The following is a 47064-nucleotide window of genomic DNA, read 5'->3' as shown; positions in this document are numbered from 1 at the left end:
TCTAGCTTGGTCGCTGAACCAACTACCGGAGACCTCTTCTGTTATCGATCACCAACACGCCTCAACATCGACGCCGCTACGAAACACGGCCTAGCGTGCCACCTTTTTCAGCTACGCGATCCAGCATTCCCGCCGCTGTATCACAAAGTTTTTAGACGCGATACGAGGCGGCGTCTAGCTCCGTCCCGGTTCGCGGTGACGTCGTTTGAACAACCGACATGCCGACATGAAGAGCAAGTACGTCGACTTCGCCGCCGTGACGAATTCCGAGTCGTTGATGACCGTCGCCTTCAAGAAGGGCGCGAACTCCAGTGATGGCCGGACGAAGCTGAGCTTCGCCAACTCATCTCACCGTCGCTGACGGTGCGGGCGTGTCGTCAACATGGTTGTGCACGGGCATCTCGCACAGGGAGCATATGAGGGCCGATCGTCGGCCGGAACGGGGAGTCGCACGCGCCGGTCTGGGCGGTTGCGGCTGGCTTCTAGTCGATGTGACCGGACGTCGGCGGTGCTGCAACGGCGCGATCTGCTCACATTGACGCAAGATCTTCCTTCGATGATTATCTCTGGCCATGTTCTCCTTTCGTGGCCGGCTGGTGCTGGGCTCGCTGGTCGCCACACTGCTCACCGCCGGACTGACCGGCTGCGCGGACGGCGATACGGCCACCGCCTCCCCCACGATCTCCGCTTCCACGGCCGTGACCGCGTCCCCGACCTCTTCGAAGACGTCGTCGTCGCCCCGCCCGCTGGCCACAATGTCCAAGGCCGTCGGGGCGTACAGCACCACGGCGCTCATCGCCGAGCCGGTGATCGGCAAGGGCGTGGCGCAGAAGTTCGGCGCCGCCAACGTCCAGAGGACGTACGGCGATGTCGTGAAGTTCCTGCGTGCCGAAACGTTCAAGATGGATCGTCTCAAGCCCAAGGCCAAGTACGCTGTCGCGGACTTCCGGTCGGCTGAGCTGCACATGCATCCGGGCCTGCTCAAAGAGTGGCGCAAGACGCTGAAGAAGGCGCTCGCCGGCGACGAGAATGAGGCCGGCGAGGTCCAGGTGTTGACGTACTTCAACGCCTACTGGGGCGGCTACAAGTTCGCGACAAGCGGACCGCAGCTGGTCAACGAGCAGATCGGGTCTCCCGTCCTATACGTCGACGAGGAGACGAACCTGCTGGCGATCAATCTGTCGTACAGCGCAGACCTTCGCATGGCGCGGGCCGGGGTGACCTACCGCCGTCCGTTCAGCAAGCAGATCACCCTCAAGGTCAAACCGGGCGAGCAGGTCTGGAGCATGGACGATTTCAGCGGATCCTGGACGATCAGCGCTCCGCTCCCCGAATGAGCTGCCTTTCAGATGCTCATGACACCGGTCGGCGGCTTCTATGGTGCATCCCGCTTCGCCGAGTCTCCGCGGGTGAACTCGCCACCACCGGACACCGTGTGGCGTTGAAGCCGACGCTCTCGCGACACGAAGCGGGTGGCGGTGAGCCCCTGATGGCAAGCGAGCTCGAACCTCGGTTCTGGCGCAGGAAGTCTGGAGAGAGCCGGGCTCAACGCCTCGACCCGTTAGCGGTCTACAGCCCGGCTGCGAAGATCGTCGGCTGCCACCTGGACGCCCGCCCGAGGCGGTCGTGATCTGCGAGGTCTCCACGAGCTGGACGACCCGCCGCGACACCCGGGATGCGGCTCCCGAGGCAGGCCCCCAGCGGCGTGGCTTCGCATCAATCGGCGACGGTCGCGACGTACACGGTGTTGGCGGACGTGCCGCCGGTCAGCGGGTTCGGGAACGGCACAACCTCGGCCGCCGCCGCGGCGAAACTCTCCCGCAGAGAGCCCAGGAACGCCTTGTCCGGTGGGTCGTCGGACCAGAGCCCGAACACTCCGCCCGGGCGCAGAAAGCGGCCGAGCCGGCGCAGCCCGGCCGGGGTGTAGAGGTCGGCGTGCGCGGGGTTGAGGACGTTGACCGGGGAGTGGTCGATGTCGACCAGAACGGCGTCGAAGCGACGATCGGGGTCGGCCGGGTCGAACCCGGCGCCCTCGCGCACCAGCGCGAAGAAGTCGCCCTCGAGCAGTGTGGTGCGGGGGTCGGCGGTCAGCGAGTGGGCACCCGGGAGCAGGTCACGGCGATGCCAGTCGATCACCGGGGCCAGCGCCTCGACCACGATCAGCGAAGCGACCCGGTCATCGGCCAGCGCCGCCCGGGCGGTGTAGCCGAGGCCCAGACCGCCCACCACGACGTCCAGCGGCGCGTCCGACGCGGCGGCCAGGCCGAGCCGGGCCAGTTCCTCCTCGGCCACGGTGAACAGGCTCGACATCAGATACTCGTCACCGAGCTTGACCTCGTACACCTCGGTCCGGGTCGTCGGATCGAGGCGCCGGCGCAGGCTGATCTCGCCGATGCGGGTGGGCGCCCAGTCCAATTCGGTGAAGTGGGGATGCATGCGAGCTGCCCTTCCGGCGCTGAGGAGAAGACCCTAGCGCCTGGGCTTGCCGGGGAAGCGCTTACCGAGCGTACGGCGGTGTGGTTCACCCGCGGGTGGTTTCGGGCGGTAGTGGCGGGCAGCCTCGGCCACCGTCTCGTCGGCGTCGTTCTCCAGCTCGTGCCGGATGTGTTCCGGGGTGAGATCGGAGGTGGCCATCGAGTGCCGGACCTCGGCCGACCGGTCGTCCAGCAGGGCTCGAAGATCGGCCTCGGCCAGCGGCAGGGCCCGTACCAGCACCGCCCGGACGTCGGGCGACGAATCGTGGGCCAGGGTGCTGCGCTGCTCGGCCGTGGTGCCGTCGTTGGTGGCCAGACCCTTGCGGACCCGGACGGTGCGGTCGCGCAGCATCGCCGAGATAACCTCGGGATCGCGGGTCCGGCTGGCCAGCCTTTCCCGGACCTCGGGGGAAACGTCGTCGATGAGGATCGCGGCCAGGTCGGGCTCGAGATCCGGCATCTCGGCCAGCAGGCCGCGGAGCTCCTTGTCCTGCGCCTTCGCCATCAACTCGCGGACCGGGGTGTCGCAGGCCGGGTTGGTTGCGACCGCCCAGCGAACCCACCGGTCGGCGTCCCGGACGAGGCGCTGAAGGTTCCCCGAGGAGGTCGCGGGATTTCTCGCGACCTCCTGGCGAACGGTGCGCTCACGATCTCGGGTGAGGCCCCGCAGAGCCTGGGCCGGGGCCCCCGGGTTGGCCGCGACCGCCGCACGAACCCGCTCGGACGGATCCGAAGCCAGCTCGTACAGCTCGTCCGGGCCGGTCGAACGATCTTGCGCCAGGGCGAGTCGTACGTCGATGTCGCTGTTCAAGCCCTGATTTCCCATCCCCCGATCCTTTCACGACCGGCCGGGCGGGTCAGAAGGGCGGCGCGTCCTCGCCCATCAGCGCGAGCACGACGCCGCCTTTTCCGCTCTTGAGTCCCTGGACGACGACCTTGCCGGTGCTGCCGTCGGGCATCTCCAGAGTGAAGGTCTGCCCGACCGCGTTCTTGGGACCGCGGCCGGCGCTGTTGGCGGGCCGGAAGTCACCGGCCCACGGCGGAACACCGCCCTTGCGGGAAGGTTCGGCGAAGAGGGCAGCGGTGCCGGGGGTACGGGTGCCGTCGGCGGAGAGGAGTACTGAGGCGCTTAGGTAAGTAGCCATATGCGCTCACGGTATCCCAGAAAAGCCGCAGCGGCCGGTTTCCGCACCACCGGCGCCTCTGGCCGGCCAGCGGTTTCGAGTGATGGTTGCCGTTGACCGCACTCACGGCTCCCGGTTCGTCTGCATGCTCCGGCGGTCCGCCGCGACGTGTCGCTATGTTGTGTAGGCGAAATCTCGGGCGACAAGTACCGTGTGTCTATCGCGAATGTCGGGCTCCGAACACAGAGCAGTTCATCGATTTTTGTGGCCGCTGACCAGCGATTATTCGGTCGGCGCCCTTAATCGTTTCCAGGGCACGGCCCGTCGTTGCAGGTGGGCCCCTTCTCGTCAAGGCCGGCGGGGACAGAGCCTCACCGCCCCGGGCGGTAGTCGGCGATCCTGTCGTGTTCGCGGCCACGAACCGCTCGCGCATGACGGTCAGCGCCGGATCGTCGTCGAACCCGCGGTGCCATGCTACGGCGACCGCGGCCCGATGACCGGCTGTTGACGCTGCCAGGACCGAACCGCCGATATTCACCGGGTCGGGGGCCCAAATTGCGGTTCGATCGCTGGTCGTGACGCTGTCGCCGAGCCGCCACGGCATCCCATGAGTTATGCCTGACAACAGCTGGTAGATCCCGGGCAGCCCGCCGAATTGCGCTTGGACGAGGTCGGTTGCCTTCGCAGCGATCGGCTCTTCCGGTGCGGGACGGCTTCTGCGGCGGGCGGCATCATGTACGGATTGCCGGGGATCTTGCTGGCTCCTCGGCGACCGGCGTCGACATTGGCAAGCGGATGTGCGATCCCGCGGGCGAATCGAACCTCGAATGGGCGCTCACGGTCGAGGATGTACCCGAGCCACGCGGCCGACTCGAGCGTTACCCGGGCCAGCGTGGCGTGCGCATAGATAGGAAGCCCGGTCTCCGAAGCCATCCGCCGTGTTCGGATGAGGCGGCTCGATCATCATCGCGAACGGCCTTCTCGGCGCCCCCAGGGCGGATCGCCGGGTCAGGCGCGGTGGATGACGACGTTCGACACCACCTCGTACGGCGTGGACAGGTCCGCCGACGCCGCCGAGGTGGCGCTCACGTTGGAGAAGCGAGGAACAGGTCCTCGACCAGCCCGGGTACGACTGCAAGCCGCGAACCTGCCCGTCGTCGGCGTCGGAACCGTTGCCGCAAAGACCTCGGCGACCCCTGGAAACAGGGGCCGCCGAGGTTGACGCCACTACTGGCTGACGAGCGACCAGGCCTGGTAGTCACCGCTGTTGCACTTCAGCAGTCGCACACCTTGCGAGACGCTCCCGTCGAGGCACAGGGTGGTGGCCGTAGCCCGGCGAATGCTGTCATCAGCGGGGTGGGAGACCCACTTCTGGTAGACGCCGGCGTTGCAATCGAGCAGCCGGACACCCTGGGAGGTGCTGCCGTCCAGGCACTTACCGGTACCGTTCCAGATCTCGTCGGTCGTGGGGTCCGAGTGCCAGCGCTGGTAGATGCCGTCGTTGCACGAGTTCAGCCGCACGCCCTGCGAGGAGCTGGCGTCCAGGCACATGCCGTTCTTCATGCTCTTCAACCAGAACGATGCCGGTGCGGCCTGAGCGGGCGCCGCGCCCATCGCGAAGGTTGCGATCAGCGCCGTGAACAGCGCCAGCCAGCCGGTGAGAGCTCTTCGTGTAGTCAAGACCAATCCCTTTCCCCGTTGATTTCCTAGCCCATCAAAGTCCATGTAGGACCGATCGGTCAAGATCCCCGAAACCCGCTACCGTCCGACGCGATATGAGCCGGTGGTTCGCGGCTGGAGCGTCACCCGCATGGCGTGGATTACGGAGTCTGCCGACCCGACGGGAGGCAACGATCTGCCGGCTGCCACACGTCGTATCCGGCCACGCGCCGGTGCTTCACCCACTGGCAATCCGAGCGGGCCAGGACGGTATTACGGGAATCGTCGGAGCGGAACACGTAGGCGGCTCGTGGATCGGCCTGCACGGCGGTCCGATAGGGCAGGTAACGGTCGAGCCCTGGATGCAGGCCATCGGCAGGACCACCGAACAGGACGGCGCAGATCACGTCTTCACCGCTGAGGGGCAACCTTCGACCGGCCGGGACTTCGGCGGCAGCCGCGCATAGGTCGCGTCGCAGGGCCGGGTTGCGATCCACCGGTGGCACCGGCCGGTGTGCGGCCGAGCCCGGCCGGGCCGCTGGGGATGGCGATCACCAGCGGCATGCTCGCTCTGATGCTGGGGCTGGCGGTCGGCATCGATTACGCGATGTTCGTCGTCTCACGGTTCCGGGAGGAACGCCACCGCCACGACGGCGAGCAGGCGGCCGGTCGGGCTGCGGGTACGGCCGGCTCGGCGGTGGTTTTCGCCGGCACGACCGTGGTCATCGCTCTCGCCGCCCTGTCGGTGGTGGGGATCCCGTCGCTGGCCAAGATGGGGCTGGCCGCCGCGGGTGCCGTGGTGATGGCCGTCCTGGTGGCGCTGACCCTGGTCCCCGCGCTGCTCGGCTTCGCCCCGAACCGGACCCTCACCCGCGCCCAGCGGCGTGGCGGTGTCCCGACCTCCCCCGTCGTTCCACCGCATGCGCCTGGATGCGGCTGGTGCTGCGCCGCCCGCTCATGATCGCGCTGGCCGGCGTGGCGCTACTGGCCGCAATCGCCGTTCCCTCCCTGTCACTGCAGCTCGGCACACCGGGGATGCGTCGCTGCCGGTCACCGAGACCAAACGACGCGCGTACGACCTGCGGGCCGAGGCCTTTGGTCCCGGATTCAACGGTCCGCTGACGGTGGTGATCGACGCGCGGGAAGCCGCGGTGGGGAGCGTGGCCGACAGCATCAGGTCGACGAGCGGCGTGGTGTCGGTGTCGAAGGCAACCTTCAATCAGCAGGGCGACACGGCGATCCTTACCGCCGTGCCGTCGACCGCGCCGACTGACGAACGCACCGAGAACCTGGTGGAGACGTTGCGGGCGGCGCGCCCGAGCGTGGAGGCCGCCGGTGACGTGACCTATGAGATCACCGGTACCACCGCGCTGGACATCGACATGGCCCGTAAGACGAAGTCGGCGCTCGTGCCGTACGTGGCGATCGTGATTGGTCTGGCCGTGCTGCTCCTCCTGGTGGTGTTCCGGTCGGTCCGGGTTCCGGTCGGTCTGGGTTCCGGTCAAGGCGGCACTCGGATTCTTGCTGTCGCTGTTCGCCGCGCTCGGCGTGATCGTCGCGGTGTTCCCATGGGGCTGGGCCGCCGACCTGCTCGGCGTCGAACAGACCGGGCCGGTCATGAGCCTGATGCCGATCCTGCTGGTGGGCATCGTGTTCGGCCTGGCTATGGACTATCAGGTCTTCCTGGTCTCGCGGATGCGTGAGGCACACGTACACGGCAGTCCCGCCCGCGACGCCATCCTCACCAGCTACGAACACAGCTCCAAAGTCGTCGCCGCCGCCGCGATCATGATCACCGTGTTCGGCGGGTCCGCCGCAGCCCACGAGCCGCTGATCACGATGGTCGCACTGGTTGAGATCACCCAGGCCACCGAAGCAGCTCCCTACCTCGCCATCGAGTTAGCCATCGACCGTCACGTGCTGAGCGACCTCGTAACGCATATGCCGCCGCGGTCGCAGACCCACGGCTCGCCCGTGGGCGTCTACCCGTTGCCCGATTCGGCGCTGGCGGCAACACTCCGGCTGGTCCAGCTGATGAAGGACCCCACTGACGCCCGAATCCTCGCCGAAAGCGAACCTCAAGGACGCCACCGGCACGACCCCGACGCAGTACCACAAGATGCTGCGCCTGCACGAGGCTAGAAGACCGGTCGCCTTGCGCTCGCGCACCATGGCCTCCGTCGCAGAGGCAATTGGATATGCGAGTCCCGCACAGTTCAGCCGCGAATACAAGCGAGCCTTCGGGTCCGCTCCCCGCCACGACGCTGAGCACTTCGGTCAAAGCGATGACCGTGGCCGGCAGCCGCCGATGCGGTGCGCAAGGGGCTCGCGAGCGCGCATGGCCCACACACGGACGCGCCGGAGACCCCGTGGTGCGTGGGCCTCCGGCGAGGCGGTTGCGTGCGGTGGATCAGGATCCGCGAAGGATGAGGTTGCCGTGGTCCGGGACGCCGTTCTGCGAGCCGCTTTGTTTCGCTGGCGCGTTTCGCGGCGCTGCGGCTTTATCCGGCTGGCGTTTCGTTCAAGCCCAAACCACGCAGAACGTTATCGCGGTTCGCGTTTCCGCGCAGCGCGGTCAAGGAGTTCAAGCGGCCCAGCAAGGTCGTGGAAGACGCGGGGCATTTCAAGTCTTGAATCGCCGACAAGGTCTTTTCGAAACGCTGGATGCGACTTTCCAGGTCCGTACCACTCGGAAGGTTCGCGTTCTTGAGCGCTACCTGCGCGTTCACCTGGGCCTGAGTGGGCGGGCAGCGACCGGGAACATTCACCCCAGTGGGGCCTACGCGGTCGGCTGTCGCGTTCGGATCGCCCGGACTGAAACCCAGCGCCGGCACCAAAGCGTTGATGTTGCCGGAGCCGGCCCCGGCGCTCCCCGTCGCGGCCGGGTCACCGGATCCTGCGGCGGCTGCCCTATCCGCTGGCGTTTCGTTCAAACCCAAACCACGCAGAACGTTATCGCGGTTCGCGTTTCCGCGCAGCGCGGTCAAGGACTTCAGGCGGCCCAGCAAAGTCGTGGAAGACGCGGGACATTTCAAGTCTTGAATCGCCGACAAGGTCTTTTCGAAACGTTGGATGCGACTTTCCAGGTCCGTACCACTCGGAAGGTTCGCGTTCTTGAGCGCTACCTGCGCGTTCACCTGGGCTTGAGTGGGCGGGCAGCGACCGGGAACATTAACCCCGGTGGGGCCTACGCGGTCGGCTGTCGCGTTCGGATCGCCCGGGCTGAAACCCAGCGCCGGCACCAAAACGTTGATGCCACCGGAGCCGGCTCCGGGGTTGCCCTGCTCGGCCGCCTGGCTCATCCCCGTGCCGACCGCGAGAGCCGAGCCGAGCAGCGCTGCGGCGGCACCTCCAATCAGCAGCTTGCGCGTCCGGCTGCTGACTCCGCGTCGATACATGCACGGCTCCTCTTCGTCTCGGTACTGCTTGTGCCGAGATATACGAGCAATGATGCGGCAGCAGTTCATGACGCTGAGCAAGCGTTCCTTAAAGTTTCTTTAACGTGACTCCCGGGCGTGCAGCCGCCGAACGGATGAACACCTGTCCGCTGGCAGGTCCGACGATCATGTTTCTATCCTTCCGGGATGCGCACCGCCGCCGCCATCGCGGCCCTCACCGTCGCCCTGCTGTCGACTGCCGCCGTCGGCTGAGCTCTGGGAAGCCGCCGCTCGCATCACCAGGTGCGGGCGGCGGCCATATGCCCCGAGCGCAGCTGCGCATATAAGGGAAATCCGGCCTCACGGTAGTGGCCGGGCGAGGCGTCTCGAAAGCCAGTCGAAGGCGGCCGGTTCCATCGCCCGCCAGGTTTTCGCGTTGTGGCCGCCGTTGCCGACGTAGGCCGTTGTCACCGACATCGGCGCCTTGGCCAGCTCGGCCATCTCGCGGGTGCCCCGCAGCGCGGCTTGATCGGTCTTCGCCGAGGCGAGGTACAGGGACACGGCGGGTATCGGAAGGTGCTGCAGTCGCCAGGCATTGTTGTACGTGGTGTTCTCGGTTCCGTCGCCGATCGTGATGCCTGGGCTGGAGTAGCCGGACAGGCTGGCCGCGGCGGCGTACTGCCCGGGATGGCGGAGCAGAAGACTTGCTGCGCAGTAGCCGCCCGCCGAGTAGCCGATGAGTCCCCAACTGCCCGGTCCGGTCCGTACGGGAAGCCTCGCCTTTGCGAATGCCGGGACGTCCGCAGTGAGGAACGTTTCAGTCTGGGGGCCACCGGCCAGGTTCGTGCATTCGGTGTCCAGCGATGGCCGAGGCGTCTGGTACGGGAACAGCACCACGGTGGGCGACATCCGGCCGGACGAGATCTCGTGGTCGAGGATCTCCGCCGCTCCAAGCTTGTTCAGCCATTGCAGCGGCGATCCCGGATAGCCGTGCAGCGCTTCGATCACCGGATAGCGGCGAGTGTTGTCCCGCGCATAGTCGGCCGGCAGATACGCGTACATCGGCATGCTGAGCCCGCTGGCCGTGCCGTTGACGGTGAAGGTGAGGATGCGGCCGCCGCCGGGCCGGTCGGCGACGGGGACTGTTTCGACGGCGGTGGACTTGGGGCTGATCAGGCTGGCCCAGGTCGGATACGTGGCGACCTGCCGGTTCAGCCACACCAGGCCGGCGGTCGCCGCGCTGATGAGGCACAGCGCGAGCAGTGCCGGACGGTACAGGAAGCGGCGTCGACGGTTGCTCGCGTCCCACACGAGCCCGAGGAGAACGGCGGCCGCGACGGCGAGTCCCGCGGCGAGCACTTCCAGGGCGAAGCTGTCCGGAGACATGTGACCTCCTTCAGGGCGGATGGAATCGGGCAGGCGTACGCCTACAGCGGCATGGGGGTCTGCGCGACCGCCCATCGCACGGCGGCGGCCCAGGTGCCGGCACGATGGACTTCCACGCCGGCGGGCAGTTTCGGGGCCGTGCCGGATCCGACGAACGCCCATGCGGGAAAGCGGCCGGGAGCAACCGTGATCGCCGAATTGAGCGCCGGCGCCAGGGCGATCGGCGCGACCATGGCCCAGCGTTGACCGGTCACTCGCACATCACGCTCGAGAGCACGAGGCAGCGATGTCGCCGTCTCGGCGGTCACACTGGTCACCGGCACGCTGACCGACACCACCTCGGGGAGTCCCCGCGCTATGGTCGCGTCCGGCGCACCCACGATCATCACGACGGGGTAGCGCCTCGTCGGGTGGGCGAGGTAGCCGTCCGGAAGGCCGACCACCAGCGGGCCCGGTTGAGCCGGCTCGGTCGGATGCCACTCGAACGACCAGGCCTGGCCGGTACCGGCAGCGCTTTGGCCGGCCAACCATGAGTCGAGGTTCCCCGCAGTGGCTTCGGGAGCAGAGCTCACCGATTCGGTGTCGTCGAGCAGAGCCGACCAGGTGGGGTAGAACTGCTGAGTCCGGTTGAACCAGACGCCGGCGGTCACCAGGAGCAGAATCTCGGTGAGCAGCAGGCCGAGCGGGCGTACGACGAAGCGCAGACGGCCGGAGCGCCTCCACCAGAACACAGTGGCCCCGAGGGCCGTGAGCGTCATGAGGGCCATCAGCAGGATCAGCGGCCGCCCGGTCAATGCCATGATTGCTACGGTGCCATCTGCTTGCTCATGGGGCGGCCACCTCCCGGATCGTGCCTTCTGCAGATCTCACAGCGTCGACGGGACAGCAGGCAGGCCGTGGTCACGCAGCCGTCCCACCTCGTAACCCCGGACCTGACAAATCTCGAGGATCTCGGGCAGCGCTCCGAGTACCGCGTTCCAGGAGTCGCCGTCGGCGGCGCGGTCGCTGTGGTGCATCAGAACGGTGCCGCCACCGCGAAGGCGCCGGCGAACCGAGCGGTACACCGCTTCGGGGCCGGCCGGCCGTCCCCAGCGCCGATCGGAGCAGGTCCACAGGACCGGGGTCAGGCCGAGACAGCGCGCGGTCAGCAGCGCGGTGCTGCTGGCCAGGCCGTACGGCGGCCGCCACCAGCGGGGCTCCTGTCCGGTGACCGAGGTGATCGCCGCCGTCGCGCGGGACAGATCCCGTACGACGTCCCGCGGGAGGCGACTGAGCAGCAGGCGATGCTGATAGCCGAGCACACCGACTTCGTGACCTGCGGCCACGATGTCACGGGTTTCCTTGACATGCCGCTCGACCTTCTCGCCCGGGAGGAAGAACGTCGCTCGTACGTCATGCCGGTCGAGCACCCGTAACAGTTGTGGGGTTGCCCGCGGGTCGGGTCCGCCGTTGAAGGTGAGAGCAACGTGGCCGGGCCTGCCGATGCCGGACAGTCGTGGCGGCAGCAAGCGACGGCTCAGCTGCCCGAAGGCGGCCAGGGAAGGGCCGGCATGGGCACCCGCGACGGCGACGGCGGCAGTGATCACGGCTTCGATCATGAGGCGGCGATCGTTGCCGACGGCGCTTGAAAATTTCCTGAAAGACTTTCAGCTGGCCTTCAGGCCCGGATCGCTACCTTGCCGACGGCATCGGGTGTGCCTCATTACTGACAGATGGCTTAGAACGCTGCATAAGGTGATCTTCGTGGCAAGCTCGGACAGCACTCGGCATGGCCGGCACGATTATGTCGCGGCATGGTGGGGCCGGATCGTCACTGTCGCCGGCATATGGGTCCTCCTCAGCTTTCCGCTGCGCATGTTCCACTGGACGTGGTGGGTGGACTACGCGTTCAGCTTGATCAACATGCCGACCGAGCCGAACCTGTTCATCGCCGCCGTCCTGCTGCTCATGGGCAGCGCGCTGCGACGGCGGTTGCGACCCGCCTACGTGCTCCTGCTCATCTATCAGGTCAGTTCCACCCTGATCAACGCGGTGCTGGCCGCCGTCGGCTTCACGTTCTGGAGCCGGCCGGACGAGGTCGATCTGGGCATGTCCCAGGTCGAGATCGTCCTCAGCGCCGCCGCGACGCCGATCGGCCTGGTGCTGATCGTCCAGTTGTGGCGAGCCCGGGACGCCTTCCCGGCACGGCTGGCGCACGGCTCGCGTCGCACGGCGGGCGCGGTCCTCATCGGCGGTCTCGCCGTGTCCTGGTCCTTCGCGTTCAGTCTGACGCTTCTGTTCCCGGACACGCTGCGTGGCATCGGCGAACGCGTCATCTGGGCGAACCGCTCGGCACTGGGTCTCAACATCGTCGGCAACAACTCAGGACTTCACGGCCACCAAGGACACCACTGGGTGTCCGTGGCCGCATCGACGCTCTCGGCGCTGGTCCTGCTCGCCGCGGTGAGTGTCTTCCTGCGCTCGGCTCGGGCCAAGCAGTACCTCAGCGCCGACGCCGAGGTGCATCTGCGTCAGCTGATCCTGACCGAGGGCGAACGCGACTCCCTCGGCTACTTCGCCACCCGGCGCGACAAGTCGGTGGTCTTCTCCCCCGATGGCCGGGCCGCGGTCACCTACCGCGTCATCACCTCGGTGAGCTTGGCCAGCGGGGACCCGATCGGGCACCCCGGCTCCTGGCGGGCCGCCATCGACGCGTGGCAGGCCGAGGCCCGACGGCACGGCTGGTTCCCGGCGGTCCTGTCCGCCAGCGAGGCCGGCGCTACGGCGTACGTCGAAGCGGGGTTGAAAGCACTGTCCATCGGCGATGAGGCCATCATCGAGGTGGCCGGCTTCACGGTGCTGGGTAAGGCGATGGCCCCGGTCCGCCGGGCGGTCACCCGCGTGCAGAGCGCGGGCTATTCCTGCCAGGTCCGCCGACAAGCCTCGATCGGCACCGGCGAGCTGGAGGAACTGGATCGGCTTGCCGCCGCGTGGCGTGGCGACGAGTCGGAGCGCGGCTTCTCGATGGCGCTGGGCCGGCTCGGCGACCCGGCCGACGAACGATGTGTCGTGGTGACCGCCCACGACCCGCAGGGTCGGATCCGGGGTCTGCTCACCTTCGCACCGTGGGGAATCCGCGGTCTGTCGCTGGACCTCATGCGCGCCGACCGCAAGGCGGAGAACGGCCTTACCGAATTCATGGTCGCCGGCGTCGTACAGGCCTGTCCCGATCTGGGCATCCACCGGATCTCGATGAACTTCGCGATGTTCCGATCCGTCTTCAGCTCGGCCGACAGCGTCGGCGCGGGCCCGGTCACCCGCGTCACCGACGCGGTGCTGTCGGTGGCTTCGCGGTTCTGGCAACTGGAGTCGCTGTATCGGGCAAACGCCAAATACCTTCCGACCTGGGTTCCCCGGTTCCTCTGCTTCGACTCGTCGCTGACGCTCAGCCGTACCGTCCTCGCCGCCGGTCAGGCCGAGGGCTTCCTGCCCGCGATCGCCCCGCCGGCACCGGACCCGAGCACCGAGCTCATCGACGGAGTTCCCTTCGCCGAGGTGGTACGGGCGCAGGAGGAACGGCTGCTGCGCCCGGCGCGCCCGCAACGGTGGCTCAGTCAACAGCAACGGGTCCGGCTGGAAAAGCACGACCGGCTGATCAAGGACGGTGTCGAGCCCTACCCCGTATCGGTCCCCCGGACCAGCACGCTGGCCGAAGTCCGCCTCGCGCACCCCGGCCTGGCGGCAGACACCCGCACCGGGCGGCAGGTGGCTGTCACGGGCCGCGTCCACGCGCTCCGCGACCTGGGCGGAGTCACGTTCGCCACGCTGCGCGAGGGCAATGCCATGCTGCAGGCGATGCTTACCGCCGAAGCCACCGCGGCGCCGCTGCGGCAGCGGTGGCGCCGGACCGTCGACCTCGGCGACCATGTCAGCGTCACCGGCGAAGTCGTCACCTCCCGGCGCGGGGAACTGTCGATCCTGGTCGAGGACTGGACGATGGCCGCCAAGTGCCTGCGCCCGATGCCCGACGCCCACGCCGGCTTCACCGATCCCGAGGCCCGCGTCGCCCAACGCCACCTCGATCTGCTGGTCAACCCCGACGCGATGCAGGTCCTGCGGCACCGCAGTGCCGCGGTCAAGGCGTTGCGTGACGCCTTCGCTCGACGGGGGTACGCCGAGGTCGAGACCCCGATGCTGCAGGCGGTGCACGGCGGCGCGGCGGCACGGCCGTTCCGGACACACATCAACGCGTACGACATGGAGCTCTTCCTGCGGATCGCGCCTGAGCTCTACCTCAAGCGCCTGTGCGTGGCCGGCATGGAGAAAGTGTTCGAGCTCAACCGCAATTTCCGCAACGAGGGGGTCGACGCCACCCACAACCCGGAGTTCACCTCGCTGGAGGCGTACGAGGCGTACGCGGACTACACCACCATGCGGGAGCTGACCCGCGAGCTCATCATCGAGGTGGCCACCGCCGTGCACGGCCGGCCCGTCGCGATGCGCCCGGAGGGCCCGGTCGACCTCACCGCGCCATGGCCAGTGATCACCGTGCACGAGGCCGTAAGCCGGGCCACCGAGACCGCAATCGACTCCGAAACCGCGGTGGAGCGGGTACGTGCCGTCTGTGAGAGCCGGGGCGTGCACGCACCGGCCGACGCGACCGCCGGCGAGCTGGTGGTCGAGCTCTACGACGCACTGGTCGAGAAGCAGACCACCTATCCGACCTTCTACACCGACTTCCCCCTCGAGACGTCCCCGCTCACCCGCACCCACCGCGGCGACCCACGCCTGGCCGAACGATGGGACCTGGTCGCCTTCGGCATGGAACTCGGCACCGCCTATTCCGAGCTGATCGACCCGATCGATCAGCGGGAACGGCTCACCGCACAGTCACTGAAGGCCGCCGCCGGCGACCCCGAGGCGATGCAGATCGACGAGGCCTTCCTGAGCGCCCTGGAATTCGCGATGCCCCCCACCGGAGGCCTCGGCCTGGGCGTCGACCGCATCGTGATGCTCCTGACCGGCACACCGATCCGGGCCACCCTCGCCTTCCCGTTCCACCGGCCGATCCCCGCACCGTAGCAACGGCGATTCGGATCATCCAGGGTCATCTGCAGTGGCGATGATCCGGGCGCCACGGCCCGGCACACATATCTCGCTCGGCCGGACGCGTTCCCGGCGCGCCCGAGCGGGGGCGATCTGCAAGCGCGACAACACGGCACGAAGCACAACGGTCGCCTCGACCAGAGAGAAGCCGGCACCGACGCGGCGACGCACGCCGCCCCCGAACGAAAACCATGTGCCCGATGCGGGTCCACCGCCCTCGAGGAAGCGTTCCGGACGGGACTCTCCGGGACTGTCGAAGTGCTGAGAATCCTCGGTCGTGACGCTCAGCAGACGCGAGAGGACATCGGTGCGCGTGCCGAGGTCGGGTGCGTGGCGCCGCTCATGGATCTCCGCGAGAAGCATCATGACCGGAGTTCCGAGGCGTGTCTCAGATGACGGAGATGGTTCCTCCGTCGATGATGTGCTCGGTACCGACGATGGACGAGGCTCGGTCGGACACCAGGAAGCCCACCAGGTCGGCTACCTCGGCCGGCTGGGCGCCGCGCCCGAGCGGGATCCCGCCGAGCATCGCGATCAGCTGGGCGGTGATCGTCTGCCGGTCGACGCCCTGCTCGGCTGCGCTCTGGTCGAGCCACGACTCCAGGGTCTCGGTCTGGATCATGCCGGGGGCGATGCTGTTGACTCGGACGCCGTGTGGAGCCACTTCGTTGGACAGGCTCTTGCTGTATGCGGTCAGCGCGGCTTTGGCCGCGGCGTAGGGCGCGTTGGACCCGAGTGGCTTCATACGCTGGATCGACGAGATGTGCACGACTGCTCCAGCGCCTTTGGCGATCATGCCGGGGACGAGATAACGGTCGAGGCGGACCGCGCTGAACAAGTTGATGTTCAGATCGTTGATCCAGTCCTGGTCGGTGAACGCAGCGAAGTTTTCCTGCGTGGACTGGGCGCCACCGGCGGCGTGCACCAGAATGTCGACCCCGCCGATGTCGTGGACGCTCTGGGCCACCAGGTCGGTGCCCTCGGCGGTCGACGTGTCGGCGGCGATGAATCGGTCGGCGCCCTCGTGGTCCGGCTTGTTGCGGGCGCAGAGCCAGACGTCGGCGCCCATGTCGCGCAGTCGTGCGACGATCGCTTTTCCGGTGCCCTTCGAGCCGCCGGTCACCAAAGCTCGGCGGCCCTTCAGAGAGTCACGTCCGGATGGTGTCGTCATCATTGTTCTCCCCAGACGGTGACAGAAATGTACGCCGTTCAAATGCCCCAGCGAGTGGGGCGGCAAAATTGTCCGGCGCCACGTCCGTCTACTTAGGACCTTGCTCAGAAATAATTAGAGAACAATCGTGCTCAGAGTGCAAGGTGCGCCTCTTCACACGGTTTACCGATGATCCTTATGAACTCGTTGAACGGCGACCGTAACTGAAACCCCGTCATCAGCCGTGCCGTCGACCTGCTCGATCTGTTCCCGCCTGTGAATGCCGTCCGCGTACAGACGTACAGCTCGACCCCGTCCGGAGTCGAGCTGTACGTGAAGGACCAACGGATCAGGCGGCCAGCTTCTGCGGGAACTGTGAGATCCCCACCTCGGCCCAGTGCTCGATGATGCGCCCGTCGCGGACGACGTCGACGGTGGCTGGAGTCCCGAAGAACTCGCCTTTCTGGGCGCCTCCTCGGCGGCCTGCCACGTCGCACGGGTGAGTTCGTAGCCGGAAGACGGGTGAATGATCAGATCCGGGGAGACATAAGCGTCCCAGGTGTGATTGAGGTCGACGCTTGCGGCAACTTCCGCGAGTTACTGCGCGTCCTCCGGCAGGAGGGTCACGTTGTAGCGAATAAGACTGTCCAGCGCCTTCGCGTACTGTTCCGGTCCCCACTCGGGAGCCTGCTCGCCCTGGCGGGGCTCGTCCCCGATCTCGATGAACGTGCCCTCGTGCCCACCCGGCGTGAACAGGAAGAGCATCTTCGCCGGTTCTTGACCGATGTTCCGGAACCGGTGGCGGTTTCCCCGGGGAATGAAAACGAAGTCACCGGGTCCGGCGACGAAAGTCTCGTCGCCGTTCAGGAACTCGAACTCCCCCGACAGCACGTAGAAGGCCTCGTCCTCGCTGCCGTGCGCGTGAGCCACCGGCCCCACTCCCGGCGGTACGAGGGCTTCAGCGAATCCCAGCGAACCGTTGGTGTCCGCGGCCGTTGCCTTGATGGTGTAGGTGTCGCCGACGACCCACCTGCTGATGCCCTCGCCACGTCGTACGTGGATGCCCCCACGGTTGGTCCATCTCGGGTCACTTTTGTCGGGGACTGGTACCGGAAAACTCATGGGCTCGCCTTCGGTGTTCAGGATGGTGATCAGCGGATGTGAGGAAGGCCGGTGCGTCGAGACGGCTCTCGAGGTTCGTGTACGCGCCAGGCGATGGCGTGGACGGCGTTTCGCGGTCATGGTGGCGGGCAGGCCGTGGGTGGTGGTTTTGGCCAGTTGTCATCAACGGTCTTCGGCTACCCGGCCTTCTGCAAATGCCTGGTTAGCCACTTACAAAAAGTAAGCGCATACAATCAGGGTCATGTCACAGCTTCCGATCAGCTCTCCACCCGAAGCGGCCGCCGCTGAATGCAAGCAGGTCCAGTCGGTGCTCGACACGGTCGGTCGACGCTGGTCAGGCAACATCATGGTGGCGGCCAGTCGCGGCGCCCGGCGGTTCACCGACTTCCGGCGGGCCATCCCGGGCATCTCGGACCGCATGCTCTCGCAACGGCTCAAGGAGCTGGAAAATCTCGGCCTGTTGAGCCGTACTGTGGTGCCCACCACCCCGGTGCAGATCCTGTACGAGCCGACCGCCCGCGGCGTAGAGCTGCTGCAGTTCCTGCAGCCCCTCTTCCAATGGGGCGAGAAGCACCTGTCAGCTCTGCCCCGGAGCGAGTCCTGATTCCTACCGAATCGGAAAAGCGGCGTCGGTCTAGCGCTCGGATGCGTCGAACCGCGCCGAATACTTCTCGACGAGCATCGACGCACCTTTGAGGGAGGTCGTCGCCGCAGAGCCCGTGACGCCGCCGGGCAGCTGACTTGCTCCGCCCTGGGGGCCGAGCGGAACCACGATCACTGTGGGACCGGGATCGTACGTCTGCGGCTTGCCCTCGCCGGTGATTGCGGCGCGAGTGTCGGCGGCGACCACCTCCGCCTGCTGACTCGCGGCGCCGGCGGTATCGCGGTCCGCGTCGCTGATGTCACCCAGCGCGAACACACCGTCGAGCCCCTTGACCTGCAACTGCTCGTCGACCGCGAGATATCCTCGAGCGTCCCGGGCATCGGCCAGCGCGCCGTGCGCATAGTCGGTGGCCGGCCGTACACCGAAGGCACGGAACCAGATATCGGCGGTGACCGTCTCCCCCGCTTCCGTGGTCACCTCGACCGCCGTCAATTCACCGGGCGCGGCTTTCGGCAGGGCCCGTAGCGGGCTGCCCAAAACCAGCCTGATGCCCATCTCGTCGAGCGGTCGCGGTCGCGTGGGGTCGGCGTCGCGGGGCAGCGGCAACAGGTCGGTGATAGCGTCCGCGACGTCGTCGAGCTGATCGCTACCCATCCGCTGGGGCGGCGCCTCGGTGAGCCAAAGTGAGGCCGTGCGCGATGAAGTTATTGCCTCGGCACGCCACGTACTCGTCACAATCCTCGCCACGACCGTTGCCGTCGCCGGCTCAGGTTCGAGCCGGCGAAGTGGGTTCCGCCGGCCGCCTAGCCGGAATTCGGGTGCGGCCCGGCGCCGGCGAGCCGGGAGCCGTGTGGCGGCCGTCCGCCGGGCTCTCGATACCGATCGCCGAACGGCTGCGCCGGAAGGGCGATATCGCGGCCGGGCACTACGTCATCGTGCAGAGCCGTCGTCCAGCCGCCGCTGAACATACACGGCTCGCATACGTCAGATGACATAGGAAGGGCCGGTCGGGCGAAGCCCACCGCTGAAGGAATCGAGGGTGCTTGTGCAGACATCTTTAAAGAAGCTGAGCGTGTACGCGATGACGGGTGTCGCGGTCGGCGGAATCGCGGTGGGACTTGCCGGATCACCCGCCTCTGCAGCGTCTGCCGTCGTCCGATTCTGCCCTAGAGGGACATCGGTCGGGTTCGTGCACATATTGCCGGTGGCTGGGTATGGACACACTCAGAGCCGCGTTCTTTCGAAAGGCAACTGCTGGGCAACCCAGATGGACACCCGCAACCAGGTCGCTCAGATCGACGTGGTCGCCCTGAGGCCGGACGGCGGCGAGCGGTGGATGGGGGCAGTGTATTGGAGCAGCAGCAAAGGAAGCATCAACATCGTGATCGGTGGTACTCCGGAGTTCCCGAATTTCGGTATTGAGCACTGATAGCCGAATGATTCGCCGGTGACGGCTACTGGTTCGGCCGGGTCGCTTCTATCGACGAAAGGTTGATGGCGCTCCGCGGCGCTCTCGGCGAAGCGGACGCTGCCCTGACCCAACCGAGCTGGACACCTCTACCTCCCGGCAGGGGAACGACGTGACCGCATGCGGGATCCCCGCCTCGGCGGGATACGAGGTTGCGGTGTTGAGGCGATGATTGAGGGCGCAATTCCCGATAGGTCGGCAACCCGGTCCTGGCTTTGAAGACGTCGAGCCGCAAGTTTCGTCGATACCGGGGCGGCCCGGCGTCTTCAAGCCAGGATTAGCGAGAGCCCTCAAATGCCACCAGATGATTCGAGTTGCTAGGGTGGGGCCGACTATCTCGCTGGCACTCCCAGTACTGCCCTTCGGGAACCGAAATAAATATTTGGAGTGCCGCGCTCCGGACATCGGCTTGAGGATTAAATCGAAGTTACCTCAAATACCAGGTCTGGAAGTCGCCCTTATTGCAAGTGGCCACATGAGTCCACCCAGTGGAATCGCTATCCAAGCAGGTCTTCAGCGGGTGAGACATAATGTACGTCGTTGCTGAACCTACTTCCCATTCAAGACTATTGTTGTCTTTTGTGGGGCAAGTGACAGTATAGGCATCTCCGTTGGAATTAGTGGCGAGGCACCTGCCGGTCGCAACATTTTTCAGCCAGACTTGACCCCAATTAACACTACTGTTGAACGGCGGGCGCGTGCGCAACCAGCGCTGATAGTTGCCGCCATTGCAGGCCAGCGTATATACGGTCCCCTGAGAGTTGCTGTCGAGGCAGCGTGAGGTCGCTCGGTTCTTGACCTCGTAACGGGGCTCTTCCCTGGCCGACTCCGAATTCGCAGATGTTGAACTCGCAGATGCCGAAGTCGACGGCACCGCCAACGCGATCATGCCGGCCATTACGGCCGCTGCGGAGGCCAGTAGCCGCGCACCAGTCCCATTACGGATCATTCGTGATCTCCAAATCTCGAGCATCAGACGTCATTACGGTCGACTCTGACCGACAAGAAGGACGCCGAACTTGCTGTCAATACAATCAGGATATTCAGCACTGTCAACTAGTCGCTGTCGTGACGAAGGACGCACGTTCATCATGAACCCTTGCCGGTTCCATACGTGTCTTAGTTTGTTCACTACCCTTTAGTGAGCAGCCAGTCTCGGCCCTTCGACAGACACCCCGGCTGCAGTTCCCGGAACGCACAAGAATTCTTCTGAGCTGACGTTATGTGACTTTTCCAGAGCGAGAATCGTCCTTCACGGAAGGCACCTACAGGGTGATGCAGCTGCGCGAGGAACGGCTTGGATTCGAACGGATCCCAAGACGGCGCTCGCCTCGAACTCAGCGACCAGACGTTCCTTCAATCGCGCACAAGGTGGGCTCCACGATCGGCCCCGCAGCGGTGTCATATCGCCTGTCGCGCACAGCACGGCGTCGACGTGCTGTGCGGCTAAGAGCTCTTAACCACGATCTGCTGAATCGATGTTGATCAGCGCACGACAGGAAGATCCGTCTCGTTCGCGGGGCGTGGCCAGGCCGTGGGGTGTGGACGACCAGTTGTGGGCGTTGATCGAGCCAGTTGTACCGCCGTGGCCGGAGAAAGCGCCGGGCCCGAAGCCGATCCCGGACCGGTCCTGCCCGCAAGGCATCATGTTCGTGCTGCACAGCGGGTCTGCTGGTAAGACCTGCCGCAGGAACTGGGCCTCGGTTCCGTGAGTCGGCCTGTTCGCCGCCGTCGGCACGCTCGCCTACGGCCGCCACCGTTCCCGTCGGCCGGAGCAAGGTCAGCGTAAGACTGGCCGCGCGCCATATTGCCGACCTGCGCCAATCCGTCATCGGACAGCCCACACCCGGCTGCGGACAGACAGTGCCCGGTAAGACGAGCTGATGTGGGCACCCAGCATCCATCAGTTACGGGGACAAGGACACCCGCGTGCGATTCTGCTGCGTGGCAGAGTGCGCTGCAGGAACCCAATCAAGGTCGGTGACACCGGCTGCCACGCAGCTGATGATCACTCCTCCGGACAGCGGGCCGGTTTCACCGCGACCGCCTGCCGCATGACTTCCGCGCATGCCGGATCGACAAGGTGGGCGACTCAGATCCGAAGGGCACGAAGACTCGGCGCGGCGCCGGCGGTCAGCTTTCGGCGGCGAGCCGGGCCAGCGCGGCGCGAGCGCGCGCCTGCTCCTCCGGCTTGTCGATCTCGGTGGCCAGCGCCAGCGCCTCCTCGTGCCGGGCCACAGCGTCCGACCGTCGACCCAGGCCGGCCAGGGCCTGCCCGAGTCCGTTGAGCACGCATGTCCGGCCGTAGCGTTCGCCGAGGTCCTGGAAGATCGTGAGGGCCTGTTCGTAGTGCCCCACGGCATCCGCGAACGTGCCGAGCAGGGTGTGGGCGTCACCCAGGTTGTTCAGTGCGGTCGCCTCGCCGCCGCGGTGTTCCAGTTCGCGGAAGATGTGCAGCGCCCGGCCGTTCTGCTCGACCGCCGGCGCGGGGCGGCCCAGCCGGACGTACACGCTGCCGAGATTTGTCAGTGTGTTGGCTTCGCCGACCCGGTCGCCGAGCCGCACGAAGCGGTCCAGCGCCTGCAACTGATACGTCGCGGAGATCTCGCATTGCCCCGTCGTGCTGTGCACCACGCCCAGGTTGCCCAGCGTGCGCGCCTCCCCGCGGGCGTCGCCGAACTGCTGGAACAGAGCCAGCGCCCGGGACAGATGCCCGACCGCCTCGGGGTGCCGGCCCAACTGCCAGCACACCACGCCCAAGTTGGTGAGCGCGGTGGCCTCGGCGATGCCGTCGCCCAGCAGCCGGGCGGCGTGCTGCGCCTCGGTGTGCACGGCGAAGGCGTCGGCCGGGTGCCCGCCGTTGTCCAGGTAGGAGTAGAGCAGTCCGGCCAGCCATACGGCGTGTTGCGGCCAGCCGTCGCGCGCCGCCTGCAGGCACACCGCCACCAGCGTGGCGCGTTCCGCGTCCAGCCAGTGCAGCGCGGCCCTGGGTTCGTTCAGCGGCGGGCCGGCCGACGGCCGCGGGGGCAGCGTCGGGCGGCGGTGCCGCTCCGCCGGATAGAGCGCGTCCATGGCGGCGGCCGCGCCGTGCACGTAGTGGTCGAACAGGCGGGTGAGCGCGTCCCGGCGATCCGTCGGCCGATCCTCGTCGTGCGCGCGCTCCGCCGCGTACGCGCGGACCAGATCGTGCAGCACGTACCGGCCGTCCACCGGTTGCTGCGCGAGGTGGTCGCCGGCGAGCTGGCGCAGGTCCGCCGCGGCGGTGCCCGGGTCGGTGCCGAGCAGCGCGGCGGCGGCGTACACGTCGAGGTCCGGCCCGGGGTGTGCGGCCATGCGGCGCAGCAGTGTCCGCCGGCGTTCGGCAAGGTGCCGGTAGGACACGTGCAGCGCCAGATCCACGCCGCCGTCGAGCCGGCGGTGCCGGTGCCGCTCGTCCAGCCGGTCGGCGTGGTCGGTGACCGTCCATCCGGGCCGGGCGGCCATCTGGCCGGCCACCACGCTGAGCGCCAGCGGCAGATGCCCGCAGCGCAGGGCGACCCGGCCGTACGCGGCGTCGTCCGCGCCGAGCTCCACCCCGGGCACCGACCGCGCCAGCAGCTGCTCGGCCTCGTGCGCGCTGAACAGCTCGACGTCGAGGTGGACCTTCGGGTTCAGACCGTCGAGCCGGCGGCGCGACGTGATCAGCGTCAGGCCGCCGGGGGCGTCAGCGAGCAGCGGTTGCACCTGGTCCTCGCCGGCCGCGTTGTCGAGGATCACCAGCGCCCGCCGGCCGGCCAGCCGCTCGCGGAACAGCGCGGTCCGGGCGGCGAGACCGTGTGGGATCTTGTGGCCGGAGACGCCGAGCACGCGCAGGAAGCCGTCCAGGACCGCTGCCGGCTCGGCCGGCGGCTGCCCCGCGTCGGGGTGGAATCCGCGCAGGTTGACGAAGAGGATCGGGTCGAAGGCGGCGTCGGCGGCGAGCAGACGGCCGGCATGGATCGCCAGCTGGCTCTTGCCGATCCCGGCCATCCCGGCGAGCACACACACCACCGGGCCGGGCCGGCCGGGGAGCCGGCGCAGGGCCGCCATCTCGGCGTCGCGACCGGTGAAGGTGGCGATGTCGTCCGGGAGCCGGTCGAGCACGCGGACCTGCGCGGCCGCGGCGGTCTCGGCCAGGATGACGCGTAACGCCTGCCGCCAGTGGGCCAGGTAGCCGGTCTCGTCGTGCAGCGCCCGAACCACGGCCAGCATCAGCTCGCCGTTGATCCGGCGCCGCCCGGTCTTGAAGCAGTCCACGACCGTACCGCGGCGGGCGAGCTCGCCGGCGGGCCGGCCGGCGGCCTGCCAGTGCTCGCCGATCCGTCGTGTGATCGTCTCGTACGAGGGGTCGCCGGCGTACAGCTTGAGCGCCCGTAGACAGCCGACCAGCTCGTCGAGGGTGCGCGCCGATCCGGGATCGGGCAGCTCGGACGCCGGGCCGTCCGCGTCGGCAGCAGTCATGGCACCTCCTGTGAAGCGCCGACGATACCAATCGATCCCGGCGCGTATGGAATCGTTTGGATTCCGCCCGGCGTCCCGGCCGATGCGCTGACATCGACACAGCGATTCCCGATCGGCGACCGAGCCCGCCGATGTGCTCGTGACCGGGCGCCGCAGCGCCGCGGCGACCAACTTCCGAAGGGGTGGCGGAGCCTGCGTGGCTGATCAACGGGGGGTCGCGCCGGCTCACCACTCCTGACGCCGGGGCACCGTGCGAGCCGCCGCCATCGACTCGCACGGTGCCCCGCGCGGCCACCCGCACCTGTCACCGATGTCCGGCGCTGCTGTTGTCGAGGGCGGCGAGGTCTGCGCGGAGCTGGTCGGCCTCGGGCAGGTCGAGGTCGGTGTAGAGGGCCAGGGCGTGCTGGTAGTACTCGCGGGCGACGGCGTGATTGCCGAGGACCTGGTGGGCGTGGCCGAGGCCGGTGTGGGCGCGGGCCTGCTGATCGCGGTGGTCGGCGGCGGTGGTGTGGGCGGCGGTGTGGTAGGTGAGGGCGTCGGCGGCGCGGCCCGCGGTGCGGGCGGCTTCGCCGAGGCCGTTGAGCGCCCAGGATTCGCCGCGCCGTTCGCCGGTCTCACGGAAGATGGTCAGAGCCTGCTGATGGTGTTCGATGGCCTGGACGGGCTGGCCGAGGCGGGTGTGGAGGGTGCCGAGGTTGTCCAGCACCCAGGCTTCGCCGGCATGGTTACCGAGTTGCCGGTGCAGGGCCAGGGCCTGCTCGAGGTGGTCGCCGGCCGGACCGTACCGGCCCGACCGCATCTCGACTTCACCGAGGCTGTTCAGCGTGTCGGCTTCGCCGACCCGGTCGCCGGTCTGCCGGCACAGGGTCAGGGCCTGCGCGTAGTGCTCGACGGCCGGCCCGCGGCGGCCCAGCAGCGCGTCGAGGTCGCCGAGGTAGGCCAGCACGCTGGCTTCGCCGGGCCGGTCGCCGGTCTGCCGGTACAGGGTCAGCGCCTGCTCGAGGTGGTCGCCGGCCGGGCCGTACCGGTCCGACCGCATCTCGATGACGCTGAGGTTGTGCAGGGCCCGGGCCTGGCCGGCCGGGTCGCCGACCTGCCGGAACAGGTCCAGGGCGTGGTGGAAGTGGTCGGCGGCCGGCCGGTACCGGCCCAGCCGATAGTCGGCGCCGCCGAGATCGGCCAGGGCGTGGGCCTGTCCGGCCGGGTCGCCGTTGTGGCGGGCGGCGCGGTAGGCATGGCCGTGCATGGTCAGGGCGTCGGTGTGGTGGCCGCCGTCGAGGTATCGGTACAAGGTGCGGGCGAGTCGGGTGGTGTGGGTGGGCCAGCCGTGGCCGGCGGTGTGGGCGGCGACCGCGATCAGTGTGGGCCGTTCGGTGTCCAACCACTGTCGGGCGGTGCCCGGATCGGTCAGGTCCGGAATGGGGGTGGCGACCGGGGGGATCGCGGGCCGGCGGTGGGGGTGCAGAGTGTTCATGGCGGTGGCGCTGGTGGCGAGGTAGTAGTCGAACAGGCGGGTCAGGGCGGCGCGGCGCTCGGGTGGGCGATCCTCGTCGGCGGCCCGGATGGTGGCGTAGACGCGAACCAGGTCGTGGAAGGTGTACCGGCCGGAAGTGCTCTGCTGCATCAGGTGGTCGCGGTGCAAGCGGTGCAGAAGATCTTGGGCGGTGGACAGGTCGGTGTCGGCCAGAGCCGCGGCGGCGTAGGCGTCGATGTCCTGACCGGGATGGAGCGCCGCCAGTCGGAGCAGTCGCCGCTGCGGCGTGGGCTGGTGCTGGTAGGACAGGCCGACGGCGAGTTCGACGCCGGTGTCCAGGCGCCGGTCGTGGTGGCGTTCGTCGAGTCGGTCGGCGTGGTCGGTCAGGGTCCAGCCCGATGTGTTGCGGATATGTCCGGCGACCAGGCTGAGGGCCAGGGGCAGGTGGCCGCAGCGCCGGGCGATCCGTGCCGCGGCGCACGGATCAGCGCCGACGGGGACCTCGGGTACGGCCCGGGCGAGGAAGGCCAGAGCCTCGTCGGGGGTGAACACGTCCACGGTGAGATGGATCGCGGAGCGCAGGTCGGCCAGGCTGCGCCGGCTGGTGACCACGGTGAGGCAGCCCGGCGTGACCGGCAACAGCGGACGGACCTGCTCGGCGGTGGCGGCGTTGTCCAACACCACCAGCGCCCGGATCCCGGCGAGCTGGTGACGGTACGCGGCGACGCGCGCCTCGAGGGTGTGGGGGATCTGCTGGGCGGGCATTCCGAGCAGGCGCAGGAATCCCTCCAGGACGGCGGCCGGGTCGGCCGGCGGCTGCGCCGGATCGAAGCCGCGCAGGTTGACGAACAACACCCGCTCGAACGGCTCCTCCCGCGCCAGCAGGTGTCCGGCGTGCACGGCGAGTTGAGTCTTGCCGACCCCGGCCATCCCCTCGATCGCGGAGATCACCACCGCCTGCCCGGCCCGGGCCGCGCGGCGGAGCCGGTCGAGTTCGCCGGTACGGCCGGTGAATCCGGTCAGGCCCCGCGGCAGGCTGTCCTGGACTCGAACCTGGGACACCGCCTCCATCTCCCCGCCGACGACACGGAGGGCCTGGCGCCACTGCGTGACGTACCCGGCATCGGGGTACAGCGCCTCAACGACCGCGATCACCAAGTCGCTGTCCAGGCGTTGCCGTCCGCGCCGGAAGCAATACGCGACCGTGGACTTGCACACCAGCTCACTGGCAGGCAGGCCGGCAGCGGTCCAGGCCGCGTTGACCCGGTTCACGATCGTCGCGTACGAGGGGTTGCCGGCCCAGACCTTCAATCGGCGCAGCTGCTCGCCAAGATCGCCGAGGCTGCCCGCCCGCGCGGGATCGGGCAGTCCCGCTGACGCGTCCCCCGTGCTCGCCGTTTCCCCCGACACCGGCATCGCCCACTCCCATGATCGGGTTCGATGTCTCAGCGCCATGAGACTAATCGGCTTTACCGAAGACAGTGGTCGTTCATCAGACACTTCACGCCATCTGCCCCATAACGGATCCGCCGGCGCCGCCGCCGAACTCAGCGTCCGAATTCGTCCGAACCACACCAGGCCCAGGGATCGACGCCCGACACTCGACGACAACGCCAAGAAAATCGAGACATAGGAGGGCCCGATGAGTGTTTTGAGGCCGGCACGTCGCTGCGCGGTCGTCATGGTGGTCGCCGCGGGTGCGATGGTCGCGGTGCCCGCCACGTCCGCGCTGGCGAGCGGTTCCGTCTACTGCTCGTGGACAAAAGGCCAGTATGGCTGCAGCCGCAGCGACAAGGTGACACCGAACTACCGGCACCAGATCCTGCTCGCCGCCGCAGCGACCTACCGCGCCTACCCGGTCACCTGCCGAGTCTTCGACGCGGCGAACGGCGTCGAGGTGGGCTCGATCGTCGGAACATCGCCCTATATTCCGGACACCAAGTACATCGGCGGACTGTACGGCGAGTACTTCCTCGCTTGCACCGGCGCCTACCAGAGCGCGGGCTCCGGTTCCATCAACGGAACCTGACCCGTCACCGCCGGTAATGCTGTCGTCCTCGCCGGCGCCGCTCCCAGCGGCGAACGGGGCCCGGCGAGGACGACATCCCTGTGCGAGGTGCCGCGTGGCACGACTGCCGCCGACGATTTGGTCGTTCGAATTCTAAGCAAGTAAACTCGCCCGGTGAGCGACCCGTCCCCTGGCCTGAACTCGGAGCAACTTGGGGCCTATTTCGCGTTGATGGAGGTGAGCAGCCTTCTTCAGTACGCGGTGGACGAGCATCTGCGCGCCGACGGCGACCTCAGCTACGTCCAGTTTCAGATCCTGGCCCGGCTGGTCGACTCCCCCGAGGGCCGGCTGCGGATGACCGACTTGGCCGACGGTGTGGTGTACAGCCGCAGCGGCCTGACCTATCAGGCCGGGCTGCTGGAGAAGCGCGGCCTGGTCACCCGCGCCCCGTCGCCGGACGATGAGCGCAGTGTCATGGTCACAGTCACCGACACCGGCCGGGCTCTCATCGCTCACGTGCTGCCGGGGCACGTGGAACGCGTACGGCAGCTGTTGTTCGACCCGATGAAGGGCCGCGACCTCGCCACCCTGAGCAGCGTGCTGGGCCGGGTGCGTACGCACATGCGGGCCACCCCGCCGCGCTCGGCCAAGCCTCGCGCCGGCCGCAACCGGGCCGAGTAGGAGCGACACGATGGATCGGGCGCTACTGGCTGACTTTCTCCGTGCCCGGCGCACGGCGCTGCGGCCGGAGGACGTCGGGCTTCCCGCGGGCTCCCGGCGGCGGACCGGAGGGCTGCGGCGGGAGGAGGTGGCGGTGCTGGCCGGCATGTCGGCCGACTACTACAGCCGCCTCGAGCAGCAGCGCGGCCCGATGCCGTCCGAGCAGATGCTGGCCGCGCTGGCCCGCGGCCTCAAGCTCAGCCCGAGCGAGCGCGACCACCTGTTCCAGCTCGGCGGGCACTCGGCGCCGCGGCGCGCGCTGCGGGACGAACAGGCCAGCCCGGCCATGCGGCGGATCCTCGAGCGCATGTCGGACACCCCGGCGATCGTGCTCTCCCGGTTCGGCGAGGCGTTGCTGCAGACCCGGCCGGCCATCGCTTTGCTCGGCGACTACACCGGCTACAGCGGCATGGCCCGCTACCTGGTCTACCGCTGGTTCACCGATCCGGCGCAGCGCGCGCTCTTCCCGCCGGAGGACCAGGACATCCGGGGCCGGGTCTTCACCGCGGAGATCCGTGCGGCGTACACGGCCGACCCCACCGGAACGGCCGGCGAGATCGTCGAGGCGCTGCTGTCGGTCAGCCCCGAGTTCGCCGAGGTCTGGCGACGGCACGAGGTGGGCATCGTCCATCACAACGATCTCAAGCGTTACCGGCATCCGGAGCAGGGCGAGCTGTGGCTGCACGCCCGGCGGCTGATCGACCCGGACGAGGGTCAGGAGCTGCTGGTCTATCTGGCCGAGCCCGGTTCGCCGAGCGAGGAGAAGCTCCGGCGCCTGAGCGCCATGTGACGGTTATCCACGGACAAATGATCCGTGGATAACCGTGCCATTCACCTTCTCCCCGGTTCACATCACTCTGGACGAGTGGAACGCAAACGCGTCGGGCCTCTTCTGGCGCACCTCGTCGAGCGGCTGTCGGATCATCCGGCGATCGTGTTATCGAGGTGCGGCGAGGTGCTGCTGCGGACCCGTCCCGCGGTGATCCTGCTGAGCGACCGCTGTTTGGTCGAGGTGGGCGTCACGCCCGGCTCCGGCCTCCGGCGCTACCGGCACGCCCACCTGGGCGAGCTGGAAATGTACCGCCAGATCCTGGTCGATCCCGACGAGCACCAGGTGCTGCTCCTGTTCACCACCGTCCCCGGCTCAGCGAGCGAGGAGAAGCTGCGCCGGCTGATGTAGGCCGCGTCACACCACCGGCCACTTGCTTCGAATTCGAATCGAAGTATGGTCAGAAAGTGCTTCGAACACGAAGCACTCAGCGAGAGAGAAGGCTTCCGATGAAGGTAGTGCGATTCCACGAGTACGGTGACCCGTCCGTCCTGCGTTACGAGGACACCGAGCGCCCCACCCCGGCCGCCGGCCAGGTCCTCATCCGGGTCGCCGGGACGTCGTTCAACGGCGTCGACGGCAACATCCGCGGTGGTTTCATGCGGGGCCCGATTCCGGTGACGCTGCCGCACACGCCCGGCATCGACGTCTCCGGAACGGTCGAAGAGCTGGGCGAGGATGTGACCGCCGTCCAGGCCGGGGACCGGGTGGTCGGCTTCCTGCCGATGACCGATGACGGCGCCGCCGCCGAGTACGTCCTGGCTCCGGCCGACATCCTGGCCCCGGCGCCCGCGAGCATCCCCCTGGCCGACGCGGCCGCGCTGCCCACCGTGGGCCTGACCGCCTGGCAGGCCCTGTTCGACCACGCCAAGCTCACCGCCGGACAGCGGGTGCTGATCAACGGCGCCCGCGGGGCGGTCGGCTCGTACGCCGTCCAGCTGGCCCAGAACGCCGGCGCCGAGGTCGTCGCCGTCAGCGGCCCCCGCAGCCGGGACGGCCTGCGCACCCTCGACGAGGTGACCGAGCCGGTCGACGTGGCACTCAACCTGGCCCCGGTCGAGCCGGACCGGCTGACCGCGCTGGCCGGCCTGATCCGCGACGGCGGCGTCCTGGTCAACACGACGGTCTGGATGCCCGCGCCGTCCGACGAGGCCCGCGGCGTACGCGGCATCGACCTTTTCGTCCGCAGCGACGCCGGCCAGCTCGCACACCTGGTGTCGCTGGTCGACTCCGGCGAACTGCGGGTCGACGTGGCCGAACGGGTGCCGCTGGCCGAATTGGCCACCGTGCACGCCCGCGCCGCCGCCGGTGAGCTGTCCGGCAAGACCGTCATCGTCGCCTGAACCCTCGTCCCGACAATCCCGAGCCGCTCAGTCTCGGTGACTTCCCTGCCGCCCACCGCACCGAACTCGAGGCCTGACATGATTCCCGACGACGACCCGTCCCGCTCGCTCACCGTGGCGAACCCGGACGACCCCGCCACCACCTACATCTCGCTGGTCGGCAACACCTACGCCATGCTGATCACCGGTGAGCAGACCAACGGCCGCTACTGCCTGATCGACATGCGCGTTCCCGACGGCGGCGGCCCGCCGCCGCACCGCCACGACTTCGAAGAGATGTTCACCGTCCTCGACGGCGAAGTCGAGTTCTATTTCCGCGGCGAGAAGCACACCGTCAAGGCTGGGACGACCATCAACATCCCGGCCAACGCCCCGCACAACTTCCGCAACGTCTCCGGCGCCCCGGCCCGCATGCTCTGCATGTGCACCCCCGCCGGCCAGGACGAGTACTTCACCCGGATCGGCGACGTCGTCAGCGGCCCGGACGCACCAGCCCCGCGGCTCTCCCCGGACGAGCTCACCGAGCGCCGCCACCGCGCCGCCGAACTGGCCTCGGCGTACCGCAGCGAGTTCCTGTAGCCAGAAGGGCGTAGGCGGCACGGTGAACTCGGGGTGCGGGCCCGCCGTCCCGGCCCTCACCCCGAGCCGCACCAATACGCGCTGATCAGCCGCCGCAGCGCCACGTGAGCGGTCCGAGGCTGGTGGTGGCGCCTGTCGCGTCGACGCTGACGAGGGAGCCGACCACGGTGCCGTCGTCGGACAGGTCGCTGGAGAAGCTTCTCGCCTCGCCCTCGACGAGTGGCACGACCTCGGTGGCTCCATCGTCGCGACGCAGGGTGTCGTCGGTGAGCAGCCAGCCCCGGCTGTTGATTGCCTGAGCCGGTGCGTGCACGCCGTCGTAGGTGGTCAGTTCGCCAGTCTTGAGGTTCCAGCGGATCGCCCCGCCGGACGGCCATGCGTTGCCGGTCGCCCAGTCACCGCGCCCGGCGTTGACGGTGGCCTGCTGGCCGCGCGGGGCCGTCAGCTTGCGGCCGTTGCCGGCCTGGTCCCATACGTACGACGTGAGCTGCGAGGCATCCGACGGCAGCTCTCCGACCACGGCGCCGTCCTCGGTGAGCGCCTTGCCGTCCGCGCCGGGCGGCAACGGCAGTCGCGTCGCCCGGCTCGCGCCGGCCTTCCAGAGCATCACCGCGTTCTTGGTGTCCGGCTGCCCGGCCAAGGTTGCGTTGAAGAGGATGTCGCCTTCGGCGTTGATCCGGGCGTCCGGGCCAACCTCCCACGAACCGGCCGGCAGCAGCGCCTGCTGCGGTTCGCCGCCGACGTAGCGCAGGACGGAGTCGAAGCGTTTCCGGTCACCTGCCACCGCGACCACGACGCCGGCCGCGTTGACGGCGGCCGGCTGGACTGCCCGCTGCGGCGCCGGCAGCTCTTGGGCCCGGCCGTCGATCCACAACACCGGACGCGACGGCACCGTTCCGGTTCTCTTGTTCGTAGCGGGATCGACGTCGAACGGGCCGCTGATGGCATAGCCGGCGATGTAGCGGCCGGTGGGATCCACCGTGACGGCCCAGACGTTCGCCGCTCCGGCCGGAACCGGCAGCCGGGTCGCCTCGCAGCTCCCCGCACGCCCCGCGACGCCTGGCGCGGCCCGGTCGAAGCCCGGCAGCTGCGGCACGCCGATCAGCGCCCCGGCCACCAGGGCCGCTGCGCATCCGGCCTGCGCGGTGCGGCGGAGTCGCGTACGGCGACGCCCGGCCCTCACCACAGCCTCGACCGTGAGCCGGGAGGCGGGCGCCTCCAGGCGATGGAAGCGCTCCAGCAGATCCTGTTCGTCCATGATCACCCTCTCACGGGAAAGTGGGCTCGCAGGGCGGCCAGCCCACGCGCGCTCTGGCTCTTGACATTGCCGGCCGAGCAGCCGAGAGCCCGCGCGGTGTCCTCGACCGACAGGTCGTCCAGGAAGCGCAGCACCAATACCGCCCGCTGCCCCTTGGGCAACGACCGCAGGGCGGTGACCAGCTCGTCGCGGTCCTCGACCCGCTCGTCAGCGGCGGCCACCGCGGTGACCGCGGCCGGCACATCGCCCAGCCGCACCCGCGACCACCGGGTCCGGCGATCGTCGAAATAGCGGCGCAGCAGGATGCGGTGCACATACGCGTCGATGTTGTCCGCCGCCGCCGCGCGCTTCCAGTTCACGTAGAGCGCGGTCAGCGTGGCCTGGACGATGTCGTCCGCCCGGTGACCGTCGCCGCAGAGCAGGTACGCCGTGCGGTGCAGCCGCCGCAGCCGCGCGCGCACGTACTCCACGTAGTCCCGTTCCAGCTCGGGCCGCATCCCGCTCCCCTCGTCGGCCGCCGTCATCCTCTCTGTCGCGGACAAGCCCGCCGCGGGTTGCATCGGGCCGGGGATTACGGGCGACGGGTCGTCGCGGGCCGCGGTGCCACATGATCAGTCCGGCCGGAGCCGAGGCGGGATCGGGCGGCGTCGGCCGTGGGCGCGGTCAGCAGCCGAGCCGCTGGGTGGACAGGGCGATGTCGTCCATCCAGAGGTCGAACTCACCCGGTGTGGTGCCGCTCTGGTAGAGCTGCCAGCCGATCTTGACGGTGTCCACGGCCGGGAGGATGAACGGTACGTCGTTGCCGCCGTGCTCGGTGGTGGAGGCGGTCAGCTCCGGGCGCGCCCGGCCGTCGATCCACACGGCGACGCGGTTGTCCGCCGGGTCCAGCACCCATTCGAAGCACTGCCAGGTGTCCTCGACGACCGGTGCCGATTCCCGCCAGTTCGTCCAGTCGCCGGTCGGACCGCCGTCGGCGCCCACGCCCCAGAAGACGCCGGGGGCGGTGGGCGCGTACTGGCCGCCGATCGGCCTGACGATCTCCGTGCTGCCGGCGCCGGTCGCCTCGACGAGCGTGAAGTGCGCCCAGTCCGGGGCGGTCGGGAAGGCGTCGACGCGCAGCCGCATCCGCCCGTAGAAGCGGTTGCCCGGCGCGGTGAAGTCGTCGACGCGCAGGAACGCGCGTCCGTTGTCGACGGTGTGGAGGTGCAGCACCTGATTGTGCCGGCCGGCCCGCTCGATGGTGAGCGTGCCGTGGCGGGTGTCGACACCCCAGTTCAGCGTGCTCGCCCCGCCAGGCGGCAGTCGTTCGAAGTCCTCGCAGAACAGCGGCGCGCGTGTGCAGCCGCCGCGGTGGGCGGGGCCGGCCGCGTCCGCCGGAACGCTGCCCGCCACCGCGCCGAGGATCAGGGCGGTGGCGGTAGCGGCGATGACCTTGCGCATTGGTCTCCTCCGTCTCGAATTCGGAAGCGCTCCCAGCGCCACGATTCAGCGCGTACAGGCCGGGTCGAGGCCGACGGGTGGCGCGGTGGCCGCCACGAGCATGCCGAAGGTCGTCGATGCGCCCGGGGCCAGCGTGCCGTTGTAGGAGGCGTTGCCGATCGTGACGCCGTCACCGGCGTCCGCCGCCACCCCGTTCCATAGCGACACGATCCGCTCGTCACCGGGCCACCGCCACGAGACGTGCCACGTGCCGAGCGTCTCGGCTCCGGCGTTGCGCACGGTGACCCGCGCCACGAAGCCGCCGCCCCACGCGCTGTCGATCGCGACTGTGGCGGCGCAGGGTTGCTCCGCCGCGGTCCGCCCGGACCCGGTCCAGTACGGATCGTGCTGGCCGTTGGCGCTGAACCGATACCAGTACGCGGTGTCGGGTGTCAGCCCGTCGATCGTCACCTTCCCGCTGCGCTCCGGCCCGGACACCGCCTCGGCCACCGGGTTCAGCCACTGCCGGGCATCCTCGGAGCTGGCGAAGAGCGTCACGGTGACCGGCGGGTCGTAGCCGCAGGGCGGCCTCTGGAAGATCGAGTAGCTGATCGTCAGGCTCGTGGTGGTCACCCCGGTCACCGCGCCGGTGAGCGGTATCGCCGGCGGGCAGGTCACCGTCGGCCCGGGCGTGGCCGCGAGCAGCGCGCCGCCCGTCGCCGGTGAGCCGGCGGCCGAGGCGCCGGCCGCCCCGGCGACCACGATCGTCAGGGCGAGGGCCGCCCCGCCGGCCATGGCGCTCAATCTGTACCGCATCCTTACCTCCCGTGTCCGATCGTTGGCACCCCAGCGCCGCCTCGAGTTCGAGGAGCTCAGACCACAGTGCAGGCAACGCCGTTGAGGGTGAAGGCAGTTGGTTCGGCGGTGTTGCCGGTATGGGCGCCCTGGAAGCCGATCTCGACGGTGGCGCCGGGAGCCAGTGTGGCGTTGTAGTCGACGTTGCGGGCGTTCACCGGCCCGCTGGAGGGCGAGTAGGTCGCGTTCCAGCCGGAGGTGATGGACTGCCCCGAGGGCAGGGTGAAGCTCAGCGTCCAGCCGTTGATGGCCGAGGTGCCGGTGTTGGTGATGCTGACCGTCGCCGTGAAGCCCGAACTCCAGGTGCTCATCGTGTACGCGACCCTCGGCCCGGCACCGGTGGAGGGAGTCGTCGGAGGAGGAGAGGTCGTGCCGGTCACGCTGGTCACCAGGGTCGTCACGCTGCGGGCGGGCAGCGTGGCGGTGACCGCGCCGTTCGCCATGCTCAGCGCACTCTGCCGCGCGACGTTGTTGCCGGCGTCGGTCAGCCAGGTGGTGACGGTTCCGGACGCGGTGGTTCCGGCCAGGGTGAACTGCTGGCTCACCGCCGAGGTGTTCTTGTTGACCGCGACGATGACGACGGTGTCCCCGCCCCGGTACGCCGAGACGAAGACGTTGGACGCCGGGTTCGCGGTCGCGTCGACCCGCACATAGCCGGGCCGCACGAAACGGGAGAACTGGGCCATGACGGCGCCCCGCTTGCTGATCCGCCCGTCCTCGCGCATGGGGCCGTAACTGCGCCGCAGATACCACCAGACGTACGCCTGGAAGCCGGCGTCCACCATGGCGTGGTGCATGTGCTCCCCCACGTCCAGCGCCCCGGGCCAGGCGTCCGCCGAGTCGCTGCTGTTGGGGTAGTACACCTCCGTCATCCACAGTTCCTTGCCCGCTCCCTTCTGCTGGAACAGCGGGTACGGGAAATTGGCGTACGGCGTGCCGTAAAGGTGCGCGCCGATGATGTCGACGTTGGCCAGAGCCGTGGGGTCGTTGAGGATCGGGTCCGACATCGACTTGATGTACTGGAAGGACTCGGGCGCGATGACCCGGGTGCCGATCGAGCCGGCGTTGGCCCGCAGGAACTGGACGATTTCGGCGGCGGTCCACCACGTCCAGGTCTCCGCGTAGTCGGGCTCGTTCTGCACCGAGATGGCGTACAGGTCGACGCCGTTGTTGCGCATGTAGGTGGTGAAGTCGTTCAGATGCCGGGCGTAGGCGGCGTACGAACTGTATTTCAGGCGCTTCGCGTTGGTCTGGCTTCCGCGGGTGAAGGTCTCGGTCATGCCGGCGGGAGGGTTCCACGGCGAGGCGAAGACGGTCACGCCGAGCGCTACGGCCCGTTGCGCCGTGGCCAGATCACGGCCCCAGTCCGACTGATTCTCGTTCACCGGGATCCGCAGTATCGAGAACCCGAGTTGGCCGTCGCCGGCGCCGAACGCGGTGTCCCGCTGCGCCGCCGTCAGGTCGCCGATCCAGGCCGCGTGACACATGGCGCCGAAGCCGCGGATCGTCTGCCGCGACGCCGACGGGTTGACGTTCGCCGCCGCGGCCGAGGCTTCGGTGGCCGTGAGGACCGATCCGGCGACCGCGACGACCGGCAGAGCTCCCAGCGTCGTCAAGACGGTTCGGCGGCGCAGCGGCCGGGACGGCGTCGCCGTCGGCTCGTCGTGGTTCTGGTTCATGGGCGGTCCTCACGGTGAGAAGTCCGGGTCGCGAATGGGAGCGCTCCCATTTATGACCGCCAATATTGCCAGCTTGTTTCCCACCACTCAAGAGGCCGCTTTGAAGACATTCACCAGCGGACGGCGTAACAGTTTTTCAGTGGCCAGAATTTGCGCGATTGCCGGCGTCAGCCCGGGCCGGCGCGCCGATTGCTCAGGTCGAGCCGCGGAGGATCAGCGTGGTGGGCAGCATCGTCGGTTCCGGTGGGGTCGCCGGGTCGGCGAGCATGGCCATGAGGGACTCCGCGGCTGCCGTGCCGAAACCGGTCTTGTCCTGCGTGATGGTGGTCAGGCCGGGCGGGATCAGGGCCGCCACCTCGATGTCGTCGAAGCCGATGACGGCGACGTCGTGGGGGACGCGCAGGCCGGCCTCGCGGATCGCCTTGATCGCACCGACCGCCATCTCGTCGCCGGCGGCGAACACGGCGGTCGGGCGGGGGTCGCGGGCCAGCAGCCTGGTCATGGCGGCGTGCCCGCTGTCCAGGTAGAAGTCGCCGGCCACGACGTCGTCGCCGGCCAGCGGAATCCCGGCCCCGGCGAGTGCCTCCCGGAAGCCGGCCAGTCGTTGCGCGGCCGGCCAGTTACCGGCCGGGCCGGTGATGGTGGCGATGCGCCGGTGGCCGCGTTCGATCAGGTGGGTCGCGGCCAGCCGACCTCCGCCGGCGTTGTCGGAGGTGACGTAGGTGCAGGTCGGCCCGGTGAAGCGCAGGTCGAGGGCGACACAGGGCACCTCCGCGTCGGCCAGGGCCAACACGGCCGGGTCGCGGCTGCCGTTGTCGATGATGACCACGCCGTCGACGTTGTGGCGCTGGACGGCGCGCAGGAAACGTCTCGGGTCGGCCGGGCCGGCGCCCGGGTCGGGGGCGAGCATGAGCAGGTGCAGGCCGTGCGCGCTGAGTGCGCTCTTCAGCGCGACCAGGATGTCCTGCAGGAACGGATGCCGCCAGCCGGGACGGCGATGATCGGTGTCCCACACGAGGCCCACCATGTGCGACTTCTTGGTCGCGAGGGTGCGGGCCGACTCGTTCGGCAGGTACCCGATCTCGGCGGCCATGCCGAGGACGAGCTGGCGCGTCTGCTGGCTGACCACCTCCGGGGTGTTGAAGACGCGGGACACGGTGGCGACGGAGACGCCGCACCGACGTGCCAATTCTCTGATGCTGGACACGGCGTACACCCTAATGTAACCGGTTTCAAGACCGTAACAGCGCCGTGTCGGACGGGTCAACACAGTGGATCGCGTTACCTTTTCGTGACTTGACGGGAGAGGCACCGATCGATGCAGACTCTTGGCTCGAGGGGCCACACGCACCCCTCCGAAGCGATTCTCCGGCCGCATCCATGCCGGCCTCTCCATGGGCTCAGCTCGTTCGAAACTCCAGTTCTGCAGCATGTAACCGGTTTCATGTAACCGATTACATCAGGTGAAAAGGGGAGAACTGTCATGCTTTTGTCTCGATCCGTGCGAGCCGTGGCCGCGGCGACGGTCGCCGCGGTGATGCTGACCGCGTGCGGCTCCGGTGGCGACGACAGCGGGGGCAGCGGCGGCGGCGGCGACGTCACGCTGAACGTCAACCTGTTCGGCAACTTCGGCTACCAGGAGCTGTACGAGGAGTACGAGAAGGCGAACCCCAACGTCAAGATCAAAGAGAGCACGGCCGCCTACAACGATCACCACCGCAACCTGGCCACACACCTCGCCACCAATTCGGGCGCCGGCGACATCGAGGCTGTCGACACCGGCTTCATCGCCCAGATGCGCGAGGTCGGCAAGCAGTTCACCGACCTCGGCACCGAGCGCCAGTCCGAGTACCTGCCCTGGAAATGGCAGGCATCGCTGACCAAGGACGGCCAGCAGATCGGGTACGGCACCGACGTCGGCGGCCTGGCCATCTGCTACCGGCGCGACCTGTTCCAGAAGGCCGGCCTGCCCACCGACCGCGACCAGGTCTCCGCGTCGTGGGCGAGCGGCTGGGACAAGTACATCGAGCAAGGGAAGAAGTACACCGACAAGGCGCCGGCCGGCACCGCGTTCTTCGACGGCGCGGGGGCGCTGTACAACGCCGTCATCGGCCAGGCACCGGTCGGCTTCTACAACGAGGACAACACCGTCGTCGTCGGCAGCAACCCCGAGGTGCGCAACGCCTGGAATCTGGTCGTCCAGGCGGTGCAGAGCAAGCTGTCGGCCAAGCTGATCGAAAGCTCCCCGGAGTGGAACAACGGCTTCGCCAAGGGCCAGTTCGCGACCATCGCCTGCCCGGCCTGGATGATGGCCAAGATCAAGGACCAGTCCAAGAACGCGGCCGGCAAGTGGGACGTAGCGGCCGTGCCCGGCGGCGGCGGCAACTGGGGCGGCTCGTACCTGACCGTGCCCAAGCAGGGCAAGCACGTCGAGGAGGCGAAGAAGCTCGCCGCCTGGCTCACCGCGCCCGAGCAGCAGGCCAAGGTCTTCACCTCCAAGGGGCTGCTGCCCTCCATCCCGGCGCTGTACGACAAGCCGGAGATCGCGCAGTACAAGGACCCGTTCTTCAACGACGCGCCGGTCGGCAAGATCTTTACGACGGCCGCGAAGCAGTTGAAGCCGCAGTACCAGGGCCCGCGCACCGGTGACATCCAGACCACCATCCGCGACGGCCTGGTGCGTATCGAGCAGGGCAAGCAGAGCTCCGACGAGTCCTGGCAGCAGACGGTCAGCGACGTCGAGCGTCTCGCCAAGTAGCCCACCCGCACGGCCGGCGGTCGCAGGATCGCCGGCCGCCCCGGCGACGAAGGATCGATCATGGCCATCCCCGCGCTGACCGCCCGCCGGGCGAGACTGAACCGGCTCGACACCAAGGGTTCGCCCTACCTGTACGTACTCCCGTTCTTCCTGCTCTTCGGCGCGTTCGGGCTCTTCCCGCTGGTCTACACCGGATACGTCTCGTTCAACGATTGGAACCTTCTCGACGCCGGCGCGCACGAATGGGTCGGCCTCGCCAACTACCGCGAGCTGCTGCAGGATCCGTACTTCTGGAACGCGCTCGGCAACACGCTGAGCATCTGGGTGCTGTCCACGGTGCCGCAGCTGCTCGCCGCGCTCTGGATCGCGCATCTGCTCAACCACAAGCTACGGGCCCGCACCAGCCTGCGCATGGGTGTGCTGCTGCCGAACATCACGTCCATCGTCGCGGTGACGATCGTCTTCACCCAGCTCTTCGGCCGCGACTTCGGCATGGTGAATTGGCTGCTCGGCATCGTCGGCGTCGGCCCGGTCGACTGGCAGGCCGACACGTGGAGCTCCCACCTGGCCATCTCCATCATCGTGGCCTGGCGCTGGACCGGCTACAACGCCCTGATCTACCTCGCCTCCATGCAGGCCGTTCCCCACGACCTGTACGAAGCCGCGGAGCTCGACGGCGCGTCGTCGGCGCAGCAGTTCTGGAAGATCACGGTGCCGATGCTGCGTCCGACGATCATCTTCACCGCGGTGATCTCGACGATCGGCGGCCTGCAGATCATCGCCGAGCCGCTGCTGTTCGCCGGCAGCTCGACGCCCACGGGCGGCTCCGACCGGCAGTTCCAGACGGCCGCGCTGTTCATGTACGAGCAGGGCTTCCGGGAGTTCCGGTTCGGCTACGCCTCCGCGATCGCCTGGACGCTGTGCCTCGTCATCGCCCTCTTCGCGATCGCCAACTACCTGATCACCCGGCGCATCGCCAACGACGAGGAGTAGTCGTGACCGTTCTCGCCGACCCACCGTCCACCCGCGCCGAGACGCCGGCCGAGCCACGCCGGGCGCGCCGCCGCAGCTTCGGCTATCCACGCAAGGCCTCGGTCTGGACCTACGCCGCCCTGCTCGCGGTCGTGGCCGGATCGGTCTTCCCGCTCTACTGGTCGCTGGTCGTGTCGTCGCAGACCAGCGACGCCGTCGCCAAGGTGCCGCCGGTCCTGATCCCGGGCGGGCACCTGTTCGACAACATCGCCCGGGTCTTCGACTCCACCGACTTCGCCAAGGCGCTGCTCAACTCGTTCATCGTCAGCGGCTCGGTGACGATCTCCGTGGTCTTCTTCTCGACGCTGGCCGGCTTCGCGTTCGCCAAGCTGCGCTTCCGCGGCCGCAAGGTGCTGCTCGTCGTCGCCATCGGCACGTCGGTGGTGCCGCAACAGCTCGGCATCATCCCGCTCTACCTGTTGATGGCCGATATCGGCTGGACCGACCGGCTCGCCGCCGTGATCGTCCCCGGCCTGGTCACCGCGTTCGGCGTCTTCTTCATGACCCAGTACCTCGGGCGGGCGGTGCCCGACGAGCTGCTGGAGGCCGGGCGGATCGACGGGTGCAGCACGTTCGGCCTCTTCTGGCACGTCGTGCTGCCGGCCGCGCGCCCCGCGGCGGCGGTGCTCGGCCTGTTCACCTTCATGCAGGCGTGGAACGACTTCTTCTGGCCGCTGGTCGTGCTGCAGAACAACGCCACGGTGCAGGTCGCGCTCTCCTCGCTGGCCAGCGGCTACACCACCGACTACACCCTCACCCTGACCGGCACGCTGCTGGCCACCCTGCCGATCTTGGTGATCTTCATGGTGCTCGGCCGGCAGATCGTCGGCGGCATCATGCAAGGAGCGATCAAAGGATGACGGACTCGGAACTGCCGCGGATGCCGGCCGGATTTCTCTGGGGCGCCGCCACGGCGGCGTACCAGATCGAGGGGGCGGTGGCCGATGACGGCCGCGCCGACTCGATCTGGGACACCTTCAGCCGGCGCCCGGGCGCCGTGGCCGACGGGAGTTCCGGAGCGGTGGCCTGCGACAGCTACCACCGCTGGCGCGACGACGTGGACCTGCTCGACGGCCTCGGCGCGGGCGCCTACCGGTTCTCGGTCGCCTGGCCGCGGATCGTGCCGTCGGGCGCCGACGAGGTGAACAAGCCGGGCCTGGACTACTACGACCGGCTCGTCGACGCCCTGTGCGAGCGGGGCATCCGGCCGTTCGTCACGCTCTACCACTGGGATCTGCCGCAAGCGCTTGAGGAGAGGGGCGGCTGGCGGGTACGGGACACGGCGGAGCGCTTCGCCGAGTACGCCTCCGTGGTCGCCGGGCGGCTCGGCGACCGGGTGGGCGACTGGATCACGCTGAACGAGCCGTACTGCTCGTCGATCGTCGGCTACGCCGAGGGCCGGCACGCCCCGGGCGCCACCGAGGGCCACGGCGCGCTCGCGGCCGCCCACCACCTGCTGGTCGGGCACGGGCTGGCGGTCGCGGCGGTCCGGGCCGCCTGCCCGGGCGCCCGGGTGGGCATCACGCTCAACCTCTCCCCCGCCGTGCCGGCGACGGACACCGAGGCGGACTCCGAAGCCGCACGGCGAATGGACCTGCTGGTCAACCGGCAGTTCACCGATCCGGTGCTGGGTGGCTCCTACCCGGACGGATTCGACCGGTTGTACGCCGGGGTGAGCGACCTGTCGTTCCGGCGCGCCGGCGATCTCGAGCTCATCGGCGCCCCGCTGGACTTCCTCGGCGTGAACTACTACTACCGCATCCACGCCGCCGCCGCGCCGTACGAGCAGACCGATCCGGCGCTGCGCACCGCCTGCGACATCGGCGTACGCTCCGTGCCGCGCGAGGGGGTACCAGTCACCGACCTGGGCTGGCCGATCGAGCCCGCGGGGCTGACCGACACGCTGACCGATCTCGCCGGCCGCTTCCCGGGCCTGCCCCCGATCTACGTCACCGAGAACGGTGTCGCCGAGGTACGCGAGGATCCCGGCGCGGACCCGGACCGCATCCGATTCATCGCCGCCCACGTGGCCGCCGCCGCCGAGGCCGGCGTGGACCTGCGCGGCTACTTCTACTGGTCGCTCATCGACAACTTCGAGTGGGCCCGGGGATACGGTCCCCGCTTCGGCCTGGCCCATGTGGACTATCCGACCGGAAACCGCACACCGCGGGCCAGCTACCACTGGTTGCGGGACCAACTGGCCCGGCAGGCCACCACCGTGTGACGATTCCGTTGATCCGGTGCCGGACGTAGACTCGGCGCGCACACGATGCGCAGGCCGGGGGGCGGTTGACGGGCGTGAGCGTGCCAGGGGATTCGCAGAGCGACGGCCACGCCCTGCGCGTGCAGATCCTGGGTCCGATGCGAGTGTGGCGCGGTCCCGACGAGATCGACGTGGGCCCACGCCAGCGGGCGTACCTGCTGGCCCTGTTGGTGGCACGGGTCGGGCGTCCGGTCGGCAGCGGCGAGCTGGTCGACATGATCTGGGGCGAGGACGCGCCCGTCACCGCGCTCAACGTCATCCACAAGTACGTCGGTGGCGTCCGCCGCGTCCTGCAGCCCACGCTGGCCGCCCGGGCCAGCGGCTCCTACCTGCTTCGCCGGGGCAACGGCTACGTCTTCATGGCCGACGCCGGAACGCTCGACCTGCTCGCCTTCCGGCAACTCGTCGAGACGGCCCGGGGCGTGCCCAGCCCCGGCGCCGCCCTCGACCGGTACCTCCAGGCGTTGCGGCTCTGGCACGGCCCGGCCGGCGACGGACTGCCCGTGGGACCGGAGGCGATTTCCCTCTTTACCGGGCTGAACGGCGAGTTCTTCGCGGCCTGTACGGCCGCGGCCGAGCTGGCGGTGCCACTGGGCCGCGGCGGTGAACTGGTGCCGGCGCTGGAGCTGGCGGCGGCGATGGAGCCGCTGCACGAACCGGTCCAGGCCGCTCTGGTCCTGTCCCTCGGCGCCGCCGGGCAGCAGGCGAAGGCGTTGTCGGTCTTCGCCGCCACGCGGGCCCGGCTCGCCGAGGAGCTCGGCGTCACCCCCGGCGCGGAATTGATGGAGGCCAAGCTGCGGGTGCTGCGACAGGCAGTGACGTCCCCACCGCCCGCGCCGGCCCCGGCCGCGCCGGCGCCCACCAACCTCGTCGGCCGGGCCGAGGAGGTCCGGCTGTGCCGGGACGCCGTCGCGGCGGCGGCCGGCGGAAGCACCGCGCTCGTGGTGGTACAGGGCGAACCGGGCTTGGGCAAGACCCGCCTGCTGGAGGAGACCGCCGCCGAGGCCGGCCGCCGGGGCGCTCTGGTCGTCTGGGGCCGCTGCCTGGAAGGCGACGGCACGCCGGCGATGTGGCCGTGGACGCAGGTGGTGCGGGAGCTCCTGGACGCCCAGCCGGCCGCACGGCGCCGCGAATGGCTCGACCGCGACCTCGGTCGCCTGGTCGAGTTCCGCGACGACGGCTTCCGCGGCAGCCTCGACCCGGACAACCGCGCCCGGTTCCGTCTCTTCGAGCAGGCCGTGGCACTGGTCGCGGCGGTTGCCGCCGACTGGCCGGTGGTGGTGATCCTCGACGATCTGCAGTGGGCCGACGTGACCTCACTCCAGTTGTTCGATCATCTGGTAGCCCGGTTGAGCGGCGGCACCCTGGTCATCGGGGCGCTGCGCGACCGGGCGCCGGTGCCCGGGCCCGAACTGCTGCACACGCTCGCCGCCGCGAGCCGCGTTCCCCACCACCGCCGGATTCAGCTCGGCCCGCTGCGCCCGGCCGACGTGGCCGAGCTCGTCCGCCGGGAGACCGGCCGCCGGCCGGCCGGCGACGAGGCCCGGCGCCTGCACGCGCGTACCGCCGGCAATCCGTTCTTCGTGCGGGAACTGTCCCGCCTGCCGGGCGGCCCGGAATCGCCGGGCGACGGGACGGGCCCGCGGCCGGCGGTGCCGTCGACCATCCGTGACGTCGTCCGCGACCGGATGGCGCGGGTGGAACCGGAGTCCGTCCCCGCGCTCCACACGGCTGCCCTCCTCGGGCGCGACGTCGACCTGCGCCTGCTCGCCGGCGCGCTGGCCGTCGACGTGCAGCTCTGCCTCGACCGCGTCGATCCGCTGCTGACGATGGGCCTGCTGGAGACCACGCCGGAGAACCCGTTCACCTTTCGCTTCGCCCATGACCTGGTCCGGGAGTCGGTGATCGCGTCGATACCGCAGCGCCAGGCCGCCCGGTTGCACCTCGGCATCGCGGACGCCCTGGAACCCCTCGACCCGGACGGTGACTCGACGGCCGAGCGGCTGGCCCACCACCTGTGGTCGGCCGGCCCGCTCGCCGACCCCAAGCGGGCCGCGGCGGCGCTGCTGCGCGCGGCCGAGTCCGCCGTCCGCAAGACCGCGCTGGAATCGGCGGTACGCCATCTGACGTCGGCCGCGCAGGTCTCCCGGTCGGCGAACCTCGGCGAGGTGGAGCTGTCCGCGCTGACCCGGCTCACCATGGCCAGGATGCGGCTGGGCCAACCGGCGGCCGACGAGGTGCTGGACCGGGCCGAACACCTGGCCCGGGCTCTCGGCCGCGACAACGAGGCGGCCGACATCCTCTTCACCCGCGTCATCCGGGTCACGCAGTTCACCCAGCCGGACCGCGGACGGCTGGCCCGCCGGTTGCTCGACTGGAGCGAGACGTCGGCCGACCCGGCGGTGCGGGCGTGCGGCCAGCAGGCCTGGGGACTGCACCAGTGGGACCTCGGCAACATCGACGAGGCGCACCTCTATCTGGATCGGGCGCACCAGACGCTGACCGCCCGGGACACGGCGCTCGGTGAGAACCCGCTGCGGCACGACCTGCAGATCGCCTGGCCGATGATGCAGGGGGTGGTGACCGCCCTGCACGGCGACGTCGGCCGGGCCCGTGCCCTGCTGGACCAGGTCGAGGCGGACGCGGGCGACCTGCCGTACGCCGTCACCATCTCGTCGCACTACAGCGGCATGGTCGCCACGATGATCGACGACCCGGACTGGGCGGCGCGATCGGTCGCGAGGTGGATCGCCGGCGATCCGCAGGACTACGCCCACGTCGACCATTACCTGCGGCTCACGCGGCATTGGGCACGCGCCCGCGCCGGCGATGATCCGGCCGGCGCGGCGGCGGCGGCGCTGAAGACCGTGACGTCGCTGCTCGACCCTCCACAGTGGGGCGTCTCCTTTCATTACGCGCTCATCGGCGAGATGTGGTTGATGGCCGGCCGTCCGGCCGAGGCCACGGCCGCGCTCGACCAGGCCGAGCACTACCAGAACTTGTTCGGTCAGCGCTACGCCGAAGGCCTTCTCCTGCTGCTGCGGGCGCGGGTGCTGGCCGCCTCGGGGGAACCGGCGGAGGCGGTGAAGGCCGCGGCCGAACGCGCCCGGGCGCTGTCCGCCGAGCGTGGCGCGCACCTGTTCGCCCGCCGAGCCGGCGATCTCTTGGCGGAACTCGGAAAAACCCACGCCTGACCGGTACGGGACCAGCCGCGTCAGCTAATTCACTAGTCATTCAGTACCACCCCATAGCTTCAGCCGCGGAACATCGCGCCGAACGACTATGGAGTACGGATATGCCGACGATCACCACCACTGACGGAACCGAGATCTTCTACAAGGACTGGGGCAGCGGTCAGCCGCTCGTCTTCAGCCACGGCTGGCCGTTGACGTCCGACGACTGGGACAACCAGATGCTCTTCTTCAAGCACCAGGGGTTCCGCGTGATCGCCCACGACCGTCGTGGGCACGGCCGCTCCGCGCAGGTCCCGGAGGGGCACGACATGGACCACTACGCCGACGACCTCGCGGCGCTGATCGAGCAGCTCGACCTCCACGACGCCGTGCTCATCGGGCATTCGACCGGTGGCGGTGAGGTGGTGCGCTATCTCGGCCGGCACGGCGAGGGCCGGGTGGCGAAGGTCGTACTGATCAGCTCCGTCGTGCCCGACATGCGGCTGAGCCCGGCCAACCCGCACGGCCTGCCGCCGGAGGCGTTCGCCGGCCTGCAGAGCGGCGTGGCCGGCAACCGGTCGGAGTTCTTCCGGGAGGTCGCGGCCGGGCCGTTCTACGGCTTCAACCGCGACGGCGCCGAGCCTTCCGAGGCGATCATCGAGAACTGGTGGCGCCAGGGCATGACCGGGGCGGCGAACGCGCACTTCGACTGCGTCTACGCCTTCGCCCGAGACGACCACACCGAGGAGCTGCGGAAAATCACGGTGCCGGTGCTGGTGATGCACGGCGACGACGACCAGATCGTCCCGTACGGCGCGACGGCGCCCCGCACCGCCGAGCTGGTGAAGAACGGCACGCTCAAGACCTACGCGGGCTTCCCGCACGGCATGCCGACCACCCAGGCCGAGACGATCAATGCCGACCTTCTGGCTTTCCTCCGCTCCTGAGACCGCAGCCGGATCGCTGTCAAGAATCGGTGGGCGGCTCGTGGTCGGGGCAGGTGACCCGCAGCTCGGCGTCACCGAACGGGGCGTCGACGTAGTTGCAGTGGTGGGGCCGGTCGGGCTGGTCCGGGTGGGCTCGGGGAACGAAGAAGCGGCAGGTGAGGCACATTTGCGAGACCGGGATCGCCTGCCGGTCCTGAAGCTCGCGCATGAGCGTGGTGATGCCGCGGAGCATGGCCGCGAAGTCGTCGTGCGAGAGCGCCTTCAGCGCACCCGTCAGCGTTTCCGACTGGCTGCGCAGACGGTCGGCCTCCGTGCGGCCGAGCGGGCTCAGACCGAGCAGCGTCGCGCGGGCATCGCCCGGATCGCGGGCGGCCTCGAGCAGTTCCTTCTTGCGCAGCACCTTCACCGCGTCGGACACCGTGGGCGGCGTCGAGGCCAGCGCGGTCACGATCTCGCCCTGCCGGATCGGGCCGGGCTTGTTGAGCAGCAGCGTGACGATGTCGGCCTGCAACGGCGACAGGTTGTGCGGGCCGGCGTTGCGCCAGGCCTCCATGCGCACGGCCTGACCGAGCCGGGCGAGACCGATCAGCAGCTGGCTGGTCGATGGTGGCCCCGGAACCTCTGGCATGCGCAACGGTCCTTTCCCTGCGTACGGCCGCCATCGTACTGCCGCGGGGGGGGGGGGGGGGGGCGGCGGGGGGGGGGGGGGGGCGGGCGGGGGGGGGGGGGGGGGGCCCCCCCGGGGGGGGGGGGGGGGGGGCGGCGGCCAGTTCGCCGAGGATGGTTTCGGCGAACTTGG

Annotated in this window: 42 protein-coding genes and 2 pseudogenes; 21 read left to right on the top strand and 23 right to left on the bottom strand. The window is 69.0% G+C overall.

The features are described 5' to 3' along the window. Positions 1-226 precede the first annotated feature (226 nt). Positions 227-361 carry a hypothetical protein gene (locus ACGFJ7_RS41335; RefSeq protein WP_360256663.1) on the top strand — a complete coding sequence of 45 codons (135 nt, stop codon included), beginning with the start codon at positions 227-229 and terminating at the stop codon, positions 359-361. Between the two features lie 211 nt (positions 362-572). Continuing rightward, positions 573-1337: a hypothetical protein gene (locus ACGFJ7_RS41330; RefSeq protein ID WP_392647486.1), complete on the top strand. Its 765-nt coding sequence runs from the start codon at positions 573-575 to the stop codon at positions 1335-1337. Between the two features lie 379 nt (positions 1338-1716). Here ACGFJ7_RS41330 and ACGFJ7_RS41325 read toward each other — a convergent pair whose 3' ends face one another. The 4 genes from ACGFJ7_RS41325 to ACGFJ7_RS41310 all read right to left on the bottom strand — a co-directional run bounded on the left by ACGFJ7_RS41325 (position 1717) and on the right by ACGFJ7_RS41310 (position 5278). Then, on the bottom strand, positions 1717-2436 hold the full coding sequence (locus tag ACGFJ7_RS41325; RefSeq protein WP_392647484.1) for a spermidine synthase: 720 nt from the start codon (positions 2434-2436) through the stop codon (positions 1717-1719). Between the two features lie 33 nt (positions 2437-2469). Continuing rightward, positions 2470-3300 carry a hypothetical protein gene (locus tag ACGFJ7_RS41320; RefSeq protein ID WP_392647482.1) on the bottom strand — a complete coding sequence of 277 codons (831 nt, stop codon included), beginning with the start codon at positions 3298-3300 and terminating at the stop codon, positions 2470-2472. A 31-nt stretch (positions 3301-3331) separates the two neighbouring features. Then, on the bottom strand, positions 3332-3619 hold the full coding sequence (locus ACGFJ7_RS41315) for a hypothetical protein (protein ID WP_392647479.1): 288 nt from the start codon (positions 3617-3619) through the stop codon (positions 3332-3334). Positions 3620-4825: 1206 nt separating this feature from the next. After that, positions 4826-5278 (bottom strand): hypothetical protein, encoded by a 453-nt coding sequence (locus ACGFJ7_RS41310; protein WP_360256674.1) that lies wholly within the window; start codon positions 5276-5278, stop codon positions 4826-4828. Between the two features lie 478 nt (positions 5279-5756). On the opposite strand from ACGFJ7_RS41310, the gene ACGFJ7_RS41305 reads away from it, so the two are divergent. From ACGFJ7_RS41305 to ACGFJ7_RS41290, 4 genes and pseudogenes are all read left to right on the top strand, one after another. Continuing rightward, the gene (locus tag ACGFJ7_RS41305; RefSeq protein ID WP_392647476.1) at positions 5757-6218 is read left to right on the top strand and encodes an MMPL family transporter; all 462 of its coding nucleotides are present in this window, start codon (positions 5757-5759) and stop codon (positions 6216-6218) included. Beyond that, positions 6178-6681, top strand: a pseudogene (locus tag ACGFJ7_RS41300) (hypothetical protein); the annotation flags it as partial. The gene ACGFJ7_RS41305 and the pseudogene ACGFJ7_RS41300, both read left to right, overlap by 41 nt. 124 nt (positions 6682-6805) lie before the next feature. Continuing rightward, positions 6806-7399 (top strand): AraC family transcriptional regulator N-terminal domain-containing protein, encoded by a 594-nt coding sequence (locus ACGFJ7_RS41295; RefSeq protein ID WP_392647473.1) that lies wholly within the window; start codon positions 6806-6808, stop codon positions 7397-7399. After that, positions 7377-7457 (top strand): annotated as a pseudogene (locus ACGFJ7_RS41290) (hypothetical protein); the annotation flags it as partial. The gene ACGFJ7_RS41295 and the pseudogene ACGFJ7_RS41290, both read left to right, overlap by 23 nt. A gap of 301 nt (positions 7458-7758) precedes the next feature. On the opposite strand, the gene ACGFJ7_RS41285 reads toward ACGFJ7_RS41290, so the two are convergent. The 4 genes from ACGFJ7_RS41285 to ACGFJ7_RS41270 all read right to left on the bottom strand — a co-directional run bounded on the left by ACGFJ7_RS41285 (position 7759) and on the right by ACGFJ7_RS41270 (position 11606). Continuing rightward, positions 7759-8655 carry a hypothetical protein gene (locus ACGFJ7_RS41285; RefSeq protein ID WP_392647471.1) on the bottom strand — a complete coding sequence of 299 codons (897 nt, stop codon included), beginning with the start codon at positions 8653-8655 and terminating at the stop codon, positions 7759-7761. 339 nt (positions 8656-8994) lie between these two features. Further along, entirely contained in the window at positions 8995-10020 is a 1026-nt protein-coding gene (locus ACGFJ7_RS41280) for an alpha/beta hydrolase-fold protein (RefSeq protein ID WP_360256679.1), read from the bottom strand. 41 nt (positions 10021-10061) lie between these two features. Continuing rightward, positions 10062-10820, bottom strand: a complete 759-nt coding sequence (locus tag ACGFJ7_RS41275; protein WP_392647468.1) for a hypothetical protein — start codon at positions 10818-10820, stop codon at positions 10062-10064. A gap of 66 nt (positions 10821-10886) precedes the next feature. Further along, positions 10887-11606, bottom strand: a complete 720-nt coding sequence (locus ACGFJ7_RS41270; protein WP_360256684.1) for a polysaccharide deacetylase family protein — start codon at positions 11604-11606, stop codon at positions 10887-10889. Positions 11607-11754: 148 nt separating this feature from the next. On the opposite strand from ACGFJ7_RS41270, the gene lysX reads away from it, so the two are divergent. After that, positions 11755-15081: a bifunctional lysylphosphatidylglycerol synthetase/lysine--tRNA ligase LysX gene (gene lysX, locus ACGFJ7_RS41265; RefSeq protein ID WP_392647498.1), complete on the top strand. Its 3327-nt coding sequence runs from the start codon at positions 11755-11757 to the stop codon at positions 15079-15081. A 15-nt stretch (positions 15082-15096) separates the two neighbouring features. Here lysX and ACGFJ7_RS41260 read toward each other — a convergent pair whose 3' ends face one another. The 4 genes from ACGFJ7_RS41260 to ACGFJ7_RS41245 form a co-directional block, all read right to left on the bottom strand. Further along, on the bottom strand, positions 15097-15471 hold the full coding sequence (locus tag ACGFJ7_RS41260; protein ID WP_392647466.1) for a cytochrome P450: 375 nt from the start codon (positions 15469-15471) through the stop codon (positions 15097-15099). Between the two features lie 22 nt (positions 15472-15493). Continuing rightward, positions 15494-16276, bottom strand: a complete 783-nt coding sequence (locus ACGFJ7_RS41255) for an SDR family oxidoreductase (protein ID WP_360256688.1) — start codon at positions 16274-16276, stop codon at positions 15494-15496. Positions 16277-16604: 328 nt separating this feature from the next. Beyond that, the gene (locus ACGFJ7_RS41250; protein ID WP_360256690.1) at positions 16605-16745 is read right to left on the bottom strand and encodes a hypothetical protein; all 141 of its coding nucleotides are present in this window, start codon (positions 16743-16745) and stop codon (positions 16605-16607) included. A 107-nt stretch (positions 16746-16852) separates the two neighbouring features. After that, a complete protein-coding gene (locus ACGFJ7_RS41245; RefSeq protein ID WP_360256692.1) occupies positions 16853-17377 on the bottom strand; it encodes a cupin domain-containing protein in 525 nt (174 codons plus the stop codon). 241 nt (positions 17378-17618) lie between these two features. On the opposite strand from ACGFJ7_RS41245, the gene ACGFJ7_RS41240 reads away from it, so the two are divergent. After that, complete coding sequence (locus tag ACGFJ7_RS41240) at positions 17619-17981, top strand: helix-turn-helix domain-containing protein (RefSeq protein ID WP_360256694.1); 363 nt, start codon at positions 17619-17621, stop codon at positions 17979-17981. Between the two features lie 30 nt (positions 17982-18011). Here the strand turns inward: ACGFJ7_RS41240 and ACGFJ7_RS41235 are convergent, their stop codons facing one another. Then, a complete protein-coding gene (locus ACGFJ7_RS41235) occupies positions 18012-18635 on the bottom strand; it encodes an FAD-dependent oxidoreductase (RefSeq protein ID WP_360256696.1) in 624 nt (207 codons plus the stop codon). 613 nt (positions 18636-19248) lie between these two features. Here ACGFJ7_RS41235 and ACGFJ7_RS41230 point away from each other — a divergent pair. Further along, positions 19249-19410 carry a hypothetical protein gene (locus tag ACGFJ7_RS41230; RefSeq protein ID WP_392647461.1) on the top strand — a complete coding sequence of 54 codons (162 nt, stop codon included), beginning with the start codon at positions 19249-19251 and terminating at the stop codon, positions 19408-19410. A 466-nt stretch (positions 19411-19876) separates the two neighbouring features. Here the strand turns inward: ACGFJ7_RS41230 and ACGFJ7_RS41225 are convergent, their stop codons facing one another. The 3 genes from ACGFJ7_RS41225 to ACGFJ7_RS41215 form a co-directional block, all read right to left on the bottom strand. Then, on the bottom strand, positions 19877-20338 hold the full coding sequence (locus ACGFJ7_RS41225) for a ricin-type beta-trefoil lectin domain protein (protein ID WP_392647497.1): 462 nt from the start codon (positions 20336-20338) through the stop codon (positions 19877-19879). A 1244-nt stretch (positions 20339-21582) separates the two neighbouring features. Further along, on the bottom strand, positions 21583-23928 hold the full coding sequence (locus ACGFJ7_RS41220) for a tetratricopeptide repeat protein (RefSeq protein ID WP_392647459.1): 2346 nt from the start codon (positions 23926-23928) through the stop codon (positions 21583-21585). A 304-nt stretch (positions 23929-24232) separates the two neighbouring features. After that, positions 24233-26818, bottom strand: a complete 2586-nt coding sequence (locus ACGFJ7_RS41215; protein ID WP_392647456.1) for a tetratricopeptide repeat protein — start codon at positions 26816-26818, stop codon at positions 24233-24235. A gap of 226 nt (positions 26819-27044) precedes the next feature. Between ACGFJ7_RS41215 and ACGFJ7_RS41210 the strand changes: the two genes are divergently transcribed. From ACGFJ7_RS41210 to ACGFJ7_RS41185, 6 genes are all read left to right on the top strand, one after another. Then, positions 27045-27431 (top strand): hypothetical protein, encoded by a 387-nt coding sequence (locus ACGFJ7_RS41210; protein ID WP_360256708.1) that lies wholly within the window; start codon positions 27045-27047, stop codon positions 27429-27431. A gap of 153 nt (positions 27432-27584) precedes the next feature. Next, entirely contained in the window at positions 27585-28091 is a 507-nt protein-coding gene (locus tag ACGFJ7_RS41205) for a MarR family transcriptional regulator (protein WP_360256710.1), read from the top strand. 10 nt (positions 28092-28101) lie between these two features. Continuing rightward, positions 28102-28920 carry a helix-turn-helix transcriptional regulator gene (locus tag ACGFJ7_RS41200; RefSeq protein ID WP_360256713.1) on the top strand — a complete coding sequence of 273 codons (819 nt, stop codon included), beginning with the start codon at positions 28102-28104 and terminating at the stop codon, positions 28918-28920. Between the two features lie 75 nt (positions 28921-28995). Then, on the top strand, positions 28996-29310 hold the full coding sequence (locus tag ACGFJ7_RS41195) for a hypothetical protein (protein ID WP_360256716.1): 315 nt from the start codon (positions 28996-28998) through the stop codon (positions 29308-29310). Between the two features lie 98 nt (positions 29311-29408). Further along, positions 29409-30302: an NADP-dependent oxidoreductase gene (locus tag ACGFJ7_RS41190; protein ID WP_360256719.1), complete on the top strand. Its 894-nt coding sequence runs from the start codon at positions 29409-29411 to the stop codon at positions 30300-30302. 78 nt (positions 30303-30380) lie between these two features. After that, positions 30381-30881, top strand: a complete 501-nt coding sequence (locus ACGFJ7_RS41185; protein WP_392647451.1) for a cupin domain-containing protein — start codon at positions 30381-30383, stop codon at positions 30879-30881. 85 nt (positions 30882-30966) lie between these two features. Here ACGFJ7_RS41185 and ACGFJ7_RS41180 read toward each other — a convergent pair whose 3' ends face one another. The 6 genes from ACGFJ7_RS41180 to ACGFJ7_RS41155 all read right to left on the bottom strand — a co-directional run bounded on the left by ACGFJ7_RS41180 (position 30967) and on the right by ACGFJ7_RS41155 (position 37299). Then, positions 30967-32139, bottom strand: a complete 1173-nt coding sequence (locus ACGFJ7_RS41180) for a hypothetical protein (RefSeq protein ID WP_360256723.1) — start codon at positions 32137-32139, stop codon at positions 30967-30969. A 2-nt stretch (positions 32140-32141) separates the two neighbouring features. Continuing rightward, positions 32142-32636, bottom strand: coding sequence for a SigE family RNA polymerase sigma factor (locus ACGFJ7_RS41175; RefSeq protein WP_392647448.1), 495 nt, complete (start codon positions 32634-32636; stop codon positions 32142-32144). A gap of 166 nt (positions 32637-32802) precedes the next feature. After that, entirely contained in the window at positions 32803-33579 is a 777-nt protein-coding gene (locus ACGFJ7_RS41170; RefSeq protein ID WP_360256725.1) for a hypothetical protein, read from the bottom strand. Between the two features lie 45 nt (positions 33580-33624). After that, the gene (locus ACGFJ7_RS41165) at positions 33625-34374 is read right to left on the bottom strand and encodes a cellulose binding domain-containing protein (RefSeq protein ID WP_392647444.1); all 750 of its coding nucleotides are present in this window, start codon (positions 34372-34374) and stop codon (positions 33625-33627) included. A 56-nt stretch (positions 34375-34430) separates the two neighbouring features. Beyond that, positions 34431-36092 (bottom strand): cellulose binding domain-containing protein, encoded by a 1662-nt coding sequence (locus ACGFJ7_RS41160; protein WP_360256729.1) that lies wholly within the window; start codon positions 36090-36092, stop codon positions 34431-34433. A gap of 193 nt (positions 36093-36285) precedes the next feature. Next, complete coding sequence (locus ACGFJ7_RS41155) at positions 36286-37299, bottom strand: LacI family DNA-binding transcriptional regulator (protein ID WP_360256731.1); 1014 nt, start codon at positions 37297-37299, stop codon at positions 36286-36288. 276 nt (positions 37300-37575) lie between these two features. Here ACGFJ7_RS41155 and ACGFJ7_RS41150 point away from each other — a divergent pair, with 276 nt between their 5' ends. From ACGFJ7_RS41150 to ACGFJ7_RS41125, 6 genes are all read left to right on the top strand, one after another. Further along, complete coding sequence (locus ACGFJ7_RS41150; RefSeq protein ID WP_392647441.1) at positions 37576-38850, top strand: ABC transporter substrate-binding protein; 1275 nt, start codon at positions 37576-37578, stop codon at positions 38848-38850. A 60-nt stretch (positions 38851-38910) separates the two neighbouring features. Continuing rightward, on the top strand, positions 38911-39843 hold the full coding sequence (locus ACGFJ7_RS41145; protein ID WP_392647438.1) for a carbohydrate ABC transporter permease: 933 nt from the start codon (positions 38911-38913) through the stop codon (positions 39841-39843). A gap of 2 nt (positions 39844-39845) precedes the next feature. Beyond that, positions 39846-40742 (top strand): carbohydrate ABC transporter permease, encoded by an 897-nt coding sequence (locus ACGFJ7_RS41140; RefSeq protein WP_392647435.1) that lies wholly within the window; start codon positions 39846-39848, stop codon positions 40740-40742. After that, a complete protein-coding gene (locus tag ACGFJ7_RS41135; protein ID WP_392647433.1) occupies positions 40739-42106 on the top strand; it encodes a GH1 family beta-glucosidase in 1368 nt (455 codons plus the stop codon). The genes ACGFJ7_RS41140 and ACGFJ7_RS41135 overlap by 4 nt, the downstream gene beginning before the upstream one ends. Before the next feature lie 74 nt (positions 42107-42180). Further along, positions 42181-45339, top strand: a complete 3159-nt coding sequence (locus ACGFJ7_RS41130) for an ATP-binding protein (RefSeq protein ID WP_392647431.1) — start codon at positions 42181-42183, stop codon at positions 45337-45339. A 101-nt stretch (positions 45340-45440) separates the two neighbouring features. Further along, positions 45441-46265: an alpha/beta hydrolase gene (locus ACGFJ7_RS41125; RefSeq protein ID WP_360256743.1), complete on the top strand. Its 825-nt coding sequence runs from the start codon at positions 45441-45443 to the stop codon at positions 46263-46265. A gap of 19 nt (positions 46266-46284) precedes the next feature. On the opposite strand, the gene ACGFJ7_RS41120 is transcribed toward ACGFJ7_RS41125, so the two are convergent. Continuing rightward, complete coding sequence (locus ACGFJ7_RS41120) at positions 46285-46893, bottom strand: MarR family winged helix-turn-helix transcriptional regulator (RefSeq protein WP_360256745.1); 609 nt, start codon at positions 46891-46893, stop codon at positions 46285-46287. Between the last annotated feature and the right edge of the window lie 171 nt (positions 46894-47064).

The organism is Actinoplanes sp. NPDC048988 (genome assembly GCF_043197815.1).
Classification (GTDB): Bacteria; Actinomycetota; Actinomycetes; order Mycobacteriales; family Micromonosporaceae; genus Actinoplanes.
Note: the sequence above shows the minus strand (reverse complement) of the source record. Positions and strands in the feature narration are given on the sequence as shown.

Coding starts and splice junctions, on each gene's coding strand:
- ACGFJ7_RS41335 (WP_360256663.1), top strand. CDS start 227: ATGAAGAGCAAGTACGTCGACTTCGCCGCCGTGACGAATTCCGAGTCG.
- ACGFJ7_RS41330 (WP_392647486.1), top strand. CDS start 573: ATGTTCTCCTTTCGTGGCCGGCTGGTGCTGGGCTCGCTGGTCGCCACA.
- ACGFJ7_RS41325 (WP_392647484.1), bottom strand. CDS start 2,436: ATGCATCCCCACTTCACCGAATTGGACTGGGCGCCCACCCGCATCGGC.
- ACGFJ7_RS41320 (WP_392647482.1), bottom strand. CDS start 3,300: ATGGGAAATCAGGGCTTGAACAGCGACATCGACGTACGACTCGCCCTG.
- ACGFJ7_RS41315 (WP_392647479.1), bottom strand. CDS start 3,619: ATGGCTACTTACCTAAGCGCCTCAGTACTCCTCTCCGCCGACGGCACC.
- ACGFJ7_RS41285 (WP_392647471.1), bottom strand. CDS start 8,655: ATGTATCGACGCGGAGTCAGCAGCCGGACGCGCAAGCTGCTGATTGGA.
- ACGFJ7_RS41280 (WP_360256679.1), bottom strand. CDS start 10,020: ATGTCTCCGGACAGCTTCGCCCTGGAAGTGCTCGCCGCGGGACTCGCC.
- ACGFJ7_RS41275 (WP_392647468.1), bottom strand. CDS start 10,820: ATGGCATTGACCGGGCGGCCGCTGATCCTGCTGATGGCCCTCATGACG.
- ACGFJ7_RS41260 (WP_392647466.1), bottom strand. CDS start 15,471: ATGATGCTTCTCGCGGAGATCCATGAGCGGCGCCACGCACCCGACCTC.
- ACGFJ7_RS41255 (WP_360256688.1), bottom strand. CDS start 16,276: ATGACGACACCATCCGGACGTGACTCTCTGAAGGGCCGCCGAGCTTTG.
- ACGFJ7_RS41245 (WP_360256692.1), bottom strand. CDS start 17,377: ATGAGTTTTCCGGTACCAGTCCCCGACAAAAGTGACCCGAGATGGACC.
- ACGFJ7_RS41240 (WP_360256694.1), top strand. CDS start 17,619: ATGTCACAGCTTCCGATCAGCTCTCCACCCGAAGCGGCCGCCGCTGAA.
- ACGFJ7_RS41235 (WP_360256696.1), bottom strand. CDS start 18,635: ATGGGTAGCGATCAGCTCGACGACGTCGCGGACGCTATCACCGACCTG.
- ACGFJ7_RS41230 (WP_392647461.1), top strand. CDS start 19,249: ATGGACACCCGCAACCAGGTCGCTCAGATCGACGTGGTCGCCCTGAGG.
- ACGFJ7_RS41225 (WP_392647497.1), bottom strand. CDS start 20,338: ATGATCGCGTTGGCGGTGCCGTCGACTTCGGCATCTGCGAGTTCAACA.
- ACGFJ7_RS41220 (WP_392647459.1), bottom strand. CDS start 23,928: ATGACTGCTGCCGACGCGGACGGCCCGGCGTCCGAGCTGCCCGATCCC.
- ACGFJ7_RS41215 (WP_392647456.1), bottom strand. CDS start 26,818: ATGCCGGTGTCGGGGGAAACGGCGAGCACGGGGGACGCGTCAGCGGGA.
- ACGFJ7_RS41210 (WP_360256708.1), top strand. CDS start 27,045: ATGAGTGTTTTGAGGCCGGCACGTCGCTGCGCGGTCGTCATGGTGGTC.
- ACGFJ7_RS41200 (WP_360256713.1), top strand. CDS start 28,102: ATGGATCGGGCGCTACTGGCTGACTTTCTCCGTGCCCGGCGCACGGCG.
- ACGFJ7_RS41190 (WP_360256719.1), top strand. CDS start 29,409: ATGAAGGTAGTGCGATTCCACGAGTACGGTGACCCGTCCGTCCTGCGT.
- ACGFJ7_RS41185 (WP_392647451.1), top strand. CDS start 30,381: ATGATTCCCGACGACGACCCGTCCCGCTCGCTCACCGTGGCGAACCCG.
- ACGFJ7_RS41180 (WP_360256723.1), bottom strand. CDS start 32,139: ATGGACGAACAGGATCTGCTGGAGCGCTTCCATCGCCTGGAGGCGCCC.
- ACGFJ7_RS41175 (WP_392647448.1), bottom strand. CDS start 32,636: ATGCGGCCCGAGCTGGAACGGGACTACGTGGAGTACGTGCGCGCGCGG.
- ACGFJ7_RS41170 (WP_360256725.1), bottom strand. CDS start 33,579: ATGCGCAAGGTCATCGCCGCTACCGCCACCGCCCTGATCCTCGGCGCG.
- ACGFJ7_RS41165 (WP_392647444.1), bottom strand. CDS start 34,374: ATGCGGTACAGATTGAGCGCCATGGCCGGCGGGGCGGCCCTCGCCCTG.
- ACGFJ7_RS41160 (WP_360256729.1), bottom strand. CDS start 36,092: ATGAACCAGAACCACGACGAGCCGACGGCGACGCCGTCCCGGCCGCTG.
- ACGFJ7_RS41150 (WP_392647441.1), top strand. CDS start 37,576: ATGCTTTTGTCTCGATCCGTGCGAGCCGTGGCCGCGGCGACGGTCGCC.
- ACGFJ7_RS41145 (WP_392647438.1), top strand. CDS start 38,911: ATGGCCATCCCCGCGCTGACCGCCCGCCGGGCGAGACTGAACCGGCTC.
- ACGFJ7_RS41135 (WP_392647433.1), top strand. CDS start 40,739: ATGACGGACTCGGAACTGCCGCGGATGCCGGCCGGATTTCTCTGGGGC.
- ACGFJ7_RS41125 (WP_360256743.1), top strand. CDS start 45,441: ATGCCGACGATCACCACCACTGACGGAACCGAGATCTTCTACAAGGAC.
- ACGFJ7_RS41120 (WP_360256745.1), bottom strand. CDS start 46,893: ATGCCAGAGGTTCCGGGGCCACCATCGACCAGCCAGCTGCTGATCGGT.